We start from the raw sequence: 57,671 nt of genomic DNA, 5'->3' as shown, positions 1-57,671 counted from the left end.
CGGCCGGCGCGGAGTTCACCGACGCGCAGTGCGGCTTCAAGGCGCTGCGCGCTTCGGTGGCGCGCGAATTACTTCCGCACGTGACCGACGACGCCTGGTTCTTCGACACCGAGCTCCTGCTCAAGGCGCAGTGGCGCGGCCTGCGCATCCACGAGGTGCCCGTGCGATGGGTGGACGATCCCGACAGCAGCGTGGACATCGTGCGGACCTCGATCGCCCAGCTAAGAGGCCTGGCCCGGGTGGTGTCGGAGCGCGAACGAGGGGTAGCCGGAGGCGCATGGACAAACAGGCATTCATCGCGCTCCTGAACGAGGACCTTGAGAGCGAATACCGCTCGATCGTCCAGTACACCCAGCACGCGGCGACCATCAAGGGCGCCGAGTACCAGCCCATCGTCGAAGAGATGCGGGCGCACATGACGCAGGAGCTCGAGCACGCCTCGGCCCTGGCCCAGCAGATCGACTTCCTCGGCGGGGTGCCCTCGGTCAAAGTCCCGCCGATCCCCGACACCCCCGACGGCGCCGCAGCTCTCCGGCTCGACCTGGAGTTGGAGGAGAACCAGCTCATCCGGTATCGGGAGCGGGTCGAGCAGGCGATCGAACTCGGGCTCCCCGATGTGGCCGAAGCCCTGCGTCCCCTGCTGCAGCAGACGCAGGACCATGTCATGGACCTGCAGGGCGCGCTCGGCACATGACCGCGTCGACCGCCGTCGCGGTCCGCCCGCGCAGGATGACGGGGTTGACCTCGGCGAACACGAACCCTTCCTGACGGGTCATCTCGGCTACGGCGACGGCGGTCCGGGCGAGTGTCGCGATGTCCGGAACGATCCTGGCGGCTCTCATTCTCTGTACGTGTTTCGCCACGCGATCCGCAGTGATGGGGAGCGGGATGACGGCCGCGTCGTCGAACACCTCGACCCAGGCGCCGCCCAGCGCGATGACGACGACCGGGGTGACGGCGTCGTACCTGACCGAGATCATCACCTCGACGCCAAGGGGGACCATCTCCTCGACGAGGACGGGCGGCGGGATCTGCCTGAGCGCCCGTTCGAGGTCCTTGTGGGTGGAGACGCCGAGGATGACGCCGCCTTGAGCGGCTTTGTGACGGATGTCGGACCCGTCGACCTTGACCACGACGGTGCCGAGCTCGTCGAGGAGCGCCTCGGCCTGGGGGAGGTCGGCGGCGACAGCGCCACGGGGAACGGCGATGCCGTGGGCCTTGAGGTAGGCCTTGCCCTCTACTTCTCTGAGCCAGAAGCCTGATCCGAGTGAGCCCCCACTTTGGCCCGTTGGGTCCGACCTCAACGAGGCTCGGCCGCTTTGGCCTGATCTGAGTGAGGTGCGGTTTTCCTGGGATTGACGGGAACAGATGGCGATCTCGCTGATGCGGCGCAGGTCGAGGTGGGCGGTCATGGCGTTCGCGCAGACCAGGCCCTCGGTCAGGCCGGCCACGGGGATCACGCCCAGGTCGGTGAGGTGTTCGGCGGTGGCCTCCGGCATGAGCTCGGGGAGCGTCGCGGCCACCACGACGGGGACGGCGAGGTTGCCGGCCGCGAGGGTGATGCCGTCGAGGGCGGCGTCCCATGCTTCTGCCTGGTCGGCATCCATCTCGGCGGGGCGGTCGTAGTAGGCGAGGACCACGCCGATCGACGGGTCGCTCGCGGCCGTGGTGATGATGTCGGCGGTTCTCCGCGTCTCACCGAAGATGACGGCGGTGTAGTCGAGGGGATTGGCCGCAGTGGCCGTATCGGGGAGAAGGCCTTTCAGTCCTTCACCGGTGACGGCGCTGAGCGCCGGAAGCCGCACCTTCAGCCGAGCGGCCTCGTCGGCGGCGATGGCGGCATCGCCCCCGGAACAGGTGACGACCAGAACTCCCGGCTGGTCGGCTTTCCCGAATGACGTGCCCTGACCTGATGGACGACGGCTGCCCCACGCCTGGCCCGGCTCGATGCGGATCGCGTCAGGGCTCTGCCGGCCGATGCCGCCCAGCGCTTTGGCCAGTTCGAGGAGTTCGTGGGGGTTGCGCGCCCAGGCGCCTCCCGCCTCCTCGATCAGCGCCCTGAGGACGCGGTGGTCGCCCGCGACGGCGCCGGTGTGCGCCGCGGCGGCGGCGGCGCCCAGTTCGCTGGAGCCCGCTTTCAGCACAGCCACCCGGATGCCGCGTTCCGCAGACAGCGCCAAGGCCTCCGGCAGACCCGCGTCTTCGGTTTCCAGGTAGAGCGCGACCGAGGTGACGCCGTCGAGTTCGGCCAGGGCGGTGAGATAGTCCGAGGCGGTGAGGACGGCCTGGTTGCCGCAGGAGACGACGGTGTGCAGTCGCAGCGCGCGCCTGCTGAGCAGGGCGTTGACCGCGACGTTGCCGCTCTGGGAGATCAGCGCCACCGGGCCGGCCCGTCTGGGCAGGTAGGCGTCGCCCCACAGGGGCGCCCTGCCGACGACGGAGACGATGCCGTTGCCGTTGGGGCCGCAGACCGGAAGGTCGTGGGTCAGCGCGGTCTGGCGAAGCTCGTCCTGGAGCGTCCGGCCCTCGGGGATCTCGGCGAAACCGGCCGCGAGTACGACCGCACCGCCACACCCTCGTTCCCCCGCCTGGCGGAGAAGGTCCGGCACGGTGGCCGCCGGAGTGGCGATGACGAGCGCGTCGGGAGCGATGGGCAGGTCGCCGATCGCAGGCACACACGGCACGCCGTGGACCTCGCGGGCGGTCGGGTGCACCCCGTACACAGGACCAGGGAAACCGGCGGCGACCAGGTTGGCGACCGCCTGGTTCCCGTAGGAGCCGGGACGCGTCGAAGCGCCGACGACGGCGACCGAGCGGGGAGCGAGCAGGCGCGCGGGTCTCACCCTCTCCACACTGGTTGGTCGACCAGTCAGCAGTCAAGGTGTGTCGTCGACGCGAGGCGGTGCTGGGGTAGAGTTGCCGGGTGCGCAGCGCGGAGGGCGCCCGGAGCAGCCGGGCCGATCAGGCAGATCAGCGCCGGGCCGAACTGCTGGACGCCGCCCGGCGTGTGGTGCTCGAGCGAGGACTCGCCAGCACCCGGGTCTCCGACATCGCGAAAGCGACCAACGTCAGTGGCGGGTTGATCCATTACCACTTCGCCACCAAAGACGACCTGATCACCGCCATGCTGCGGGCGACCTCGGAGAGCGAGGTCAGGCGGCTGCGGGAGATCATCGCCGGTCCCGGCACGGCCATTCAGCGCCTCGACCGGGTGCTGCGCTTCTACATCCCGAACTCGCGTTCCGACCAGAGCTGGATTCTCTGGCTCGACGCGTGGGCGCTCGGGGTGCGCGAGCCGCACGTCCGGGAGATCCTGCTCGAGCTCGAGGGCGGCTGGATCGAGATCCTGACCGAGGTGATCTCAGAGGGCATGAAGGCCGGCGAGTTCACCTGCGACGACCCGCAGGGGGCGGCGGAACGGCTCGACGGGATGCTCGACGGGCTCGTGGTCCGCTACACGCTGCACTCCGGGGCGATGTCGCGGAGGCGGCTGCTGGAGCACGCGCGGATCGCCGCGGCCCGCGAGGTCGGCGTGGAACGGTCGACCTTCCCCGCCTGAGCTCTGGTGATCGCGTCGGTGCCGGTGGCTTGACAGGATGATCGCTCCCCTATTTGACTGGGTCACCAGTCAGGGATCGTTGGGGAGAGCGGCATGTCGCTGATACGGCTGTCGGACGAACAGATCGAGTTGCGTGACCGGGCCAGGGCCTTCGTCGACGACATACTGATTCCACGCGAGGAGTCCGCCGAGCGGGCCTTCGGGCGACTGCCCTCCTCGGACGTCACCGAGATCATGAAGGCCGCTCTCGCCGCCCGGCTCAATGGCGGCAGGCACTCCATCGAGCACGGCGGGCAGGGGTGGTCGGCCACCGACTACGTCGTGGTGCAGGAGCAGTTCGGGCGGAACACCAATGGTCTGTGGTGGTGGGTCCCAGACGCCTACAACGTCCTCTCCGCCGGCAGTCGCGAGCAAATCGACCGGTATCTGCGACCTGCCCTGCTGGGAGAGGGATGGGTGTCGTATGCCGTGACCGAGGAGCACGCGGGATCCGACCCCTCCGGGATCGCGACCTCCGCCGAACGGGTGGGCGACCGCTGGCGCCTCGACGGCGAGAAGTGGTTCGTGACCAGCGGCGACGTGGCGGCGGTCCACATCGTGGTGGCCCTGGCCGAAGGTTTTGGGCCGACGTTGTTCCTCGTCGACGCCGAGGCAGACGGGGTCGAATACCTGGACGATCCGCCCTTCACGCACTCGTTCCCGCACGGGCATCCGACCCTGCACCTGAACGGGGTCCTCGTCGGAGACGACGCCGTGCTCGGCGGCCTGGGGCAGGCCGATGCGCTGCAGCAGAACTGGTTCGTGGAGGAACGGCTGGGGATCGCCGCCCACTGCGTCGGAGCGATGGGGCGATTGCTGGAGGAGGCCGTCTCGTGGGCGTGTGAGCGAGAGCAGGGCGGTGCGCGGCTCATCGACCACCAGGGCGTGGCGTTCCCGCTGGCCGACTCCGCGGCTGACGCGGCGGCGGCGCGGTTGATGGTCTACGAGGTGGCGGCGCTGGTCGACGCGGGGGCGGATCGGAAGGTCGTCCACGCGAAGGCGTCGCTCGCGAAGCTGTTCGCGTCGGAGGCGGCGTGGCGGTGCGCGGACCGTGCGGTGCAGACGTTCGGCGGGCGCGGTTATATGCGGACCAACGTGGCCGAACGGTTCCTCCGGGAGCTGCGGGTGGACCGGATCTGGGAGGGCACCAGCGAGATCCAGCGCCTGATCATCGCCCGCTCGATGGAACGGCGAGGAGTCAGGCAGGTCATCGCCTGAACCCAGGTGCTCCGCCGCCGTCGCGGAAAAACTTTTTGTTACGGCTGCCGCCCACCCCGAGACCATCCACGGCGCGGCCGAAGCGGCACAGAGCTCCTGGCCGGATTCTGTCGGTGGGCGTTTGTAAGGTCCTGGCATGACTCCAGTCACGATTCTCGGACTAGGCCCGATGGGGCAGGCGCTCAGCCGGGCATTCGTCACCGCAGGTCATCCCACGACGGTGTGGAACCGGACTCCGGGCAAGGCCCCGGAGGGCGCGGTGGAGGCCTCGACGGTGGCCGGGGCGGTCGGGGAGCTCACCGTGGTCTCCGTGATCGACTACGACGCGGTGTCGGCGATCCTCGACCATCGACGAGTGCGGCGCGAACCTCGACGCGGGCGAGCACCCGGGCACGGCGTCGTCGATCCGGTCGACACGCGCGGCGATCTCCCATGTGATCGCAGCCTCGGAGCGTGCCGGGCTGGAGACGGGCGCGCTGCGGGCGGCCCGCGACTACACCGATCGGGCGGTGGCCGACGGGCGGGGAGACGAGGGATTCTCGTTGCTGACGGAGTATGTCGAGAAGCGTGTGGGGTAGCTCGTCCCGGTATCAGGAGAAACATGGGTGAGTGTCAGCGCTGGCTGTGGTTTGATACGGCACGCGCGATGAGCCCACGGGCTCGCCGCGCTTCCAGAACCTCGGCATGCGGTGAACGGCATCCGCATCGGCGATCAGGGCGGTGGCTTCCGTGGCCGGATGGTGGCAATGATGAGTCGCACCGAAGACCTGCTGTCGGGGATCGCATCGACTGACGGCGTGCCCGACCTCGGCACCTACCCGTTCCACGAGCCGGACGCGCTCAGGGAGGCGCACCTGCTGGATGTCCGCATCGAGGCCGTCTCGGCACGAGTCGGGCTCCTGTTCGATCTCCGCCATGCCATCGACTTCGGCCCCGGCAACACGGGCGTGCTGATCGCGGCAGGGGTGACGGAATGCTCCTGGGTGGCCGAACCGCAGTCGACCGGCAGGACGGCGTGGACTGTGATGGGCTTCGACGTCCATGTGGGCGGCGCTTTCGTCGACGCGGACGTGTTCTGCTTCCCCAAGGCCCGGCTGACGATCACGGCGAGCCGTTTCGACTACCTCGCCGTCGACGTCGAGGACCTGACGAAGGTCGCCGACCACGGCCTCGACTCCGAAGAGGCGATTCGGGCCAACCTCGCACAATGGTCGTCCCCGGTCCGGCTGCTCGGAAAGTCGAGCACCGCCGGATAGCGAGCCGACGATCGATACGTGCTTCGTCATCCTCTACGGAACCTTGCTGATCTGGGCTTTCTGGAGTGGCCCCCGCCGTTGCACCAGCCACCCGAGCAGCAACGCCAGCACCGACGCCAGCACCAGCAACGTCGCCAGTGCGTTCAGCGCGGGGGTCGGCGCATTTCGTACAGAGCTGTAGAGCTTGATGGGCACGGTCACCGACGACGCGTCGGGGGACAGGAACGCCGAGATGACGAAGTCGTCCATCGACGAAGCGAAGACGATCATCGCGCCGGCGAAGACGGCCGGGGCGAGCAAGGGGAGCAGGATCAGCCGGACGGCGGTCAGGCGGCCGCAGCCCAGGTCACGGGCTGCCTCCTCGTAGTCGGTCCCGATCGACGCCAGTCGCGAGCGGACGATCACGACCACGTACGACACCGAGAACGTCACGTGCCCGATGACCTGCGCGGGCTGGCCCAGTGGCACGAACAGGTAGAGGTTGGTGAAGACGAGGTACAGCGCCGAGCCCATCACGATCTCCGGTGTGGCCAGCGGCAGCAGCGTCAGGCCGCCGACCACGCGTCCGGTCCGGCCCCGCCATCGCGACAGGCCGAGCGCCATCGCCACGCCGAGGGGAGTGGCGATCAACGTCGTCAGCCCGGCCACCACGAGGCTGTTCACCAAGGCCAGTCGCAAGGAGGGGTCCTCCGCCACCGAGCCCGACGAGCCGAAGTACCACTGCAGGGAGAAGCCCTGCCAGGTGCTCCGCGACCGGCCGTCATTGAAGGAGAACTGGATCGCCACCAGGATCGGCACCAGCGACCACACGATGTACGCCCACGTCACCGACGCGAGCACCCACGGACGCCGTCTCACGACACCCCTTCCTCGGCCCGGCGGCTGGAGATCAGGTAATAGACCATCAACGCCATGAGCAGCGCCGACAGCAACAGCACAAGCGACGCCCCCAGTTCCTTGCGCGTCCCGCCGAGCAGGTAGAACTCGATCTGATTGGCGATCATCGTGGTCGTCGGCGACCCGGACACGATGGTGTTCGTGTAGTAGTCGCCGAACATCGGCAGCGCCGTGATGGCCGATGCGGTCAGCAGGCCCGGCCGCGACAGCGGCAGCGTCACGTGCCAGAAGGCTCCCCGCCCCGAACACCCGAGGTCCCGCGCGGCCTCCAGCAGCAGGGGATCGATCCGGTCGAGGGTGGCGAACAAGGGCACGATGAAGAACGGGATGTAGCCGTAGACCAGCGCCAGTACCACCGTCGCCGGATTCCCGGACAGCCACCGCACCGGCTCGTCGACGATGCGGGTGAACAGCAGCAGGTCGTTGACGTATCCGTCGTCCTGGAGCAGGTTGAGCCACGCCAGCATCCGCGTCAGGTAGTTGACCCACCACGGCGCCAGGATCAGCCCGAGCAGCAGGGCCCGATATCGACCGGCGTGCCGGGCCACGTAGTAGGCCACCGGATACCCGATCGCCACACACAGCCCCAGAGCCAGCGCGACGTAGAGCAGCGTCCGCAGGAAGACGGGCCGCAGATCACCGGACACCGACCGCGCGAGGATCTCGGAGAACGCGGTGAAGTCCCAGTAGCGAGGATCCCATTCCGGTACGGGCGCGTTGAAGACCGGATCGGTGTACCCGAACGCCACTGCGGCGATGGCGTAGAAGGGCACCGCGAACAGCAGGACCAGCCAGAGCGTGCCGGGCGCCGCGAGCAACGCCCACAATCCGCCACCACGGGCTCGGCCACGCCGCCGGGAAGGTTCTGGATCGCCGATCGAGCCAGTAGGGGCCCCGGCATTTCGCCGCTTTTGGGGGATCGCATCCGAGGAAGGCGACACCAACGCGCCTTCTGGGGGGATGCCCGACCCGGAACGCCGCCCTTCGTCGCGCAGTCCGCTGGATTCTCCCGGGGGTTCCGAAGAACCCCCACCGTCCCCGCTCACTGACCTGCCTTGAACTGCGACCACGTGTCCAGCCACACCGCTTCGGCCGCGGGTGAGATCTGGAAGATCTGCTGGCTCCGCGCGTAGACCTCCGGCGTGACGATCGCCGACTTCAGGGCCTCGGTCACGAACTCATCGGTGACCATCTTCTCGGGGGTGATCGCCGACAGGGCCGGCTGATAGCCCGTGAAGGAGAAGTTCTCCTGCGCCACCTTGGGATCCAGCAGGTGGTTGAGCAGCATGTGCGCCAGCACCGGCTTCGACGCCGAAGCGGGCACGGCGAGGGAGTCGGTCCCGACCACGCCGAGGTCGTCGGAGGGATACCAGTAGCCGAGCACGTCCGGGTCCACACCCTCGGGCAGATACGACTGCGCGTTGATCATGTCGCCTGACCAGCAGTGATGCACCGTGGCCTGTCCTTCGGCGACGAGCTGGTAGGCCGCGATCCCGGTCTTGATGTTCATCAGCGGTACGAGCTCATGAAGCCACGTCCCCGCCTGCTTGATCTTCACGGGATCCTCGGTGTTGATCTCCCGGGACCCGTTCTTCAGCATCGCCAGGGCCAGCCCCTCACGATGATCGTCGATCAGGTAGGTCTTCCCCTTGTATTCGGGGTCCCAGAGCAGCCCGTATCCGAACCCATCGGAAACCCGGTCGGCCCGATAGCCGACCCCTGAGGTGTAGGCGCAGTAGGGCACCGAATACCGCGACCCGTCGTCATAGAACGGCGACTGGAGCTGAGGCCAGGCGTTCGAGAGGTTCCCGAGGTAGGTCTTGTTGAGCGGCCGCAGCAGCTTCCCGACGGCGGCCTTCCCGATCACGTCGGGCGTCGGGAACCACACGTCGAACGAGGCTCCGGGCGTCCGGAGCTTGGAGATCGCGTCTTCCATCGTGTTGAAGGTCGTCAGTTCGACCTCGACCCCGTGCGTCTTCCCGAACGCCTTCAACACGTCAGGCGACACGTACTCGGGATAGTTCAAGATCTTGAGCACCCCGCCGGACTCCGGGGAGAGGCCGTCCGCTATCGGTGGGATGTCGTCATGCAGGGGCAGTGCGCCCGGTGAGTCTGTTCTGGTGAGCGGCACTGCGGAGGACCCCGTCGAACGACCTGGCCGTTCGCCTCCACATGCCGCCGTCGCAGCTAAGGCGCTGACCAGCAGAAACCTGCGTCGATCCATGCTGTTTCCTTTTCTGGTACCGAATCTCCTCTTGCCAGACTGACTGGTTAACCAGTTAGTCTGCTGGTGTGGCCCGCATGGGCCGCAAGGCGTGCGGGCACAAGTTTTCCGGGTCGTCACGCCATGCAGAAGGGGTTCAAGCCGGTGAAACACGCATACGACGCGATCATTGTCGGAGGCGGGCACAACGGGCTCGTCGCCGCGGCCTATCTCGCCCGTGCCGGACTCTCCACCCTCGTCGCCGAAGCCCGCCCGGTCACCGGTGGCGCGGCCACGACCGAAACTCCCTGGGGCCCTGACTTCAAGGTCACCGCTCTCTCGTACGTCATGAGCCTCATGCCCCCCACGATCCTGCGTGACCTGCGGCTCAAGGATCACGGCTACGACGTCATCCCCATGGGCCCCAGCTTCGTCCCCTTCCCGGACGGCCGTTCCCTCCTGACCGAAACGGGCGATCCGGCTAGAGACCACGCCCAGCTGGCCGCGTTCTCCAAGAAGGACGCCGAAGCGATGCCCCGCTACGAGGCCTGGCTCCAGGGCATCGGCGACGTCCTGTCCCCGCTCCTCATGCGCACCCCGCCCAATGTCGGCTCGATGAGGCCGAAAGACCTGATCGACCAACTGCGACTGGCCTGGGGCCTGCGGGGTCTGCGCACGCGGGGGACCGCCGACGCGGTCCGCCTGTTCACCATGTCGGTCGAGGACCTGCTCAACGAGTGGTTCGAGTCACCGCAGGTCAAGGGCGTGATGTCGATCAACGGCGTCATCGGCACCTGGGCCGGGCCGGCCGAACCTGGCACCGCTTACGTGATGATGCACCACACGATCGGCGACGTCGGCGACGGCCGGATGGGGTCGTGGGGTTACCCGATCGGCGGCATGGGCGCGGTCAGCGATGCCATCCGTAGCTCGGCGGAGGCGTTCGGCGCGACCGTGCTCACCGATGCCCCCGTCCAAAAAATCCTGATAAAAGGCGGCAAAGCGGTCGGGGTCGTCCTCCAAGACGGCCGAGAGTTCGCCGCGACAACAGTCGTCGCGGCCACCCACCCGAAGACGACCTTCCTGCGGCACATCGACCGGAAGCACCTGCCCGACGACTTCGTCCGCGACATCGAACGCTGGCGCTCGCGCTCGGGCGTCGTGAAGATCAATGTCGCCCTCTCCGAACTCCCGGCCTTCCCGTCCAACCCGGACGCCGACCTCACGGGTTCGGTCGAGCTCTGCCACTCCATCGAGTACGTCGAACAGGCCTTCCAGGACGCCCGGTCCGGCGTCGCGGCCAGGATGCCGTTCTCCGACTCGGTCATCCCCTCCACGGTCGACCGCACGATCTGCCCCGAAGGCACCCACATCATGTCGATGTTCACCCAGTGGGTCCCGCACACCTGGAACGAAGCCCCGCACACCGAGGAACTCGACGCCTACGCCGACCGCGTCATCGACGGCTACGACCAGCTGGCCCCCGGCTTCAAGGCGTCGGTCATCCACCGGCAGGTCATCGGCCCGCACCAGATGGAACATGAATACGGCCTGCTCGGCGGCAACATCTTCCACGGTGAACTGTCCCCCGACCAGCTCTTCCACCTGCGGCCCGCCCCCGGCTACGCCGACTTCACCACCCCGGTCAAGGGCCTCTACCAATGCAGCTCCGCCACCCATGGCGGCGGAGGAGTGACCGGCATCGCCGGCTACCTGGCGACCCGCCGAATCCTGAAGGACCGCACGAAGCCGTGGAGCAAACGATGATCTGGGCTATCGGAAACGCGCTGCTCAAGGACCTGATCCAGCCGACTGTGGTCTGGCCACCCGACAAGGCCGACGCCGTCGGGCCGGCGGACTGGTGTGGCACGGGCAAGGCCCCCGACGGGTGGTGCAAGCGATGATCCCGGCCCCGTTGAACCTCGACGACGTCCGCAGATGTCTCAAGGCCCCCGGTCAGATGCTCCCGCAGGCCGCCTACACCGCCGGTGACGTCCTCGCCTGGGAGCGCAGGGTCATCTTCGCCGGGGGCTGGGTCTGCGCCGGGCGCTCGGCGGACATCCCGAACCGGGGCAGGAAGGCCGTCGCCGTCGGCGACGATTCCGTTCTTCTCGTACGCGACGACGACGCCACCCTCAGAGGCTTCTACAACGTCTGCCGCCACCGCGCCCACGAGCTCCTGCCGTGCGGCTCCTCGGCGACCGGCAGGTTCATCGCCTGTCCGTACCACAACTGGGTCTACAACCTGAAGGGCGACCTGCACCGCATCCCCGGTGAACCGGCGCCCAAGCTCGGCCTGACGGAGGTCCCGGTCACCGAGTGGCACGGGATGGTGTTCGTCAACGCCGACGGCCAGGCGCCGCCGATCCACGACTACCTCCACGGCCTGGAGGACATCGTCAGCCCGTACACACTCAGTGACCTCGACGTCGCCGCGTCCCACGAATACGAGCTCGACGCCAACTGGAAACTCGCCGTCGAGAACTACCACGAGTGCTACCACTGCCCGGCGATCCATCCGGAACTGTGCGCCGTCTCCCCACCCGACAGCGGGGACAACTACGTCCCGACGGGCCTGTGGGCCGGCGGGCGGATGGACCTGATCGACGGCGCGGAGACGATGTCGATGGACGGCGCCTCGGCGGTCGGGCCCCTCCCGGGCATCGAAGGCGAACGGCTGCGGATCGTCGAATATCTGCACCTGTTCCCGAACCTGCTGCTCAGCCTCCACCCCGACTACGTCATGACCCACGTCCTGGAACCGATCACCGCCACCCGCACCCGGGTCACCTGCCAGTGGCTGTTCCCCAAGGGCGTCACCGACGTCGGGTACGCCGTCGACTTCTGGGATCTCACCAACCGGCAGGACTGGGCGGCCTGCGAAGGGGTCCAGCGCGGGGTGTCCTCGCGCGGCTACCTGCCGGGCCCGTTCTCGGAGGACGAGGACGTCACCTTCCAGTGGATCGCCACCGTGGCGACCGCTTATCTCACGGGCCGCGCGCCGGCCCTGCCCGAGAGGATCTGAGATGACCGTCGTCAGCGAGCCGACAACGGCTCGCGTACTGGACGACCTGATCGCCCTTCAAGAGGTCGCGTTCCTCGCCCGGACCACCGAGTCGCGGCGAGCGCGCACCGAATGCTCCGATGTCTTGCCCGGGGGAGTGGCCTCCAACTGGCAGGACGCACCGCCCGGGGTCGTGTGGATCTCGCACGGCCAGGGGTCCCGGGTCGTCGATCTCGACGGCACCTCGTATGTCGATCTGCACGGCGGGTTCGGGGTCAACCTCGTCGGGCACGCGAATCCTGCTGTGGTCGCGGCCGTCGACGAACGGGTCAGGAAGGGCACCCACTTCGCGCAGCCCACCCGCGACGCCGTGGTGGTCGCCAGGCTCCTCGCGCAACGGTTCAGGCTGCCGATGTGGCGGTTCGGGAACTCCGGCACCGAGGCCACCATGGACGCCGTGCACCTCATGCGGGCCGCCACCGGCCGTATGAAGATCCTCAAGGTCGAGGGCAGCTACCACGGCCACCACGACTCCGTGCAGGTCAGCGTCTATCCCACGATCGAGGAGGCGGGGCCGCCGATGCGTCCTCGCTCCGTGCGCTACAGCGTCTCCGTGCCGCCGGACCTCGCCCGGCTGACCATCGTGGTGCCCTTCGGCGACCTGGAGGCCGTCGAGCGGGCGCTCATCGAGCACGGCGGCGAGATCGCCGGCATGATCCTCGAACCCGTCATGATGAACATCGGGCTCATCCCGCCGCCCGACGGGTATCTCGCGGACCTGAAGAAATTGCTGCACCGCCACGGCGCCTACCTCGCCTTCGACGAGGTCAAGACCGGGCTGTCGGTGGCGCCCGGCGGCGCGTCCGAACTACTGGGCGTGACGCCCGACATCATCTGCCTGGCCAAGGCGCTCGGCGGCGGCCTGCCGTGCGGCGCGATCGGCGGCACACCCGACCTGATGAGGCTGATCTCAGAAGGGGTGTACGAGCAGGTCGGAACGTTCAATGGAAATCCACTGACCATGGCGGTCGCGGCCGTCGTGCTCCGGGACGTCCTTGATACGGACGCTTATCGTCACTTCGATCGGCTGCGCTCGGTAATGGTGGAAGGAGTGACCGGCATTCTCCAGAGATATGGAATGCCGGGATATGTACAGGCGTATGGCGCGAAGGGCTCAGTAATATTCCACCAGAAACTCCGCGACTATCGCGATTTCCTGGACTACCCCGACGAATGGGGTCAGGCGCACTGGCTCTACCAGCACAACGGCGGGGTCTTCCTGCCGCCGTGGGGAAAATGCGAGCAATGGACGCTGTCGGTCCAGCACAGCGAGGCCGATGTGCGCAGGTTCCTGGTGAACCTCGAGGCCATGGGGCGTGACTACGCCGGCAGCGCGGCCATCAGGTAGGCGAGACGGGCGGCGGCGTCTTCGACCGACTCGACCGTGCCGAGCCGGTAACCCCACGAGGTGACGAAGGCGCCGAGGTCGGTGCAGGTCACCGTTTCCTCGAGCGTCTCGGAGAAGCGATTCCGTACGTGCACCGCGGGCGGGTTGGCGCTCAACAGGCGCACGGACAGATCGATGTGATCTCGTGTCGCATCGGCGAATCGCTCAAGACACCACAATGTGTCAACCATCGCACAATCACCTCCCGGCTGAGGGAAAAGGATTGCACGCTCCCGTCACATGAGGCAAGCAATTGCTCTTAGGAATCAGGAGATTGTTTCCCCAATTCGCCGATCACTCGGACGATGACCGCGCGCGCCTCGTCGCGATAGGAGGCGGCGCCCGCGAAGTCGTCGAACGCGCGGCCGTAGAAGGCGATGTCGTCGGCGTCTCTGAGCAGCAGATCCTTGGTGAATGTGGCCACGCCGACGAGCGCCTCGTTGTAGATGGCGAAGCTGTTCAGGGGGGAGGCCGGCAGCGCCGCCTCGAACGGGATCACGCCGAACTCGACGTTGGGCAGCGTGGTGATCGCGAGCAGCCGGTCCATCTGACCGCGCATCACGTCGATCGGGGCCAGCCGCACGTGCAGCACGGCCTCGGGCACCACGAACCTGAACTGGCGCTGGGGATCGTAGAGGATCTCCTGCCGCTGCATGCGCACCCGGATCGCCGCGTCGACGTCGTCGACCGCCTCGTAGACCCGGCGGACCTTCTGGAAGATGTGCCGGGAGTACTCCGCGGTCTGCAGCAGGCCCGGGACCAGCCCAGCCTCGAAGATCCGCAGCGTGCGGATCCGCGCCTCAAGATCGCGTACGTCCTCCTGAAGCGCCGCCAGGCCGCCCTTGTGCCTGGCCTTCCACGAGTCGTGCCGCTCGACCAGGCCGACGGCCTGCTGGATCAGCAGGTCGACCACGCCGGGGTCGGCGGTGACGGCCTGCGCCCAGACGACCACGTCGTCCTCCGTCGGGGTCTGGCGGGCGTTCTCGATCCGCGAGACCTTCGACGGTTGCCAGTTCAGGCGCTCGGCGAGGTCCTTGCCCGACAGATGAGCGGCCTCGCGAAGCTGCCTGAGCTGGATGCCCAAGTCGATTCGGGCCTGCTGAAAACCGCTCACTCGATCCCTTTCGGCATGGTGCGGACCAAGCTAGACCGCGGCTCGTCACTCAGGCCATAGGGAGCTCCCTAATCGTGATCAGGTCAAGACCTTCCGGGCGATCTCGACCAGGAGCTCACGCGGGACCTCGACCGCCGTCTCGTCGTCGGCGAGGTGCCGGAGATCGGCCCTGGCCTCCGGGTCCACCAGCAGGGTGCCCTGCACGACGATGGTGCCGCGGTCGGTCTCGTAGAGCGTGGGGCACGAGGTGGCCTCGGAGGTGGTGCCGAGGAAGCGGAGGCGCATGGCAGTGTCCTTCCGTACAGCCGCAATTGCGAGCAATTGTAGGAGGGCTCACGTTTCGTCGGGGTCCGGTTCCGATTGCGGTATGGACTCAGGGCAACGGAACCGGTATCGCGCGCAGGCGCTCACCGAGCGCTTTGGCCTGGGCGTCCATCAGCGGGCTGGCGGCGACGCCCCGGCCGAGCAGGCCGTGCACCACGAAATTGACCGCGAGCAGATTGGGGAAGACGAAGCGGTCGACGCGCAATCCGGCGACTTCCGGAAGCAACTCCGGCAGCCGGTCGGCCGTCAGGTAGCTCGCGAGCCAGGCGTAGTGATCCGGATTCCGCACCCACACGCCGAGGTTCGCGTTGCCGCCCTTGTCACCCGACCGGGCACCGGCGATCAGGCCCAGAGGTCGGAGCTCTTCCTCCACGGACAGCGGGATCGGCATCGGCGGGGAGAACCACGGCCCGGCCTCCGCGGGCGCGTCGGGGAGTGGCGCGCGCGGCACCCGGGGGGCGTTCTCAGGCGCGTCATCCCCGAAGGGGATCGCCGAGCCGTCGAGGGCCACCTCGACGTGCACCGACTCGCGGGGGACCGCGACCGGCCAGTAGACGCCGTAGGGGGACGCGTCGCCGGGCGGGGTCAGCCCGTGGAAGCCGGGATAGCTGGCCAGGCCCGTCTCCACCACGGCGGAGGAGAAGAGGCGGCCGGCCTTGCGCCGGTCGGAGTCCATGACCGTGATCCGGAGCAGGTCTCCGGTCAGTTCCGTGTACGTCTGCTCGAAGCTCTCCCTGGGCACGCGCGCCCAGATGGCCTCCTCGGCGACCCGGGCCTTCCCGGCGACGTCGAGACCGGTCACCACCAGGGTCATCGTGTTGCGATAGCCGCCCAGCACGTTGACGGCGGCCTTCAAGGTCGGCGGGGGTGAGTCACCCCGCACACCGCTGACCGACACGCGGTCGGGGCCGTCCTGCATCAGGCGGATCGTGTCGAACCGGGCCGTCACGTCGGGGCCCGGGTAGGAGGGGCCGCTGATCTCGTACAGGAGCTGGGCGGTGACGGTCCCCACGGTGACCGTGCCGCCGGTGCCCGGGTGTTTGGTGATGACGCAGGAGCCGTCGTCGTGGAGTTCGGCGATGGGGAAGCCGCAGTGGGCCAGGTCGGGGATCTCCTCGAAGAAGGAGTAGTTGCCGCCGGTGGCCTGGCAGCCGCATTCGATGATGTGGCCCGCCACCACCGATCCGGCGAGCGCGTCGAGGTCGGTGGGGCGCCAGCCGTACCGCCAGATTCCCGGCCCGGTGACGAGGGCCGCGTCGGTGACGCGGCCGGTCACCACGACGTCGGCGCCGGCCGAGAGCGCGGCGGCGATCGGGAAACCGCCCAGGTAGGCGTTGGCGGTGATCGGGCCCGCCGTGAGGGTCTCGCCGGTGTCGAGGTTGACCAGCGGGCCCAGCTCCGGCAGCCGGGGCATCAGGTCGTCGCCGGTCACGGTCGCGACCTTGGCGGGAAGACCGAGATCCCTGACGGCCTGGGCGCAGGCCGCCGGGTCGAGGCCGCCCGCGTTCGACACGACCTTGATGCCGCGGTCGAGGCAGGTGCCCAGCACGTCGGCGAGCTGCTTCACGAACGTGGTCGCGTAGCCGGGACGGCCCTTCAGCCGGTTCCCGGCCAGGATCAGCATCGTCAGCTCGGCCAGCCAGTCACCCGTCAGGACGTCGATGTGACCGCCTTCGACCTGCTCTCTCGCGGCCGAGAGGCGGTCGCCGTAGAAGCCAGAGCAGTTGGCGACGCGGAGCATCAGACGGCCCAGGCGGGCGGGCGCTTCTGCAGGAACGCGCTCATACCCTCCCGGGCCTCGGGCGAGGAGAAGAGCTTCGCGGACAGGGTCGCCATCTCGTCGCCGCGTTCGGCCAGCAGCCTCCGCACCGGCTCGGTGACCAGCCGCTTCGACTCCGCCAGACCCTGCGGCGAGGCGGCGCGCAGGCCTTCGAGGACCGTCTCCACCGTGTCGTCGAGCTGCGGCAGCGGGACCGCCTGGGTCAGCAGGCCCATGCGCTGGGCCTCCATCGCGCCGAACGTCTCGCCGGTGATGAAGTAGCGCCCGGCGGCCCGGCCGTCGAGGCGCGGCAGCAGGGTCAGCGAGATCATCGCGGGGGCGAGCCCGAGGCGGGCCTCGGAGAACGCGTAGTCGCCGCCGTCGTCGGCGACGACGATGTCACACGCGCCGAGCAGGCCGAGCCCGCCCGCCCGTGCCTTGCCCGCGATCCGGCAGACGACCGGCTTGGGCAGCTCGACGACCAGCGTGAACAGTTCGATCATCCGGCGGGTGCCCGCCTCCATGCCCTCGGCCGCGGCCTCCGACAGGTCGGCCCCGGCGCAGAACACCGGGCCCGTGTGGGTCAGCAGCACCGCCCGGACGTCGTCGTCGGACCCCGCCGCCTCAAGATGGGCCGACAGCTCCTCGACGAGCTGACGCGACAGGGCGTTGCGGTTGCGCGGCGAGTCGAGAGTGACCGTGGCCACTCCCCGCTCGACCGTCAGGTGTACGACCTCGGTCACTGTGTCACTTCCTTGATCACCGCCAGGGTTGTGCCCGCGTCGACCTGCCGCCCCGCGACGGCGGTCAGCTCGGCCACCACCCCCTCGGCGGGAGCCGTGATGCGATGTTCCATCTTCATGGCTTCCAGCACCACGACCGTCTGCCCAGGTTTCACCTCGTCACCCACGCCGACCTCGACCCGCAGCACGGTGCCGGGCATCGGGGCGGGCAACGACCCAGGAGGAGTCTGCACCACCGGCACCGGCAGCCTCGCGAGGGGGGTCAGCCGAACCGGGCCGAGCGAGGAGTCGACGTACACGGCACCGTCGTAGAAGGCGACGTCGAACACCCGGCGCACGCCGGAGATCTCCAGCACGACCTCGTCTTCCGAGGCGGAGATGAAGGTGGCCTCGGGGGAGGACTTCAGGCCGTCGCGGGTGTGGAGATAGGTGATCTCGCCGGCCTCGGCGAACTGGACTTTATGCGGTTGTGAGACGACGTTGCGCCAGCCGGTGGGCAGGTCGCCGAGTGTCCTTCTGGGTTTCGCCGCCTGCGCCAGCGCCGCCGCCAGCGCGGAGAGACGCACGGCCTCGACGCCCGCGAGGGGAGCGAAGAGCTGCCGGGCGTCAGCGTCGGGCTCCTGCTCGACTGGCAGGCCGTGGCGGGTCAGGAAGCCCGTGTCGGTCATGCCCTGGAGGAACTCGGGGTGCCGCAGGACGCGTACGAGAAGATCGCGGTTGGTCGTCGGCCCGTGGATCTTCGCGAAGGCCAGCGCGGTGGCCAGCCTGCGCGCCGCCGCTTCCCGCGTGGGGGCGTAGGCGATGACCTTGGCCAGCATCGGGTCGTAGAAGGTGCCGATCTCGTCGCCCGAGACGATGCCGGAATCGAGCCGCAGGCCGCCTTCGCCGAACTCGGCCTCCACGCCGGGCACCTCGAACCGGTGCATCGTGCCGCTCTGGGGGTTCCAGCCGTCGGCCGGGTTCTCGGCGTAGAGCCGCACCTCGATGGCGTGGCCCACCGGGCTCGGCGGCAGGCCGGGCAGGGCGGCGCCCTCGGCGATCTCGATCTGCAGGCGCACCAGGTCGACGCCGTAGACGGCCTCGGTCACCGGGTGCTCCACCTGGAGCCGGGTGTTCATCTCCAGGAAGTGGAACTGGCCGTCTGCCAGCAGGAACTCGACGGTCCCCGCGCCGGTGTAGCCGATCGCGCGGGCCGCGTTCACCGCCGCCTCGGCCAGCGAACGGCGCAGCTCCGGGGTCACGCCAGGGGAGGGCGCCTCCTCCAGGACCTTCTGGTGACGCCGCTGGATCGAGCACTCGCGCTCGCCGAGCGCCCAGACGGTGCCGTGCGTGTCGGCGAGGATCTGTACCTCGACGTGCCTGGCCTGCTCCAGCAGCGGCTCGGCGAACATGGTCCCGTCGCCGAACGCCGCCGCGGCCTCGCGCCCCGCCGACTCCAGCGCCTCGGCGAGCTCCTCGGCCGACCGGACGATCCGCATCCCGCGCCCGCCGCCTCCCGCCGACGCCTTCAGCAGCAGCGGGTAGGTGAGATCGGCCGGCGGTTCGGTGAACGCGCCCCCGAATGCCAGGGTCGGCAGGAGAGGCACCCCCGCCTCGGCCATCAGCGCCTTGGCCTCGATCTTGTCGCCCATCGCCGCGATGGCCTCGGGGGAGGGCCCGATCCAGGTCAGCCCCGCCTCGATCACCGCCCGCGCGAACCCGGCGTCCTCCGACAGGAACCCGTAACCGGGGTGCACCGCGTCGGCGCCCGCGGCCCTGGCCGCGGAGACCAGCTTCTCCACATCCGTGTACTTGGACAGTCGTACCGCCGACCCGGCTTCGGCGACATGCCGCGACCCGGCGTCGGCGTCGCTGAACACCGCCACCGTCTCGATGCCCAGCGCGTCGCACGCGCGGATCACCCGCCGGGCGATCTCGCCGCGGTTGGCCACCAGAACCCGTCTGATCATCTGACTCACATCCGGAAGACGCCGAAACCGGCGGCGGGCGACTCGGCGGCCGAGCCGATGGCGGACAGGCACAATCCAATGACGGTACGGGTGTCGCGCGGGTCGATCACGCCGTCGTCGTAGAGGCGGCCGGACAGGAAGAACGGCAGCGACTCGGTCTCGACCTGCGCCTCGACCATGGCCCGCATCGCCGCGTCGCCCTCCTCGTCGAACGCCTGCCCACGCGCCTCGGCGGCGGCCCGCCCCACGATCGACAGCACCCCGGCGAGCTGCGCGGGCCCCATCACGGCAGACTTCGCGCTCGGCCAGGTGAACAGGAACCGGGGGTCGTACGCCCGCCCGCACATCCCGTAGTTCCCCGCGCCGTAGCTGGCGCCCATGACGATCGTCAGGTGCGGCACCGTGGAGTTCGACACGGCATTGATCATCATCGAGCCGTGCTTGATGATCCCCGCCCGCTCGTAGTCCTTGCCCACCATGTAGCCCGTGGTGTTCTGCAGGAACAGCAAGGGTGTGCGCGCCTGATTGGCGAGCTGGATGAACTGGGCGGCCTTCTGCGCCTCCTGGCTGAACAGCACGCCCTGCGCGTTGGCCAGGATGCCGACCTCGTGGCCGTGGATCGTGGCCCAGCCGGTGACCAGGCTGGGACCGTAGAGCGGCTTGAACTCGTCGAACTCGCTGCCGTCGGCGATTCTCCCGATGACCTCACGCGGGTCGAACGGGATCCGCAGATCCTCCGGCACGATGCCGAGCAGGCCGTCCTCGTCGAGCAACGGCGGCTTCGAGGCTTTCGGCTCACGGCCCTTCTTCCGCCAGTTCAGCCGCTTGACGATGTCGCGGCCGATCCTGATGGCGTCGTGTTCCGACTCCGCGAGATAGTCGGCCAGGCCGGAGTCGCGGGCGTGCATCTCGGCGCCGCCGAGCGACTCGTCGTCGGCGTCCTCACCGGTCGCGACCTTGACCAGCGGCGGCCCACCGAGGAACACCTTGGCACGTTCCCTGACCATCACCACATGATCGGACATACCCGGCACGTAGGCGCCGCCGGCCGTCGAGTTGCCGAAGACCAGCGCGATCGTCGGGACGCCCGCCGCCGACAGCCGGGTCAGGTCACGGAACATCCGGCCACCCGGGATGAAGATCTCCTTCTGGGTCGGCAGGTCGGCACCCCCCGACTCGACCAGATTGATCAGCGGCAGCCGGTTCTCCAGCGCGATCTGGGTGGCCCGCAGCGTCTTGCGCAGCGTCCACGGGTTCGACGCGCCACCCCGGACGGTCGGGTCGTTCGCGACGACGACACACTCGACCCCCTCGACCACGCCGATGCCGGTGACCACACTGGCGCCGACGGGAAAGTCGGAGCCCCACGCGGCCAGCGGGGACAGTTCGAGGAACGGCGCGTCAGAGTCGAGGAGCAGTTCGACGCGCTCACGGGCCAGCAGCTTGCCCCGGGCGTGATGACGGTCGACGTACTTCTGGCCGCCGCCTTCGACCGCTTTGGCGTGCTCCGCCGCCAGTTCGGCGAGTCGGCCGAGCATCGCGGTACGTCGCTGCTGCGTTTCCGCCGAGTCGGGAGGTTGGATCACGTTCGGTGAGTTTAAGGGTTTGTGGGGGGGCTGGCGCGGTATCCGGGGGGACGACCCCCCGAGCCCCCCGATGCGAAGGGGCTTTCGCCCCCTCGCGCTCCCCCTGGTCGCTTCGCGCCCGACGTCGCTACCGCTCCGGGGTCGCTGCGCTCCCTTGCGATGGTGCTCCGCCCCTCGCGCTCCCCGGCAAGGCCTCGCTTCGCTCGGACGGCTGCTCGCTTCGCTCGTGAAGCTTCTTCCGCTACGGCTTCGCGTGGTCGGCCACCCGACCATCTCTGGCCACTCGATCGCTGTCAGGGGGACGGTGAGCGCCTGCTTTGCAAGCAGGATTTCAGGAGTTCGAATCTCCCAGGCTCCACCAGCATAAACAAAACACACCCCACTAATGATCGCTTAGTGGGGGTGGTGTCTAACTGGGTGCCTACGTATCCCCGCTCATGGGGAAGATGTCGTCCATGGCTTCCGCCCCTTGCAGCAGGACAGATGGGAGCTGGAAGCGGTAGGCCGTCTGGGTGTTCGCGTAACCGACCAGGCGTGAGATGTACTCGAGTGACACTTCGCGGTCGAGGTGACGTGAAAACGGCCGCTATATGATCATCGGTACTTGTGAATTTCAGCTCACCGGTGAGAGGAGCGAGGGGCAGACGGCCGAGATGCTGGATCTGACCAACGCCTGACGCGGCCACCATCCCCAGCGCCGTCGCGTTGCTTCCTGGACTCCCCGGTGGCGCCTACGACCCCGCAGCACATATCTCGGGCGCGGCGCTCAGGATTCGCCGGCGTCATTCCTTCGCGCGATGAAGACGGAGCCGACGACCAAACCCAGGGCCAAACCCAGGGCGACACCGAGAGCGATGTTGTCAAAAAAAATCCCGACCGTGGTGCCGAAAATAGAGCCAAATGCGAGCCAGACCCCGAGATTTCCCGAGATCCCGAGACCTTCGGCGCCTGAAGGCATGTTGTTGCTCGTCATCGCATCTCTCCAGGACGTGGGCGGAAAGGCTGACAAACTGGCGGCCCACCACGGCGGATGCGCAACCACCTTCCTCCACAACATAACACCTGATATCAAAGTTCCCGCCCGCCATCGCATGATCTTTGGTTGTCTTCACAAACTCCGAATGATCTCGCGGTGGCCGCCGTTGTGTGATCCCCAGGAGAGCGGTCGAAGGGGAGTCATTGGGATTCGCGAACAACGGAACACCGCCTCTGACCTGAAGTTCAGCAGTGTCAGAGGATGGTACGGGCGGATGACCGCTGGACTGTGATCCAGCCTCCTCGTTGGCCGATTCTCCTGGACGAGCCCACCGAGTCAAGGGCTCCTGTCGGCGTCGCTTCGCCATCAGCTTCGCTGACTTTTGACACGGCGCGCTCGCTTTGCGGATCGGCAGCTACGAGGAGGAGGGGGAAGACCGGGGGCCTGGTGAACGGATCCGCTCATTTCGTGCCTGTCGTGTGCTCGATTGGGCGGGAAACGAGGGGGAACACCGGGGATTCACGGGGAACGCCATCAGCACGCTGAGCTGTGTCTTCGCAGGGCGAGCAAAATCGGTAGCCGTCTTTGCAGGCAGAATGTCAGGAGTTCGAATCTCCCAGGCTCCACCACACGTCAAAGACCACTTCCCATGATCAGGAAGTGATCTTTGATCTCATACAGCAGTAGATACAGCACGGTCAGACTTCCTGCGGAGCAGATTCATGGTGATCGCATCCTGCATGAGGCGGTCAACGTCGTGTTCCTCGCCTGCGCCGCCTCGGGCCTGCCGGGACCGGGTGAGACGCTCGGCCTCCCCGGCGGACGGGTCGCACTTTTCACAGGTGAGGCGATCGAGGGCCGCGTACAACGGGGCACACGGTGCCCGTACATGCGCATCCCGAACACCGCCATCTCGCCACGCAGGACACCAGCACGCTGGTCCGGTGCCTGCTGCGCGCCGCCGATCATGTGTTGCGAGCGGTCATCTCCAGCGGGATGCCAACCGACGCCTCTTCCGCCAGGCTTCATCGCGTGCTCGTGGTGGCGTCACCAGCGCTTCTTGGGTGATCTCTTAAATCAAGTGCTTGTGCCCTTGATCCAACTGGGCGCAGCGGGGGCGTTGCCTCCGTGTCATCACTTGACCCGAGGTCCCAATGAAATCGATGGTCTTGAACCATCCACGTACGAAGCTTCTGCTGGTGGCGCTCGCCGCAGCGACGACGCTGGCGGGCGTACCCGCCGCCGCGTACGCGGAAGGCAGTCCACCTGCGCCGGTGACCGGCGGAATCCCCTTGATCAACACGGACGAGAAGATCGGTCCGGGAATCAACTTAAAGCACGTGAAGGCGCTCGACCAGAAGGGCTGGTACGACGCGCAGTTCCTCACCGTTGACCTGTCCAACAGCGCGGTCAGCACCGACCTGCTGACCGCCGGGCCGGTCGCGTTCGGCGGGCCGCTCAGCGTGGCCGCCAACAAGGCCGGCGCTGTCGCGGGTGTCAACGGCGAGTTCTTCGACATCGGCAACTCCAACGCGGCGCTCGGTGGCGAGGTCCAGAACGGGCAGCTCATCAAGACCGCCGACATCGGCGGCCGCCAGCACGTCGGCGTCAGCGATGACGGCATCGCCCAGCTCGTGAACCTCATGGTCAACGCTGCCGCGAACTTCGCGGGTGCGGACCACACGGTTCTATCTGTCAACGCGGCGAACGGCGGTGGGGTCCCTGCGGACGGGCTGATCGCGTTCACGTCCGCGTGGGGCGATTACAGCCGCAACCGCGGCCTGACGGGTGTGGCCAACGACCAGATCGCCGAGGTGCTGGTCCAGAACGGCTCGGTCGTGTCGGTCACGCCGAATGGGCCCGCGGGCTCGGGGACGATCCCGGACGACGGCTTCGTGCTCGTCGGGCGCGGCGCCGCGGCGACCGCGATCCGCGCGCTGCAGCCCGGCAACCCGGTGACGCTCAGCTACGCGCTCGCCGACGACGCCGCGAAGACGATGAAGTTCGCGCTCGGCCACGGCGGCACCATCGTCACCGGCGGCCAGGTCGTCGGCGGCCTCGACCCCTCGATCGCCCCGCGCACCGCGCTCGGCTTCAAGGACGGCGGTCGCACGCTCGTGCTCGCCACCTGGGACGGTCCGGGCGGCACCGGCAAGGGCGGCGTCGGGATCGACAAGGAGGCGCGTGACCTCGTCGCGATGGGCGTGCAGACCGCGGTCAACCTCGACGGCGGCGGCTCGACCACGATGGTCGCCCGCGAGCTCGGCCACGACGACGCGACCGTCCGCAACGTCCCGTCCGATGGCCGCGAGCGCAACGACCCGAACGGCGTGGGGGTGTTCGTCGCGAAGGGCGACGGCAAGCTGCATGAGCTCCTCATTAAATCCGTGTCCGGCCTGAAGGTCTTCCCGGGGATGCACCTCACGTTCGTCGCGGAGGGCGTCGACAACCACCAGACACCGGTGGGCGTCGACCAGAAGTCCGTGCAGTGGTCCGCTCGTGGAGCGTCCGTCGAAGGCGGGACACTCGTGGCCCCGGCCAAGCCGAACGGCCGGATCACCGTCGACGCGCGGGTGGGTTCCGCGGTGGCGCAGCCCGCCAAAGTCACTGTTCTCGACCCGGTCGGCAGCGTCGAGCTGTCGTCCCAGCGCCTGTCGATCGCCGAGGCGACGCCCGCCCACGCGGTCACCGTCTCCGTGACCGGCCGCGACGACCAGGGTTACACGGCCCCGATCGACCCGCGGGACCTCGCGCTCGACTACGACCACAACGTCGTCGACATCCAGTCCGTGGACGGCAAGCTGAAGATCACCCCGCTCACCGCCGCGGGCACGATCCTCACGGTCTCGCTCGGCGGCAAGTCGGTCCAGCTCCCGATCACGGTCGGCGTTGAGACCAAGACGGTCTACGACTTCAATGACGACGTGCTCGCCCACTGGCGCAACAACAGCACCGCGGCCACGACGTTCTCGGTGGACCCCGACGGTCTGCGGATCGACTTCAACGCGATGCGCAACGTGGGCATCACGGCGACGTCGGCGGCCGGGCGCGTCGCCGTGCCCGGCCAGCCGCTGCGCCTGCGGATGCGGATCAAGTCGAGCGTCAACGTGCCGAGCGGCCTGACCTACATGGCCTACTACGACGCGACCGGCAAGAGCACCGGCATCTACGGCACCGCCCTGACCGCGAGCAACGACTGGCAGTACGCGACGTGGACGCTGCCGGCGAACACGGCGTTCCCGATCTCGATCTCGGGCTTCCAAGGCATCAACACGAGCGTCCCCGAGCAGAAGGCGGGCACGTTCGTCCTGGACCGCATCGAGGCCGACGTCCCGACGTCGATCGACTTGCCTGCCCAGCCCGGCCTGAGGCCCGACCCGCTCATCTCCGACGACGGCTCACTGCCCGAGGGCCCCGGCACGTGGCAGTTCGCCACGCTGTCGGACGTGCAGTTCACGGCCGACAACCCGGCGCTGACCCAGGTCGCGACGGCCGCCATCAAGCGGATCCGCAAGACCGAGCCGGACCTGCTCGTCCTCAACGGTGACATCACCGACCGTGGCCTGCCGCAGGACCTCACGCTTGCCCGCCAGGTGCTCACCGATGCCGGGTGCGACCTCATCCCGGTCGGCCAGGAGCCGTCGGAAGACAGCACGCCGAACCCGAACGCCGGCTCGATCCCGTGTTACTACGTGCCGGGCAACCACGAGTCCTACGGTCTCAACAACGTCCAGTCCGACCTGACGAACTTCACCAAGGAGTTCGGCCGGCCGTACCGGACCTTCGACCACAAGGGCACGCGGTTCATCCTGCTCGCCAGCTCGCTCGGGTCGCTGCGCTCGTCGGCGTGGGAGCAGCTCCCGATGCTGCAGAAGGCGCTCGGCGACGCGGAGAAGGACCAGTCGGTACACAACGTCGTGGTGTTCGCCCACCATCCGGTGGACGACCCCGCCGAGGCCAATTCCAGTCAGCTCGGGGACCGCGACGAGGTCGCGCTCATCGAGAACATGCTCACGGACTTCCGTGACTCCACGGGCAAGGGCACCGCGATGGTCGGATCCCACGCTCAGATCGCCGACGTCCACCGCCTCGAAGGCGTGCAGTACATGGTGCTGCCGTCGTCGGGCAAGGACCCGTACGGCACGCCGGACCGCGGCGGTTTCACCGGGTGGGTCAACTGGTCTGTCGACTCGCGGCGGGACGCGGACAAGCAGTGGCTCGAGGCCGAGGTGCGCGCCTTCGCGCAGTCCATCACGCTCAACACCCCTGACTCGCTCGAGGTGAGCGGGACGGCGCAGCTCTCGGGCAGCATCGTGCAGCCGGCGGGCGTGTCGACGGGCACGCGTGTGGTGCCGCTGCGGTACCCGATGTCGGTCGGCTGGAGCGGCTCGTCCAACCTGGCGATCGGCAGCGGGCAGGATGCCATCGACACGGCCCTCCGCAAGGGCAGGGTCGCGATCCTGGACCCGCAGACCCGGACGCTCACCGCGCTGAACCCCGGCTCGGTGACCGTGACGGTGACGAACGACTCGATGCGCGCCTACACCGACGACAGCTCGCTCGCGCCGATCACGACCTCGAAGACCATCCAGGTCCTGCGCGGCAAGTGACCGTTACCAACACCTGGCCCGCAACCGCTACGGATCGGCTCCTGAGCGGTCTGACGCGCGGGGCGGCTTGACTGAGGGCGAGCACGTACATGCTCGCCCTCAGCGTTGCCCGGCCGATGTTGCCACCACACGTCTGAACGGGCCACGGAGCTCTCCACGTGATGGCTGGCTCCCGTTTGCAAGCAGGATGTCGGGAGTTCGAATCTCCTCGGCTCTACCCATGTAAAAGCCCAGTTCAGATGCTATTCCTCTGGGCTTCAATGTTTTATCGGGCTGGTTTCGCTTCCGTGCCCGTTGCGTGCCTGATGGTTTCTCCGGTGCCCGTCGGGCGGGGTCGTCGAGCTTGTCGGCTATCTCGCGCTGTCGTCCGTCGGTGGAGTGCGGGTCGTGGAAGTGGATCTTCAGAAGCTCTGCGTCTGTGAGGGCCTTGGACCACACACGGCGGTTGAAATTGACGTCCGAAGGTCACGTCGACGCAGGCAGTTTGAGGAAGGATTCCTGGATGTCCGCGCGGGCTTCCCGGCGGATCCGTCCTCATAACGCGCGCTGAAACCAGATCATATTGGCCTGAAAATCCCTTATTGGCGGAGGGTCTGAAAGTCAGTCCGCGCCTAGTGCGTGATCATAATGACGGCCTTCTTCCCCTGGACCGCCAGCACCTCGAAGTTGACGTCGTTGATGGTGCTGGGGCCGCCTTGGTCCGGCGTCTGCTCGGACATGCTTATCTGCGCGCCGGACGCCGTGACCGCGTTGAAGGCGACCGAGTCGTCTTCGACGGTGACCTCGACCGGCGCCAGGCCCCACTTGTCGTCCAGCGTGATGACCTGGCCGTTTGAAACGAGCACCTCACAATTCGCGTCCCGGCACGCCCGAAACTTTGTGCCGTTCCTGGCTATTGGGAGTGACGCCGCCCGCGGCAGGGAAGTCGATGGCGGAGAACTTGCCATAGAAGACGACGGTGCCGGAGCGGCGACGACCTCGTCGGGACGGCGGGTGAGGCCGTTTGCACCGCTGCGGAGCCGCAGCTGGTGAGCAACCCAAAACAGCCACCCCGCGCCCGTCAGTATCACCCGATTGGTCGGTCTGCCGGGCATCTCGTCCCCTTGCGCTCGGCAACGTCAGGCACCAATATCGTGCCAAAGCTTCGGGATCTATCCCGTCGCAATGAGGTTTTCTCGGTGAAATTGATCCGGTCAGTAGGGATGGTTCCGGGTCGATTCGGGTGATAGCTGTACTTGGCGGAAACTCCCGAAACAGGCGTGGAGCCCCGGCCGGGTCGGCTGAAACTCGTCGAGAAACCTTAATGTCGATAGAACTACGCATATCTGTCGAAGGGGAAACCATGCATAGGATGGCCATAACCGCCCTAACCCTCGCGTGCGCCGTGGTCGTGACGCCCGCCGTGGCCGCTGTCCCGGCCACCGCCACCGCCAAACCCGCCTATCGCGGCTGCTACGACGGGAAATGTCATTTCACCTTCTCCAAATCCGTCAGTTTTCGCATTTCCAAGAAGCGTTACGGCTTTTCGAGGGTGTACGTGTCGAAGAAGTTCGTCGGCGGCATGTTCAACACGGACATGGTCGTGGTGCGGGGACCTGGCATGACCTCTTCCCTGGGCGAAGGCGCTCGAGGAGGCCTGCGCGCAAACGGCAAGAACACACTCTCTTTCCGCGTGGTGGCCATCACGAGCCAAGGGGCCACGATCCGTTTCACCGGATGACCCGACTGGTCGGTGCGGCCTAGCCGAGCAGACCGACGAATGGAGCGAGGTCCGCCGCTACATCGGGATGGACATTCTCGCCAGAGCCCAACTTCGTGTGATCAATGGCGACGCGCCGATCCCGAAGGCATCGCAGGAGATGCTTACTGCTTGACCTGCAAGAATAGATTCACGCGAAAACCGATCTCTTACGCCACTCCACTGGATGTGACGGTCTGATCTGGTATGCGTCATTTGTCATACTGTCGTCTATGGCTTCTCTTGTGCACCATGTGACCATCGACTGTGCGGACACCTACCGGCTCGGGACGTTCTGGGCGGAGGTGCTCGATGCCAAGCTCGGTGATGATGATCATCCTGGTGACCCCGAGGCCCTGGTCGAGGCGGAGGGCGTCGCGATCCTGTTCGTCGCCGTCCCGGAGGGCAAGACAATTAAGAACCGGATCCACTTCGACATCCAGCCCACGGATCGCAATCGCGATGAGGAAGTCGAGCGCCTGCTCTCCCTTGGTGCCACTCTGGTGGCCGACCGCCGCCGCCCCGACGGCTCCGGCTGGGTCACTCTCGCCGACATCGAAGGCAACGAGTTCTGCGTCGAGCGCAGCGCCGCCGAGCGTGCCGCCACCACATCCTGACCTTCCTGTCGAGTGTCGGTGCGCCAACCCTGCGTTCCGCCGATCGCAACCAATCACTCAGGAGGGCGCCTTCCCTGATCGACCTCGGCCCCCTCATGGCCTGACGGGCAGACCTTTTGGCCGCTGCAGGAGGGCCGCCGTCCTAGAGTCCAGTCGGCATCCTGGGGCAGTCACGGTGGCTTCCCGCCCGGTCGCGTGCGGGTGATCTTCGGCCAGGACACGGATGCAGTCGGCGTGCCGCATCCGCTGCCTCGGCTCGGGCATGCCGCGCTGCTCAGGTCGTGGGCTGTCGACGTCGCCACCCCGAGCGCCTGGCCCTCGGCAGGCCGGGTGAACTTCTGGCGGGAGTGGGCGAGCGCAGCGACTGTCGGCGTGCAGGAGGTGACGACGCGGTCGAGAACCGACGGCCGAGCGGGGTCGGGGTGGCTGGAATGGTGTCCGGCCGCGTGGAGGGCAGCAGCCCGAGCAGCCCGCCGGGCGCCCACCAGACCCTCGGCCATTCCTTAGCGGAGTGCCCGGAGGTGGCGGCCTTCGGTGGCCCAGGGCGTTCAGAACAGGCTCTGCGGCGACTTGCCAGAGCCATGCCAGGATGGCGCGCATCTGATCCTGGGCTGCGAAGGTGTCGCGGCCGGTGTCGGTGCTTTCGGCCGGCGCCTGGTGGAAGGCGTCGACCTGATCGTCAGCGGTGGCTCGGCAGGGGGCAGGCCACCGCATAGGCGGGTTCGACGCCCGGCCGCAGGCCGGGGCAGGTGGCCGAACGGGGCAACCAGCCACGCTGTCACGTCTTTGGCAGGAGTGCGGTCACAGCCATTCCGCCTTCATCTTCGAGATCGAACCCGGCCGGTTGTAGATGACGCCGCCGACCGCCGCCATGTTCGGCGCTGCGCCTGTTGCCGGGTGCACCTGGCATATATCAGCTTAATTCGCACTATTCCAAAATCGCCCAGCACAGCATGAGAAGATCCATATTTTACCAATGCCGGGACTGTATACCTTTATGGATTTATGTGCCCCGCCTGGTCCGAACAACTGAGATCTGAACGTATGTCCCGCAACGAGCTTGACTCCGTCGATCGGTAGAGTCGGCCTGAATGCGAATAATCGGTTATCTGCCTGGGTGCGGAACTGCCGATCTAAAAGGAAGATGATCATGGTTGATGCCAGACACCCGCGTGTTGTGCCGCGGCGTATCGTTCGTTCCTGGCTGGCCGGAGTTCTTACAGCCACGGTCGCGACGGGGCTTCTCGTCGCGACACCACATGCTGCCAATGCGGCTGTTGCGGTAAATCTCGGATCGGCCGCGAACTTCGCGGTCCTGGCCGGCAGCACCGTCACCAACACCGGTCCTACTCTGGTCACCGGGGATCTTGGATCGAGCCCGGGGGCGGCGGTCACGGGCTTTCCGCCCGGCATCGTGGTCGGCGCCATCCATGCGGCCGATGCCGTGGCCGCCACGGCCCAGACCGACCTGACCGCCGCTTACAACAACGCCGCCGGACAGGCTCCCGACGCCACCATCCCGACAGAACTCGGCGGGACGGTCGTGACACCGGGCACGTACAACTCCGCTGCGGGCACCTTCGGGATCACCGGAAACCTGACCCTCGACGCGCAGGGAGACCCGAACGCGGTCTTCATCTTCCAGGCCGCCACCACCCTCATCACCGCAGCAGCCAGCACGGTGACCCTCACTGGTGGCGCCCAGCCGTGCAACGTCTTCTGGCAGGTCGGAAGCTCGGCCACACTGGGAGCCGCCTCCGGACTCGCCGGGAACATCCTCGCGCTGGCCTCGATCACCGTGGGCGCGGGCGGGACCGTGAACGGCCGCGCGCTGGCCCGCAACGGTGCCGTCACTCTGGACACGAACACCATCACACGGTCCGTCTGCGCGGTTCAGCCTTCCGGCACGACCACCACGCTGAACTCGTCGTGCGCCATCAACCAGCAGGGCCCGATCACTTTCATCGCGACAGTGAGCTCTCTCGGCCCCAATGTCCCCACCGGCCTGGTCGAGTTCTTCTCCGACGGGGTGAGCCTGGGGACGGCTCCGCTTGATGCCAACGGCCAGGCCACCCTGACCGTGGCGACCCTTTCCGAGGGCGCGCACGAGATCGTCGCCAGTTTCCCTGGCTCGGCCGAGTCGGATCCCAGCACCTCAGCGGTGTTCATCCAGAAGGTCGATGCCAATGGCTTCTGCGCGATAGAGGCCTGCCAGTGCGAAACATGCACTGTGCCCTGACTATCTCCTGACGCGAATCATCTTATTCTTCCGGGCGATCTTTGGATGGCTCTTACCTGTCTGTCATGGAAGCCATCTGATCGCGATCCAGAACGGTACGAAGTAAATGAACTCTGCTAGAAGACAAAGCTTTTTTGTCGTACGGTCCGGCGGACATCTTCAGGCTCGGAGAGTTGCGGCCACCCTGGCGGGAGCTTTTCTCGCGGTATCACTCCAGACGCCGGCGGCCATCGCCGCGGAGAAGTTTGACGTCGTTTCCACGGATTATCCTGTCCGCGGTGACGAGACGGTTCCAGCTCGTCACCACAAGGACATCTACCGGAAACCGCCCCCGTACGCGAAGAAGCGCTGCTGGGAGAAGTGCCGTTGGTCCCACAAGTGCAAAAGCACCTGCTGCACCTGCCACCGCGGTCCGCGTGGTTGGCGCGGACCTCGGGGATGGCCCGGTAAGGAAGGCCCGGCAGGCCCGAAGGGCCCAAAGGGCAAAGACGGACGAAAGGGCCCGCAGGGACCAGCAGGCCCCACTGGTGCCACAGGTCCGGCAGGCGCTGACGGCCTAGACGGTCCCGCAGGCCCCACAGGCGCGATGGGCCCGGGCGGCCCAGCGGGCGCAACGGGGGCGACAGGCCCGGCAGGGGCCAACGGCTCGGCCGGACCTGCGGGTCCTCAAGGCGTGACGGGTCCCTCCGGTGCCACAGGTCCGGCAGGGGCGAATGGTCCTGCCGGACCTGCGGGCCCTCAAGGTACAGCGGGCGCAACGGGCGCAACCGGTCCGGTGGGCCCGGCGGGGGCCAATGGCTTGACCGGGCCTGCGGGTCCTCAAGGCGCGGCGGGTCCCACGGGTGCAACAGGTCAGACAGGAGCGAATGGTCCCGCCGGACCTGCGGGCCCTCAAGGTGCAACGGGCGGAACCGGTCCTGCCGGCCCCCAGGGCGCGACGGGCCCGTTGGGTGCCACAGGCCCGGCGGGAGCGAACGGCGTGGCCGGACCTGCGGGTCCTCAAGGTGCAACGGGTGCAACGGGCGGAACCGGTCCGGCTGGACCGGTCGGTCCTCAGGGCGCGGCGGGTCCCACGGGTGCCACAGGTCAGACAGGAGCGAACGGCTCGGCCGGACCTGCGGGTCCTCAAGGTGCAACGGGTGCAACGGGCGCAACCGGTCCGGGTGGACCGGTCGGCCCTCAAGGCGCGACGGGCCCGTCGGGTGCCACAGGCCCGGCAGGGGCCAACGGCTCGGCCGGACCTGCAGGTTCTCAAGGCGCGACGGGTGCGACGGGTGCAACGGGCGGAACCGGTCCGGCCGGCCCTCAAGGCGCGACGGGCTCGTCGGGTGCAACAGGCCCGGCAGGGGCCAACGGCTCGGCCGGGCCTGCGGGTCCTCAAGGCGCGGCGGGTGCAACGGGTGCAACAGGTCAGACAGGGGCGAATGGTCCTGCCGGACCTGCGGGTCCTCAAGGTATAGCGGGCGCAACGGGCCCGGTAGGCCCGGAGGGCCCGGCAGGGGCTAACGGCTCGGCCGGGCCTGCGGGTCCTCAAGGCGCGGCGGGTGCAACGGGTGCAACAGGTCAGACAGGGGCGAATGGTCCTGCCGGACCTGCGGGCCCCCAAGGTACAACAGGCGCAACAGGCGCAACGGGCCCAGAAGGACCGGCCGGCGCCAACGGCTCGGCCGGACCAGCAGGCCCTCAAGGCACAACGGGCGCAACCGGCCCGGCAGGGGCCAATGGCTTGGCCGGACCTGCGGGTCCTCAAGGTGTGACAGGTGCAACGGGTGCAACCGGTCCGGCAGGACCGGTCGGCCCTCAGGGTGCAACGGGCCCGTCGGGTGCCGCAGGCCCGGCAGGAGCGAACGGCTTGGCCGGACCTGCCGGCCCTCAGGGTGCAACGGGGGTGACGGGTGCAACGGGGGCAACGGGCGTAACGGGCGCAACTGGTCCGGCAGGACCGGCAGGGGCCAATGGCTCGGCCGGACCTGCAGGCCCTCAAGGCACAACGGGGGCAACGGGTGCCACAGGTCAGACAGGAGCGGAAGGTCCTGCCGGACCTGCGGGCCCTCAAGGCGCGACGGGCGCAACCGGCGCAACCGGTCCGGCGGGACCGGTAGGACCGGCATGTCCGGGACAATGCTCCACCGAGAAGTGGGGCGTCATCGGCCGCAACAGCGCGGGGGGCCCAAGCGCCGTCAATCGCGTCGGTCCGTACGGCCGCAGAAACCCCACCGTCTCTGCGGCCGATATGCCACCGCCCTACGGCGTCGGCAGTCTGGGGATCATCGTGGGCGAAGGGACGGACAGGATCGCCTACGGCAACGAGACGAACTTCGCGGATTTGCCGATCAGCGAACTCGTCACCCTGAAGTACTGGGTGTTCGCCGGCACCAATTCAATGGCGGGGGTCTCACTGCCGGCCATCAACATCGAGGCCGACCCCAACGTGGGATTGGTGAACGAGACCACGTTGATCTACATGCCCGACGTTTCCGTCAGTCCGTCGGCCCCTGTAGTCCGGGTACCCAACGTCTGGCAGCAGTACGACGCCAGTGCCACCGGCAGCAGATGGTACGCCAGTGGCGCGACGGGAGTCCTGATCAACTGCACTGCGGTTTCTCCGTGCTCGTTCGACGAGCTCAAGACCAGACTGCCGGACGCGGTGATCACTTACAGCCTGGGATTCAACAGCGACAACTCCTTCATCGGCGCGATCGACGGACTACAGGTGAACAACACCGTCTATGACTTCGAGTCTTTCGGAGTCCGCAAGAGGCTTCTGACGCCATGAGCCAAGCACGGTCAGATTCCCGGATCACTCATGGCCGATGTGGTCTCGATCATCGCGGGGGAGAGCTCATCGGTTCGCGGGCGCCAGACCGTCACCGGCCAATGGTAGCCGTCATGTCAGGATCGTCGTCCACCAGTCGGACCTGGAGGGCGGACGGCCTCGTAGAGGCCGCTGATCGCCTCAGTGCGACCGTTCGAGATTCTTCATTCGTGCCGCCGGTCGAGCTGGATGGAGGAGTTCGAGTAGGCGACCGTTAGCTTCACGGGAAATGAATGGCTCGTGGTTGTTGCCCCTTCAGGGCACCTGCCACGGGCCATTTCGCGTTCGCGTACATGGGGGACGACCCCCGAGCCCTTTGATGCGAAGGACTATTCGCGCTCGGCTGGCCGGTAGGTGTCGGCCGTGCCCGTCGATCGAGCTCGTTCGGCGAGTTCATCATGATCGCCTGTGGCGATCGGCGCGAAAAGAGCTTGGCTCTCCATTGCTATGACGGGTCGCGCCGGCGTCGCCGCAGGAGGTGGGACTCGGCCAAGCCTCGAACCATCCGAGGTCGGCGTCGGTTTCTGTGCGGGCTTGACCTCGGAGTCGGCGTCGAGAATCCCGACCTGCCACACCCGTTCGCCGATCTTCTTGCGTGCAGGCTCGTCAGCGGACATGTTTGAAAAATGCTCCCGGAGACACCGAAATTCGGCATGTGCCAGGGCGGCCTCGATCCGCTGCGTGTCGACGATCTCGCGGCGCGCGTTGATGATGCGCTTGCCGGCCTGGGTGGACCTACAGCTCATGAGATGGTCATCGAGTTCGGCAAGATCTTGAGTGACAGGTCCGAGTCGGAAATCGGCTACGACACCCAGCAGGTGATCGAAGCCTTTGAGGAACGGGCGAAGCAGTACGAGGAGCGATTCCCGCAGGAATACAGACGAGTTCTCGGGCTGTCGGTCTTCGCCTGGAGACACGTGGTGCCTCCCTTCGTGGCGATCGTGACAGGCCTCGTAGCCCTCGGGCTGACCATCACCGAGGCCATCAGGTGATGGCCGTCGGCTGTGACTGAGCACATGGCTTGACGGCCATACCGTGCCCGTACGGCCGACTGGGACATGATCCCAACAGGCCTTGGTTTCTCATTCACGTGCCGGATCAGCTCGCGTCGTGCCGCTGAACCAGCGGATCGCGGGGACGGTGGACCGAGACGTCGGGTAGTCCGGTAGCGGCAATCGCCTGTAGTGCCGTTCAGAAGCTGGGCCTCCTCCTCTCCGAGTTCTTCAGAGGAGAACAGCAACTCGGACAACACGATCTCCACGCAGGCCAGGGAGAACCGGTCGAGCCAGGCTTCCCACGCTTCTTCAGTACCTCATCGGGGTTCAGGGGACCGCATGCTCCTTTGAAGTGGTGCCGGGTGCCACCCGAACGTGCACACAGTCACTCTCGGTGCTGATCTCCCATACAGTATGTGCCATACACTATATCCCAGCGCAAGTGGGATGGACGGAGTGACCTAGCATGCGGAGATGCGGACAACTGCGGGCGTTGTGCTTGCGGGCGGGCGTTCCACGCGAATGGGGCAGTCCAAGGCCTGGCTGGAGTGGCACGGTTCGACATTGCTGTATCGAGCCGCCGCGGTCCTCGCCCGGACGGTCGACGGCCCGGTGATCGTGGTGGCCGCGCCTGGGCAGGAGCTTCCGGCGCTTCCCTCGTACGTCTCGGTGGTCGAGGATCCCGTGGAAGGTCTGGGCCCGATGCAGGGGCTGGCCGTAGGGCTCGCGGCGGTGGCCGACCGGGCCGAGACGGCCTTCGTGTGCTCCACTGACATGCCGTTCCTCCACCCCGCCTTCGTCCGCCGCGTGCTGCGCGCGCTGCCCGACGGGACCGACGTCGCGTTGCCGGTGGCGCGGGGGTTCCGGCAGCCGCTGGCCGCCGGTTACCGGACCTCGCTGGCGCCGCTGATCAAAGACCTGCTGTCCAAGGGCGACCTCCGGCCGGGCATGCTCTTCAAGCACTGCGAGGTTGTGCAGCTGAGCGACGAGGAACTGCTGGCCGACGCCGAGCTCATGCGGCGCGACCCGACGCTGGAGTCCGTGGTGAACGTCAACTCTCCCGACGACTACGCGGAGGCCCGCGACCGGGCGCCGGTGGAGGTCGTGGTGGAGTGCTTCGGGGCGCTGGCGAGGAACGGCAGTCATCGGCCGCACGAGGTCCGGGCCGCCACCCTCGGGGCCGCCGCGACCGCGGTCGGGCTCACCCTCAACCGCCACGTGGTGGCCGCGCTCAACGGCGACCAGGTCACCCGGGACGAGTGGCTGCCTCTGGTGGCGGGCGACACGGTCTCCTTCCTGTCCGCGGACGCCGGAGGCTGAGAAAATGGCGCCAGGTGGATTCTTCGGACGGGCCCTGATCGTGGACGTCGCCGGGCAGCTGGCGACGAGCGCTCCCTACGAGCTCGACGATCGGGTGCTGCGGGCCTATCTGGGCGGGGTGGGCCTCGGCACCTGGTTGCTGCACCGGCTGGCGCCCCCCGGGGTCGATCCGCTCGCTCCCGAGGCGCCGCTGGCCTTCGTCTTCTCCTCGCTGGTCGGCACCCCGTTGACGACCAGCGCGAAGTTCGCCGTGGTGGCCAAGTCGCCGTTGACCGGGCTGCTGACCGACGCCCTCGCGTCCAGCCAGTTCGCCATCGCGGGCAAGCTGACCGGGCACGACGCGATCGTGATCCGGGGGCGCGCCGACGTGCTCTCGGTGCTGCTGATCGACGGCGACGGGGTGCGTCTCGAACCGGCCCCTGAGCTCGCCGGGCTGGCAGCGGCCGAGGCGGAGTCCGCGGCGCGGGAGCGGTTCGGCCGCACCTGGCGCACCGCGGCCATCGGGCCGGCGGGGGAGCGTCAGGTGAGCTACGCGACCATCAGCCACGACGGCCGGCATGCCGGACGGGGCGGCCTGGGCGCGACGATGGGCGCGAAGAACATCAAGGCCGTGCTGGTCAGGGCGGCGACGAAGGTGTCGGTCGCCGACCAGCCCGGAGTGCTCGCCGCCGCTCGCGACCTGCGCAAGCGCAGTTTCGGTCCGGCGACCGCGAAATACCGGGAGCTGGGCACGCTGGCCAATCTCCTGGCGTTCAACGCCGTCAGCACCCTGCCCACCCGCAACTTCACCGCGGCGACCTTCGAAGGCGCGCAGCAGCTGGCCGCCGAGGAACTGCACGAGCTGCGCGGAGTGGCGCGCAACAGCTGCGCGTCGTGCTCGATCGGCTGCGAGCACATCTACTCGCGCAAGGGCGGTGGCAGCCAGCGGATGGAGTACGAGAACGTCTTCGCGCTCGGGCCGCTCTGCGGCGTGTCCGACCCCGACGAGGTGTTCGCGGCCAGCGCCCGCTGCGACGAGCTGGGCATCGACACCATTTCTGCGGGCGGCACGATCGCTTGGGCGATGGAGTGCGTCGAACGCGGTCTGCTCGACGAGCCGTGGCTGCGGTTCGGCGACGGCGCGGCCCTGCTCCGCGCGCTCGACGCGATCGGGGAGCGGTCGCCCGGCCTCGGGGAACTGCTCGCGCAGGGCTCGCGCCGGGCCGCCGCCGTGGTCGGGCACGGTTCGATCGACTTCGCGCCCCAGGTCAAGGGGCTGGAGCTGCCCGGTTACGAGCCGCGCAGCCTGCAGACGATGGCGCTCGGGCTCGCGGTGAACGCCCGGGGAGCCGACCACAACCGGTCGGGCGCCTACGAGGCCGACCTGTCGGGCGACCTCGACCGGCTGGCGGGCGGTTCCGCCCACGTCACCGCCGCGATCGCCACCGAGGATCGCGCCGCGGTCATGGACTCGATGATCCTGTGCAAGTTCCTGCGCGGTGTCTTCGACGACCCGTTCACGGAGTGGGCCGCGCTGCTCGCGCTGGTCACCGGATGGCAGGTGGACGCGGCCGAGCTGCGGGACACCGCGCGGCGGATCGTCCGGGCCAAACGCGCCTTCAACATGCGCGAGGGAGCCACGGCGGCCGATGACACGCTGCCGGCCCGCATGCTGACCACGCCGCTGGAGCTCGGCTCCGGCCGCCACGCGACGCTGGACGCGGACCGGCTGCGGTCGATGATCGCCGGCTATTACGCGGCGCGCGGCCTCGACGAGGAGGGCCGCGTCGTGACCGAAATCCCTGACCTGCTGCTGGACGCATAGCCTGGCAGTTGAACCAGGACAATTGCGGCAGCGAAATTGTATGCCGTATGGTGTATGCCAATAGGTTGCTCGGCTGACGAGGTTGAGATGACGATGCTTGAGGTGCCGGAGACGGCCCTGCGTACTGTTTCCGTCGAGATCGACGGCCGCGCTGTGACCGTGCCGGAGGGCACCAGCATCTACGATGCCGCGAAACAGCTGGACATCGACATTCCGGTGTTGTGCCACGACGAGCGTTACGACCCCGTCGGGGTCTGCCGCATGTGCGTGGTCGACACCGGTGGGCGGGCCTTCGCCGCCGCGTGCGTGCGTCCCTGCGACGATGGCATGCAGGTCAAGACCAGCACGCCGGAGCTGGAGCGCAGCCGGGCCACCCTGACCGAGCTGCTGATCTCCGACCAGCCGCTCCGCGCGGAAGACCCGAAGCAGACGACCACCGGCGACAACATGCTCCTCGATCTCGCCGACCGGTTCGACGTGGCCAAGGAGACGACCGACCTGCCGTGTGGCTCGGGCCGGGGCTTCGACATCTCGAACCCGGTGATCGCCGTCGACCACGACGCGTGCATCCTCTGCGACCGGTGCGTCCGCGCGTGCGACGACATCCAGGGCAACGACGTCATCGGCCGCTCGGGCAAGGGCTACTCGACGAAGATCGCCTTCGACCTCAACGATCCGATGGGCAGCAGCTCGTGCGTCACCTGCGGTGAGTGCGTGCAGGCCTGCCCCACCGGCGCGCTGACCAACAAGCCGATCAACGACATCCCGATCCGGCCCCGCCTGGAGCTCGACGCGGTCGACAGCGTCTGTCCCTACTGCGGCGTTGGTTGTGCGCTCACCTACTACGTCGACCGCTCGCGTGGCGCGATCGCCTTCGCGGAGGGCCGTGACCAGCCCGGCTCGAAGGGCCGCCTGTGCGTCAAGGGCCGCTACGGCTGGGACTACGCGGCGTCGCCGCAGCGCCTGACGGTGCCCCTGATCCGGGTGGATTCGTCCTACCCCAAGGGCCCGCTCTCGGCCGACGTACGCGGCGACACCGGCGAGGGCCGCAGCCGCAACGGCGGTCGCAAGCTGGGCAAGAACGGCAAGGACGGCCGGCGCAAGCCCGGCGGCCTGGTCGACTACGACGAGGTGCTGCCGCACTTCCGCGAGGCCACCTGGGAGGAGGCGCTCGACCTCGTCGCCCGGCGGCTGAGGGGGATCCACGCGGAGCAGGGTCCCGGCGCCATCGCGGGGTTCGGATCCGCGAAGTGCTCCAACGAGGAGGCCTACCTCTTCCAGAAGCTGATCCGGGCCGGCTTCGGCACCAACAACATCGACCACTGCACCCGGCTCTGCCACGCCTCGTCAGTGGCCGCGCTGTTCGAGGGCGTCGGCTCCGGCGCGGTCTCGACCACCTACGGCGATGTCGTCAACGCCGAGGTCGTGATCATCACCGGGTCGAACCCGACGGCGAACCACCCCGTCGCCAGCTCCTTCTTCAAGCAGGCCCGCCGTCGCGGCACGAAGATCATCTATGTCGACCCGCGCGCGAGCGTCGTGGCGGAGCACGCCGACTACCACTGCCAGGTCAAACCCGGCACCGACGTGGCGTTCTACAACTCGGTCATGCACGAGGTGATCCGGCTCGGCCTGATCGACCTGGAGTTCATCAAGGCCCGGGTGTCGAACTTCGAAGATCTGGTCCGCACCGTCAACGACTATCCGCCGGAGCGGGGCGCGCAGATCACCGGCGTCGACGCCGACCTGATCCGGCAGGTCGCGCGGGTCTGGGGCGAGGCCAAGGCCGGGGTCATCTACTGGGGCATGGGCATCTCCCAGCACACCACCGGCACCGACAACGCCCGCTGCCTGATCGCGATGTGCTCGATCACCGGCAACGTCGGCAAGCCGGGCACCGGCCTGCATCCGCTGCGTGGTCAGAACAACGTGCAGGGCGCCTCCGACGCCGGGCTGATCCCGATGTTCTACCCCGACTACCAGGGCGTCGACCGAGACGCCACCCGGCGGCGGTTCGAGGAGGCCTGGGGCACCGAGCTCGACCCCAACCGGGGCCTCACCGTCACCGAGATCATCGGGTCGGTGCTGAAGCCCGGCGGCGTGCGCGGCATGTACATGCTCGGCGAGAACCCGTTCCTGTCCGACCCCAACATCAACAAGGTGCGCAAGGCGCTGTCGCAGCTGGAATTCCTGGTCGTCCAGGACATCTTCCTGACCGAGACCGCCGAGTTCGCCGACGTCATCCTCCCGGCGTCGTCCTACCTGGAGAAGGACGGCAGCTACACCAACACCGATCGGCGCGTGCAGCTGGGCCGCAAGGTGATGGACCCGCCGGGCCAGGCCCGCGTCGACTGGGAGATCATCCAGGACATCGCCCAGCGCGTCGGTCTCGACTGGTCCTACACCACCCCCAGCGAGGTGTTCGACGAGATGGTGGCGCTCATGCCGTCGTACGCGAACCTGCGTCACGACAACCTGGGGCTGACCGGGAAGCTCTACCCCAACGCCGACCCCGAGCACTCCGACGGGACCGTGGTCCTGTTCGACGAGCGGTTCAACACCGACGACGGGCTCGCCCATCTGGTCCCGGCGCAGTGGCTCCCGGCGAAGGAGCTGCCCGACGGCGAATATCCGCTGGTGCTCAACACCGGCCGATTGCTCGAACACTGGCACACCGGGTCGATGACGCGACGGTCCTACGCGCTCGACACGATCTCGCCGATCGCCGAGGTGTACATGCACCCCAAGGACGCCGCCGACCGGGGGCTGGCCCACGGGCAGATGGCCCGCGTGTGGTCCCGGCGCGGCGCCATCGAGCTGCAGGTGCGCATCTCCCACCGCGAGCAGCTGGGCAACTGCTTCATCCCGTTCCACTTCCGGGAGGCGGCGGCCAACCTGCTGACGATCGACGAGATCGACCCGCACGGCAAGATCCCCGAGTTCAAGTTCTGCGCGATCCAGGTCGAGGCGGCGAGATGACCCTGAGTTTCGACCGAGTGCCAGGTGTGGAGGCACGGGCCGGCAAGTTCCCCGGTCCTTCGCTGATCCCGGCGCTCAACGCGATCCAGGCGCGGCTGGGCTGGTTGCCGCGCGAGGAGCTCGAAGAGCTGGCCCGCACCATGAAGCGCCCGCTCTACGAGATCGAGGGCCTGATCTCGTTCTACCCGCACTTCCGCACGACGCCGCCCGCCAAGGTGGCCGTCAACGTCTGCCACGACCTGTCGTGCTGGCTGCGCTCCGCCGACGACCGGATCGCCGAGGTACGCGCCCGGCACGGCGACGACACCGAGATCGAACTCGTCGAGGTCTCGTGCCTGGGCCGCTGCGACAGCGCCCCGGCACTGGCCGTCAACGAGTTCCCCGCGCCGGTCGCCGACGTCGACGCGCTCGTGTCCGCCGCGCGTGACGGCGAACTCGGCGAGGCCGTCGTGACAGGCCGCGCCGAGCCGTGGCCGAACGACCCCTACCCGGCCGGCTCCGATGTCCCGGCCCGCTACGCGAGCCTGCGCGCGCTGCTGTCCGGTGAGCTGAGCGCCGAGAGCGTGGTGGCCACGCTGGAGGCGAGCGGGCTGCGCGGCATGGGCGGCGCCGGCTTCCCCACGGGCCGGAAGTGGGGCCTGGTCCGCGCGGCCGAGCCGGGCGGCATCAAATACGCGATCTGCAACGCCGACGAGTCGGAGCCGGGCACCTTCAAAGACCGTCAGATCCTCACCGACCAGCCCCACCTGGTGATCGAGGGCATCCTGCTAGGCATGGCCGTGGTCGGCGCCGAAGAGGGCTGGATCTTCATCCGGCACGAATACGGCCCCGAGGAGCGCGTGCTCCACGCCGAGATCGAGGCGCTGCGCGCGGCCGGGGTGATCGGCGAGAACGCCTGCGGCAGCGGCCGCCGTCTCGACCTCGACATCTTCGTCTCGCCCGGCGGCTACATCCTCGGCGAGGAGACGGCGCTGCTGGAGTGCATGGAGGGCCACCGCGGCGAGCCGCGCAACAAGCCGCCCTTCCCCGGCAACTACGGCCTGCACGGCCGCCCCACCCTCATCAACTCGGTGGAGACCTTCGCCGACGTGCCGGTGATCCTCCAGCGCGGCGCCGACTGGTGGGCCGAGCAGGGCGAAGGCGACTCCGTCGGCTGGAAGTTCTTCGCCGTGTCCGGGCACGTCGAGAATCCGGGGGTGTACTGCGTGCCGATGGGCACCACGGTGCGCGCCCTGATCGACCTCGCAGGCGGTGCGCTCGACGGGGCCGAGATCGGCGCCGTGCAGCCGGGCGGCGCGTCGTCCAACTTCATCGGCCCCGACAAGCTCGGCCTGGCGCTCGACTTCGGCACGCTCGCCGAGGCCGGGACCATGCTCGGCTCCGGCGCGATGGTGGTGCTCGCGGAGGGCACCGACCTGCTGGCCGCCTCGACGAACGTGCTGCGCTTCTTCCGCAACGAGTCGTGCGGCAAGTGCGTGCCCTGCCGGGTCGGCTCCACCAAGGCCCATGACCTGCTGCGCGACACCCTCGACTCGGGATCCTCCACTCTCGACGACACGAAGAGGAGCCGGATCCTGCAGTTGGAGGAGACCATGCGCAAGACGTCCATCTGCGGGCTCGGCCAAGTGGCGCTGGGCCCGGTCGTATCGGTGCTCGGGCTGAACAAGGGCGGCGCGGCGGCCCGTCCGCAGCCCCGGCCCGAAGGTTCTGAGGAGCAGCCCGACCGGTGAGCGGCAAGGAGTTCTTCACCGCCCGCACCCTGTCCGAGGTGCGGGCCGGTTTCCGGCCGGCCCATCGCACCCCGGTGGAGCGGGTGCCGTTGTCGGACGCGCTGCACCGGGTGCCCGCCGCCGACATCACGGCCCCCGCCGCGCTGCCCGGCTTCGCCCGCTCCACCGTCGACGGCTTCGCGGTCCGGGCGATGGACACCTACGGCGCCTCCGACGGGCTTCCGTCCTACCTCGACCTGATCGGCGCGGTGCAGATGGGGGCCGCGCCCACCGTGGCGGTCCGGGCGGCCGGATGCGTCGCGATGCCGACCGGGGGAGTGATCCCCGACGGCGCCGACGCGGTGGTCATGGTCGAATACACCGCCGAGACGATGCCGGGCACGATCGAGGTCACCCGGCCCGTCGCACCGGGCGGCGGCATCGTGCGCGCCGACGAAGACGTCGTGGCGGGCGGTGTCCTGGCGCCCGCCGGCCGGCCGTTGCGCGCTCCCGATCTGGGGTTCCTCGCCGCGGCGGGGGTGACCACGGTCGCCGTGCACCGCCGTCCACGGGTGGCGATCGTCTCCACCGGTGACGAGGTCGTGCCTCCCGAGACCGTGGCGCTCACGGCCGGGCAGGTCCGCGACGCCACCGCCTCCGCGCTGGCCGGGCTGGTCGCCGACGCGGGAGGCGAGCCGGTGATCGCCGGTATCGTCCCCGACGAACCCGGCGCGCTCAAGGAGCGGCTGACCGAGATCCTGGCCGAGTCCGACCTGGTGGTCGTGTCGGCGGGTTCGTCGGTCGGCGCGCGCGACGAGACGGCCGGAGCGGTGGCCGCCGTCGGCGACATCTGGTGCCACGGGATCGCCATCAAGCCGGGCAAGCCCACGCTGCTGGCCGAGTGCGCCGGAATCCCGGTCATCGGGCTCCCGGGCAATCCGCTGTCCGCATTGGTCGTGTTCGGGCAGGTGGGGATACCCCTGCTGTGGCGCATCGCCGGGTGCGAGACACCGCCACCACAGCCGGGCACGCGGGCGCGGCTGTCGCGCGACCTGGCGTCGGCGGCCGGTCGGCTCGACGTCGTCCAGGTGACGGTCCGCGAAGGCGTGGCGGAGCCGATCTTCGGCCCGTCGGCGCTACTGTCGGTTTTGACCCGTGCCGACGGATACGTGATCGTGCCCGAGCCGGCCACCGGTCTCGACGCGGGCACCGAGGTAGAGGTCGTGTTGTACCGATGAGCGCGGCAAGTCCGTTCGTCTCCGACGTCCCCGCGGCGCAGGCCCACTCCGTCTGGCGCGAGACGCGCGCCGCCGCAGGGTGCCCCGCCCGGGTCGACGCGGTCCGGGTTCCGGTCGGAGCCGCCGTGGGCCGGGTGACTGCCGAGCCGGTGTGGGCACTGCGGTCCTCGCCCGCATTCGACTCCTCGGCCATGGACGGCATCGCCGTCCGCGCCGCCGACACCGTCGGCGCGTCCGAGACCAGCCCCGTGTTCCTCCCCGTCGACGACTTCGCCGTCGTCGACACCGGCGACCCGCTGCCCGACGGGTACGACGCCGTGGTCATGCGCGAGCACGTGCACCGCACCCCGGCGGGGGAGGCGGAGCTCCGGGCGGCCGTCCCGCCCTACCAGCACGTCCGCTCCATCGGTGAAGACATCAGCGCGGGCGAGCTGCTGCTCCCGGAGGGCCACCGGCTGCGCCCCGTCGACATCGCCGCGTGCGCCGCGGCGGGAGCCGTCGAACTCGGCGTCCGCCGCGCGCCGCGCGTGGTGATCGTGCCGACCGGCGACGAGATCCGCCCGATCGGCGCGGAGCTCGCCCCCGGCGACATCCTCGACACGAACTCGATGATGCTCGCCGCGCAGGCACGTGAGGCGGGCTGCGACGCCCGGGTCACCGGCATCGTCCCCGACGACCCGGAAGTCATCACTTCGGTGCTCCGGGAGGCCACCCGCGACGCCGACCTGGTCCTGCTCATCGCGGGCTCCAGCGCCGGACGCGACGACTACACCGCCCGCGTGGTCGCCGGGGCCGGCGTCGTGGCCGTCCACGGGGTCGCGGTGCGTCCCGGCCACCCCGTCGTCCTGGGCGCGGTCGAGGCGACGCCCGTGATCGGCGTCCCCGGCTACCCCGTCTCGGCGGCGCTGACCTTCGACATCTTCGCGGCCCCGATGCTCGCCGAACTGGAGGGCGCAGCCCCGCGCGAACGCCCGTCGGCGACCGCTCACCTGGCCAGGAAACTGCCTTCCGCCATCGGCATGGACGACTGGGTGAGGGTGCGCCTGGGCCGGGTGCGGGATCGGCTCGTCGCCACCCCCCTGCCACGGGGCGCCGGTGTGCTCACCTCGCTCGTCCGCGCCGACGGACTGCTCGTCGTGCCGTCGGGCGTGGAGGGCCATCACGCCGGGGAACAGGTCCGCGTCGAACTGCTGCGCGGGCTGTCGGAGATCGGCCGGACCATCGTCGCGATCGGCTCGCACGATCTGGTGCTCGACCTCGCCGCCTCGGCCCTGCGCGCGGCCGACCCCCTGATCACCCTCGCGTCGTCGAACGTCGGCTCGCTCGGTGGCCTGGTCGCGCTGCGCGACGGCCTGTGCCACGTCGCCGGGTCGCATCTGCTCGACCCGGCCACGGGCGAATACACGCTGCCCTACGTCGACAAACTGTTCGGCGCCGGCGCCGACATCGCCGTGATCAGACTGGTCCACCGCGACCAGGGGCTCATCGTCGCCCCCGGCAACCCGCTCGGCCTTGACGGCGTCAAAGATCTGACCAGGCCCGAACTGCGCTACGTGAACCGGCAGCGCGGCGCGGGCACCCGGGCGCTGCTCGACCACGAGCTGGCCAAACTCGACATCGACCCGGGCGAGGTGCCCGGCTACTCCCGCGAGGAGCACACCCACCTGGCGGTCGCGGCGGCGGTGGCCGCCGGACGCGTGGACGCGGGTCTGGGGATCCTCGCGGCCGCCCGTGCCTTCGGACTCGACTTCGTCCCCGTGGCCCAGGAGCCCTACGACCTGGTAGTGCGGACCGGCGCGCTGTCCGACGGGCTGCTGGCTCCGCTGTGGGCGCTCCTGGATCGGCCCGACTTCCGGGCCGAAGTCGAGGCGCTGGGCGGATACTCCTGCGTCGAGACCGGGCGCCGCATCCGCTGACCAGCGGTGGCGGTTCTTGAACTGTACGAAACGGTATCGTACAGTTCGGGGATGCTGATGGACTCCCCGCCCCGTTCCCGCATGAAGCCCGAGCGCCTGGCCGAGTTGTTCGAGGCCGTGCGCGCGTTGCTGTCGGAAGCCGGCTACGAGCGGCTCACCTTCGACGCGGTGGCGGCCCGTGCCCGAACGAGCAAGGCGACGCTGTACCGGCACTGGGGAGGGAGCAAGGCCGACCTGGTCATGGCCGCCCTCACCCATCAACGCCCGGCCCTGCCCGACTACGCCGGGGCGACCTCGCTCGACGAGGTGTTCGCGGGGATGGCCCGCGCCGGCGGCATCCCGGCCTGCGACCTGCACCTGGGATTCACGCTGTTGCACGCGGCGTCGGCCGACCCCGATTTCGGCGCCGCGCTGCGCAAGGAGATCATCACCCCGGCCGTCGACTCGCTGGCCGCCGTCTTCGAGGCCGCCGCCGACCGTGGGGAGGTCGTGCGCGACTCGCCGCTGTTCCGGCGGCTGGCCTACCTGATCCTCGCCGACCTCGCCTTCTCTCCCCTGATCAGCGGTTGGGAGACGAGCGAGGCGTCCCTGCGGGAGCTGTTCCGGACGATCGTCCGGCCGGCACTCACCTTCACCCGAGGCGGAGAATCGTCATGAGAGTTCTCGTGTACGGCGCCGGGGTCCTCGGCAGCCAGTTCGCCGTCCGCCTCCACGAGGCCGGGCACGACGTCTCGCTCCTCGCCCGGGGCGAGCGCCTGGCTTCCCTGCGCCGGGACGGCGTGCAGCTCGCCGAGGTCGGCAGCCCGGTCGTCAGGCGGGTACCGATGCCGGTGGTCGAACATCCGGCCGGAGGTTACGACCTGATCGCCGTCCTCGTCCGAACGCATCAGGTCGACGCGGCGCTGGAGTCACTCGCCGGCGCCGAGGGCGACGTGCTGTTCCTGCACAGCTGGGCGGCCGGTGCGCAGCCACTGGGCGCGGTGATCGGCCACGAGCGGGTGCTGCTCGGCTTCCCCACGTCCGGCGGCACGATGGACGGCGACGTGGTCCGCTACCGCGCGAGCACCTTCCTGACCCGCCGGGTCGCGATGCCGATCGGCGAACCCGACGGCCGCTCCACCTCGCGACTGGAACGGATCGTGAAGACGTTCCGCGCCGCCGGGTTCAACGCCAGAGCCCAGCCTCACATGGACGCCTGGCTCAAGACGCACGCCGCGTTCGCGGTGCCGCTCGGGCAGGCGGTGCGGGTGGCGGGCGGCCCGGCGACGCTGGCCGACGATCCGGACGCGGTCCGCGGCATGCTCCACCTCATGCGGCGGAACCTAGCCGCCCTGCCGACGCCACCGGTCCCTCGCGGGTTCGCCGCGCTGCGCGCTCTGCCGGAGGGGCTGCTCGTGGCCGTGCTGCGGCGCTTCCTGCGGAGCCCGACGGCCGCGAACAGCGGACTCGGCAACACCTCGCCCGCGGAGTCGGACGAGCTCGAGCGCCTGGCCGAACAGATGCGTATTTAATCCCTGGACGTCCGTCAGCGACGGCTGGTTGGGTTGATCGACCTGTGACGCCAGGACCTACATGCTGGAGACTTTCGTACATATGGCTCATATCGGGATGTTCGCCGTGCCTGCCCATGGTCACGTGAACCCGTCGCTGGCCGTCATCTCCGAGCTGGTCCGGCGCGGCCATCGGGTGACGTTTCCGACCACGGAGGATTTCGCCGAAGCGATCGCCGCATCCGGGGCGCGGCCGCTTCTCCACGACTCCGTCTTCCCCGCCCCCGGGAAGCCGTGGCCGTATGCGGACGACGACATCCTGATGGCCTTCAGGTCGTTCCTCGACGAGGCCGTCCACGTGCTGCCGCAGGTCGAGAAGCTCTACGCCGATGACAGGCCCGATCTCATCCTGTACGACATCGGCGGCTACCCCGGCCGCGTGCTCGCCCACAAATGGGATATCCCCATCGTCCAGCTGTCACCGACCTACGTCGGCTGGGACGGCTACGAGGAGGAGGTCGCGGCCGGCGTCGAGGAGCTCGTGCGTTCGGTGCCCGGGGGCGACGACTACTACGCCGACTTCACGTCCTGGCTCGCCGGGAACGGCATCGAGATTCCGTACGACCACTTCACCGGTCGCCCCCCACGCTGCATCGCGCTGATCCCGAAAGTGCTTCAGCCCAACGCCGACCGGGTCCCCGAGACGATCTCCTTCGTCGGGCCGACCCTCGCCGACCGGGCCCACCAGGGCACCTGGACCCCTCCCGACGAGAAGCCCGTCCTGCTGGTCTCGCTCGGGTCGGCGTTCACCGACCGGCCCGGCTTCTACCGGAACTGCGTCGCCGCGTTCTCCGGACTGGGGTGGCACGTCGTGCTGCAGATTGGGTCCCAGACCGACCCCGCCGCGCTCGGCGAGATTCCGGCCGACGTCGAGGTGCGCCCGTGGGTGCCGCAGCTCGCGATCCTCGCCCAGGCGTCGGCGTTCGTCACGCACGCCGGGATGGGCGGCACGATGGAGGGGCTCTACCACGGCGTCCCGATGATCGCGGTGCCGCAGGCGGCCGACCAGTTCCAGAACGCCGACCGGTTGCGGGAGCTCGGCGTCGGGGCGCACATACCGACGGAGGAGGCCACCCCCGAACGGCTGCGGGCGGCGCTGCTCGACCTCACGTCGGATCGTGACGTCGCCGCGCGGCTGGCCGCGATCAAGGCGGAGCTCCGTGACAACGGAGGCACCGCCAAGGCGGCCGACATCGTGGAGGGCCTGCTCTAGTTGCAGTGGGTCCAGGCGCTCTGCCACGTCGCCTTGGCGAAACCGCCGCCCCAGACGATGCACTTGTTCTTCGCCAGGAGGCGGATCGGGCCGGCGTAGGCGGAGTAGCGGCCCCAGTCGTTGTCGTGGGCGCCCTTCTGGACCTTCAGGACGGCGCCCATCTTGATGGTGGCCGGGATGAGGTTCTTCGACAGGGTCACCACGCAGTTGAGGCCGCTCGCCGGTTCGTACAGGAGATAGGTGGTGGCCCTGCCGCCCTGCCACCTGCGCTGGTCGACGACCGCGAACCCGGCGCCGCACAGACCGGCGGCGGTGTAGGGGTTCGGCTCCTTGACGTTCGGTGCCGGGGTCGGCTGCACCGTGGGGGTCGGCGACGGCGAGGGACTCGGCGACGGGCTGGGGGACGGGGTCACGCTCGGGCGTGGTTTGTCGACCACGGCCGGGCGCTCGGTGGAGGCCTCGGGCGTCGGCGCGGGCAGCGAGGGCTGGGCGGCGACCGGTGACAGCGACGGGCGGGGCGCGCGTTTCGACGGGGTGACCTGGGCGATGACCGGAGCGGCGGTGGGGGCGGCGAGCGGGGTGCCCGGGTCGGGAGTCGTCATGACATAGGCGACGCCGCCGAGGAGAAGCACGGCCGCCGTGCCGGCCAGGACCAGCCTGCCCCTTCGCGGCCCCTGGATGCGGATCGCGGTGGTGTCGCCTCTCAGATAGGCGATGAGCTGGTCGGGGGTCGGGCGGTCGGCCGGGTTCTTGGCCAGGCACCGGGCGATCAGCGTGCGCATCGGCTCTTCGAGTCCGCCCAGGTCGGGCTCGGAGTGCAGGATGCGGTTCAGGACGACCGGGATCGAGTCGGCGCCGAAGGCGGGGCGGCCGGTGGCCGCGAAGACCATCGTGACGGCCCACGCGAACACGTCGGAGGCGGGGCTCGCGGTCGCCTCGCTCAGTAACTCGGGGGCCAGGTAGGCGGGGGTGCCCATGGTGGTGCCGCTCATCGTGGCCTGCGGGGCGTCCAGCGCCTTGGCCACGCCGAAGTCGATCACGACCGGGCCCTCGGGGCCCATCAGCACGTTGGCCGGCTTCAGGTCGCGGTGGGTGATCCCGGCCTGGTGGATCGCCGACAGCGCGGTCGCGGTGGCCAGGCCCAGGCGTTCCAGCGCCGCGCCGCCGCGCGGGCCCTCCTGCTCGACCAGGTCTTTCAGCGACGGTCCGGGGACGTATTCGCTGACGATGTAGGGCCGGTTTCCGGCCAGGTCGGCGTACAGGACGGGGGCGGTGCTGAAGCGGGCCACCCGCCTGGCCAGGCTGACCTCGCGCAGGAACCGGGCGCGGGCGGTCGCGTCGGAGCTGAGCCGGGTGTGCAGCAGTTTCACGGCCACGGTGGTGCCGTCGGGGGTCAGACCCTTGTAGACGACGCCCTGGCCGCCTTCGCCGAGCCGATCGACGATCTCGAACGGCCCCAGCTGCGTGGGGTCGCCTTCCAACATGGGAAGCACGGTATCAGTGGGTCAGATGGCCTTGCCCGGGTTAAGCAGGTTATGAGGGTCGAAGACCCGCTTGATCCCGGCCTGGAGCGAGGCCACGACCGGGCCGCTCTCCAGTTCCAGCCACCGTCGCTTCAGCAGGCCCACGCCGTGCTCGCCGGTGAGGGTGCCGCCGAGGGCGAGCGCGGCGCGGAAGATCTCGTCGGCCGCCGCCCACACGTGGGGCGGGGGCTCGGGCAGGCCGCGCTCGAAGACAAACACCGGGTGCAGGTTGCCGTCGCCGGCGTGGGCGACCGTGCAGATCAGCACGTCGTGCCGGCGCGCGACGGCCTCGATCTCGGCGATCATCTCGGGCAGCTTCGAGCGCGGCACGCAGACGTCCTCGGTCAGGCACGCGCCGATGCGCTCCTTCGCCTGGTAGGCCATCCGGCGGACCGCGATGAGCTCGGCGGCCTCTTCCGGGGTCGTCGACCGGGCCGCGAACGTGGCGCCGTGCTCCTCGCAGAGCGCGGTCATCCGGTCGGCGGCCGCGTCGGCGTCGGAGGCGTCCGACTGGGCCAGCAGCATGCCCTGGGTCGTGGGCTCCAGGCCGATGTTCTTCCAGTCGTCGATCGCCTTCAGGGTGTTGCGGTCGATCAGTTCCAGCATGGACGGCTGGCAGCCCGCCGCGATGATCGCGGCCACCGCCGAGGCGGCGTCGCGCAGCGAGGTGAACTCGGCGGCCACCGTCACCGGTTCCTTGAAAGGAGCGCGCCGCAGGCGGACCGTGGCCTCGGTGATGATCCCGAGGGTGCCCTCCGAGCCGACGAACAGGCCGGTGAGGTCGTAGCCGGTGACGCCTTTCATGGTGCGGCGGCCGGTGTTGATCACCTGGCCGTCGGCGAGCACGACCTCCAGGCCGAGGGCCGAGTCGCGGGTGACGCCGTATTTCACGCAGCGCAGGCCGCCGGCGTTGGTGGCCAGGTTGCCGCCGATGGTGGAGATCTCGTAGGAGGACGGGTCGGGGGCGTACATCAACCCGTGGGCGCGGGCGGCGCGGTCGAGGTCGGCGGTGATGACTCCGGGCTGGACCACCGCCACCTCGTCGGCGGGGGAGAGTTCGACAATCCGAGTCATGCGGGCCAGCGACAGCACGATTGACCCGTCTCCTGCCACCGCCCCTCCGGCCAGCCCCGTGCCGGCGCCGCGCGGCACCACCGGGACCCCGTTGTCGGTGGCCCATTTCATCGTCGCCACGACGTCGTCGCGCGACTCCGCCAGCACCACCCCGAGTACCGCTCCAGGCTGCAGGAACGTGCGGTCACCCGCGTAGGAGGCGGTCACCTCGGGGTCGGTCAGCACACGTCCGGGGGGCAGCGCTGAGATGAGGTCGTCCACATCGCGAAACAGTATCAATCGGCCTGACACCGGCCGTAAGGCGGATGGTCGATATCGGTTTCGTAACATGCCGATTTGACTTTACTTTTCCTTTACCGAGTCATCTAACGTCCCGGTTGCGACTGGTGTGGCTGATTTGCCGTGCCCGTCGTAGCGGTGGCGCGCAAACACCCCCCCCGCGCGCCTCGGAAAAGCCCGGCTGACTACCGGGTGAGGGAGGAACATTTGTCAGCCTTTGCAGCATCCCCTCGCAGAGCACGGCGCTTAGCAGCCATCGTGCCCGCGCTCGGGCTGCTGGCCGCGGGTCTCACCGCGGCCACTGCCCCGGCTTCTGCGGACACCTCGGTGGCCCGCTGGATCCCGTCGCTGAGCGACCACTACATCAACTACTCGCCTCCGCGCGCGCAGTCGGACACCTCTGACAGCTCGGCTGAGAAGCTGAGCGAGGCCGCCAAGGCGAGCCGGCAGACCACTCAGGCCATCGCCGAGGAGATCGACCACAAGTACGCCGGCGGCAACCCGGTCGCCGCCCGCGGCCTGGCGAACAACGAGCGCCGCGCCATCCGCACCGGTCAGAACCCGTTCGACTTCATTTACAAGAAGGCGGGCACGAAGCGTACGGCCAAGCTGCTGACGCTTCTCGTGGAGTTCAACGAGAACGCCAACGACGACTTCTCCGGCTTCACCCGTCCCGTGTCGACCGCCGACATCAACACGTGTGTGACCGAGCCGGCCGGTACGAAGATGAACGGCCCCCTGCACAACAACATCCCCGACCCGGCCACGGCCGCGGGCGGCGGCAAGGACAACAACTCCTTCTGGGTGCCGAACTTCAGCACCGACCACTTCAACAAGATGCTCTACTCCGACAAGGGCATCACCGAGCGCGTCCGCAAGGACCTCAAGGACCCGCGCGACGGTAAAAAGGGCATCGACATCTCCGGCTTCACCATGAAGAAGATGTACGAGGAGATGTCCAAGGGCGCCTACACCGTCTCCGGTGCGGCGATCGGCTGGCTGAAGGTCCCCCACTCCGAGGCCTGGTACGGCGCCGGCGAGTGCGGCACCTACCCGCAGCAGATGGCCGGCCACCCCGACAACCCGGCTGGCCCGGCCACGCTCGGCGTTGACGCGGTGAACGTGCTGGCTCAGCAGCAGCCGAACTTCCCGTGGGCCGACTACGACATCGAGGACACCGCCGACGCCGACGGCGACGGCAACATCCTCGAGCCCGACGGCGTCATCGACCACCTCGTGCTGGTGCACTCCGGTGAGGACAAGTCCGGCGGCGGCGGCGCCGAGGGCACGTACGCCATCTGGGCGCACTCCTCGACCATCCCCGGCGGCTACACCATCCCGGGCACCAACAAGAAGATCGCCAACTACATCGTGCAGCCGGAGGACTCCGGCGTCGGCGTCTTCGCCCACGAGTACGGCCACGACCTGGGCCTGCCCGACCTGTACGACGCCTCCGGCGCCGGTGACAGCTCGGTGGAGTTCTGGGACCTGATGTCGACCGGCTCGCACTCGGGCCCGATCTTCCAGTCCATGCCGACCCACATGGGTCTGTGGGACAAGTGGGTGCTCGGCTGGGCCGACCCCGAGGTCGTCAACCCCGGTGACAGGACCAAGCTCGTCACCATCGGCCAGACCTCGCGGACGCCCAAGCTCACCGAGGACGGCCTGCGCATCAACCTGCCGTCCAAGCACGTCACCATGGCCACGCCCCACTCCGGCGCGAACATGTGGTGGTCGAACAACGACCAGATGTGGGCCGACACCAAGCTGGCCAGGACCATCCAGGTCCCTGCCGGTGACCCCAGGTTCTGGATGTGGAACGACTACACCATCGAAGAGGAGTGGGACTTCGGCTTCGTCGAGGTCTCGACCGACGGTGGCGCCACCTGGACCCAGCAGAAGGTCTACTCGGAGGACGGCGCCCTCGTCACCACCGACGACGGCTACGGCGACCCGAACGGCCGTCTGCACGACTTCGGCCGCAAGTACGGTCTGACCGGCGACACCGGCGGCTGGCGTCACGACTACGTCGACCTGGCTCCGTACGCGGGCACCACCGTTCAGATCCGCCTGGTGTACAACACCGACGAGGCCGCCATCGAGCGCGGCTGGTTCTCCGACGACTTCAGCGTCACCGCCGGTGGCGCGACCGTCTGGAGCGACGACGTCGAGAGCGGCGCCAACGGCTGGACCGGCACCGGCGGCACGTTCACCGACACCACCGGCGCGGGCTGGGTCATCCATGGCGGCTCGCTCAACTCCGAGCAGTACTACCTGGCCGAGTGGCGTAACTACGACGGCTTCGACCAGGGCCTCAAGTACACCTACGACACCACCTGGCAGCGCGACGGCGCCTGGAAGGTCGAGAAGGTGCCCTACAACGCCCCCGGCCTCCTCGTGTGGCTGCGCGACGCGTCGTACGGCCAGAACAACGTCGCGGCCAACCACTTCAACCTGCCGTCGGTGGGTTCGAAGGGCCAGTTGCTCATCGTCGACTCGCACTTCGAGCCGCTGCGCCGCTCCGGCGTCGCCGCGACGAAGGATCCGAGCGCGCTGAAGAACATCCCGATGCGTCCGCAGGCCGCCAACGCCGCCTTCGGTTTCGGGAAGTCCTACCAGTTCAAGGAGTGCCTGGAGCCGGCGGCTGAGCCGTTCAAGGAGTACTGCACCACGTTCCCCGGCCAGAACCCGGTCAAGGAGTTCACCGACGCCAAGACCTGGTACCCGGGCTTCGAGAACCGTCCCGACGGCCTCTACTACCGCTCGCGCGACGCCTCGGCGGTCGTGCCGTCCCACCAGAACCAGGCCTACACGGCCCGGATCGTCAACCCCGACGGCAGCCCGGCCACCGACCTGTACGGCGAGAACGTCAACGGGTTCGTGCTCGGCACCGGCAACCCCGGTGACGAGGCCAAGCAGCTCGGCGTGAAGCTCAAGCTGATCAGCCCGCTGCCGCTGAACCTCGGCGTCATCGTCCAGGTGACACCTTCCAAGAAGTGAACGTAAAGATCGCGTTCGACTGACTGGTGCCCGGCGGGAGACCGCCGGGCACTAGCATGTGGAGGGTGCGGAGCAAGCCCGACCATACGGCGGCCATCCGGGATAATCGCCGGGCCGCTGTCGTCGTGAACACCAAATCACGCCGTGGCCGCAAACACTTCGCTGAAGTGGTCCGGCTCATCCGCGAATCCGGCTTCTCGCCGCTGGGGGTCTTCCCCGTCGACGACCCGCGCCGCCTGCGCGACCGTCTCGACGAGGCGCTCGGCCTCGGCCCCGACCTGCTCATCGTCGGCGGCGGCGACGGCACCCTGTCCAGCTCGATCAAGCACATCGCCCACCGCGACGTCGCGCTCGGCGTGCTGCCGCTGGGCACCACCAACAACTTCGCCCGCAGCCTCGGCCTGCCGCTGACCCGCGCGGGCGCGGTGCGCGTCTTCAGCGAGGGCAAGGTCGCCGACATCGACCTCGGCCTGTGCGGCGACCGCCCGTTCGCCAACCTGGCCAGTTTCGGGGTGTCGGTCGAGGTGGCCGGGACCGTGAAGCCGTGGCTGAAGAAGCTGGCCGGCCGGGCCGCCTACCCGCTGACGGCGCTGACGATCCTGCCGGGCCACACGCCGTTCCGCGCCTTCATCACCGTCGAAGGCCGCCGCCACGAGCTGCTGACCCACCAGCTCAACATCGCCAACGGCCGCTTCCACGGCGGCTGGCAGATCGCCAGCGACATCTCCATCGACAACCGCAACCTGGTCGCCTACCAGCTCGGCTCGGGCAAGCGCCTGCGCCTGCTCGGCGAGACCTTCCTGCGGGCCACCACCGGCAAGTGGCGCAGCCTCGCGGGCGGCCCGTTCGTCGTCGGCAAGGAGATGCTCCTGGAGACCGACCCGCCGATGGCCGCCGACATCGACGGCGAGGTGCGGCTGATGACCCCGCTGGTGATCAAGACGATCCCCAACGGGGTGCGGGTCATGGTTCCTCAGGGCTTCGTGGATACGTAAAACTCCGGTAGGCCGGGCGCAGCAGGTCGAGCAGCGGGATGTGCCTGACCTTCACCTTCGGCGGTTCCAGCGCCCTGAGCAGCAGGTCGGGTGGGGTGTCCGGGGCCTGCGCGCCCTTCAGCCGGGCGGGGGAAACGTTGAGCGCGTAGAAGTCGGCGAGCCGGTCTTCCAGGCGTTCGTCTGCGGGGGTGCGGAGGTCGTCCAGGAGCTGCTCCCGCGGTTTGCCGCGCCAGGCCAGCACCAGGAACGGATCGTCGTCGAACGCCTCGGCCAGCAGATAGAGCACGGCGGAGACGTGCTTGCACGGATTGCCCCAGTCGGGGCAGCCGCAGCTCATCTCAAGCTCGCCCTGCTCGGGGAAGATCGGGAACCCGGCCCGCGAGAACAGCGCGTCGAGCTCGGTCGGCATCTCACCGGCCAGCAGCCTGGCCCGATGACCGGCCTGACCAGCGATGACCTTTTCGAGAACGCCCCATACCTCCTGACCGTAGGCTTCGATCTCGATCTCTACTCTGTACGGCTCTGGGCGCGACCCCTGCACCACGGCTTCGACGACCCCGTCTCCCACGGACATCGAGACCACCTGACCCTTGCGGGCATACGCCCGCCCCCGCGCCAGCCGCCCGGGGTCACAGACGCGTTCGAGGATGTCGACGAACCGCCGCGACCACCACTTCTCCCCGAGGGTGCCCCTGCGGCCGCGTGCCTTGATCCCACCCTCGACCTTGATGGGCGTGCCCGCCTCGAACCAGCCGTCTTTCCCGACGGGACTCATGCCACCGCCTCCGGACCCAGTGCGAACAGGTCTCTGAGCTGGTCGGTCGACAGGGAGCTGATCCAGTCTTCCCCGGTGCCGACCACGCTCTCGGCCAGCGCCTGTTTGCGTTCGATCATCTCGTCGACGCGTTCCTCGATGGTCCCCGTGCAGATGAACTTGCGGACCTGGACGTTCTTCGTCTGGCCGATGCGGAACGCCCGGTCGGTCGCCTGGTTCTCCACGGCCGGGTTCCACCACCGGTCGACGTGGATGACGTGGTTCGCGGCGGTCAGGTTGAGGCCGGTGCCGGCGGCTTTGAGAGACAGCAGGAAGATCATCGGTTCGTCGTCGGTCTGGAAGCGGTCGACGAGTTCGTCACGCCGTTTCTTGGTGAGCCCGCCGTGCAGCCACAGCACCGGCCGGTCGAGCCGGGCCGCCAGGTGTGGCAGCAGGAGCGAGCCGAACTCGGCGTACTGGGTGAAGACCAGCGCCTTCTCGCCCTCGGCCAGGATCTCCTCGCAGAGTTCCTCCAGGCGGGCCAGCTTGCCCGACCGGCCGGGCAGCCGGGAGCCGTCTTTCAGCAGGTGGGCGGGGTGGTTGCAGACCTGCTTCAGGCGGGTCATCGCGGCCAGCACGTTGCCGCGCCGCTGGATGCCGTCGCTGCTCTCGATCTTGCCCATCATCTCATCGACGACCGCGCGGTAGAGGCTGGCCTGCTCAGGGGTGAGGGTGCACCAGACCTTCATCTCCAGCTTGTCGGGCAGGTCGGAGATGATCGTCTTGTCGGTCTTCAGGCGTCTGAGCACGAACGGGCCCGTCGCGCGCTTGAGGGCGGCCACCGCGTTCTCGTCGCGGCGGACCTCGATGGGCTCCTGGAAGCGGTCGCGGAACGTGCGGGCCGTGCCGAGCAGGCCGGGGTTGCAGAACTCCATGATCGACCAGAGCTCGGCGAGGTGGTTCTCGACCGGTGTGCCGGTGAGGGCCAGTTTCGTCCGGGCCTGGATCGACCGGACCGCCAGCGACTGCCGGGCCGCGCTGTTCTTGATCGCCTGCGCCTCGTCGCAGACCACCCGCTCCCACGTCCGCTCCGCCAGATGCCCGACGTCGCGCAGCGCGGTGCCGTAGGTGGTCAGCACCAGATCGGCGTCGGCCAGCTCGCGGCCAGACCCGTGATAGACGTGCACCCGCAGGCCGGGAGCGAACCGGGCGGCCTCCTTCTGCCAGTT

General features: G+C 68.7%; 45 protein-coding genes and 1 pseudogene (2 of these 46 cut by a window edge). 28 read left to right on the top strand and 18 right to left on the bottom strand.

The window, feature by feature from the left end; translation table 11 throughout:
* Window positions 1-308: the final stretch of a glycosyltransferase gene (locus tag AW272_RS12890; RefSeq protein WP_066364067.1), read on the top strand. It extends 424 nt beyond the left edge of the window; 308 of the gene's 732 nt are visible here — the last part of the coding sequence; the start codon falls outside the window, past its left edge; the stop codon is at window positions 306-308.
* Complete coding sequence (locus AW272_RS12885) at window positions 278-694, top strand: ferritin-like domain-containing protein (protein ID WP_066364064.1); 417 nt, start codon at window positions 278-280, stop codon at window positions 692-694. The genes AW272_RS12890 and AW272_RS12885 overlap by 31 nt, the downstream gene beginning before the upstream one ends.
* On the opposite strand, the gene AW272_RS12880 is transcribed toward AW272_RS12885, so the two are convergent.
* Window positions 663-2,843 (bottom strand): CoA-binding protein, encoded by a 2,181-nt coding sequence (locus AW272_RS12880; protein ID WP_066364063.1) that lies wholly within the window; start codon window positions 2,841-2,843, stop codon window positions 663-665. The two genes, AW272_RS12885 and AW272_RS12880, sit on opposite strands and share 32 nt — an antisense overlap.
* A gap of 80 nt (window positions 2,844-2,923) precedes the next feature.
* Here AW272_RS12880 and AW272_RS12875 point away from each other — a divergent pair, with 80 nt between their 5' ends.
* The 5 genes and pseudogenes from AW272_RS12875 to AW272_RS12865 all read left to right on the top strand — a co-directional run bounded on the left by AW272_RS12875 (window position 2,924) and on the right by AW272_RS12865 (window position 6,072).
* Complete coding sequence (locus tag AW272_RS12875) at window positions 2,924-3,559, top strand: TetR/AcrR family transcriptional regulator (protein ID WP_066364062.1); 636 nt, start codon at window positions 2,924-2,926, stop codon at window positions 3,557-3,559.
* 93 nt (window positions 3,560-3,652) lie between these two features.
* Window positions 3,653-4,816, top strand: coding sequence for an acyl-CoA dehydrogenase family protein (locus AW272_RS12870; protein ID WP_066364061.1), 1,164 nt, complete (start codon window positions 3,653-3,655; stop codon window positions 4,814-4,816).
* Between the two features lie 136 nt (window positions 4,817-4,952).
* Window positions 4,953-5,054 (top strand): annotated as a pseudogene (locus AW272_RS46000) (NAD(P)-binding domain-containing protein); the annotation flags it as partial.
* Window positions 5,055-5,163: 109 nt separating this feature from the next.
* Window positions 5,164-5,394 carry an imine reductase family protein gene (locus tag AW272_RS45995; protein ID WP_369408733.1) on the top strand — a complete coding sequence of 77 codons (231 nt, stop codon included), beginning with the start codon at window positions 5,164-5,166 and terminating at the stop codon, window positions 5,392-5,394.
* 171 nt (window positions 5,395-5,565) lie between these two features.
* Window positions 5,566-6,072, top strand: a complete 507-nt coding sequence (locus AW272_RS12865; protein ID WP_157518520.1) for a hypothetical protein — start codon at window positions 5,566-5,568, stop codon at window positions 6,070-6,072.
* Window positions 6,073-6,105: 33 nt separating this feature from the next.
* On the opposite strand, the gene AW272_RS12860 is transcribed toward AW272_RS12865, so the two are convergent.
* The 3 genes from AW272_RS12860 to AW272_RS12850 all read right to left on the bottom strand — a co-directional run bounded on the left by AW272_RS12860 (window position 6,106) and on the right by AW272_RS12850 (window position 9,007).
* Window positions 6,106-6,930: an ABC transporter permease gene (locus AW272_RS12860; RefSeq protein WP_066364059.1), complete on the bottom strand. Its 825-nt coding sequence runs from the start codon at window positions 6,928-6,930 to the stop codon at window positions 6,106-6,108.
* Window positions 6,927-7,796, bottom strand: coding sequence for an ABC transporter permease (locus AW272_RS12855; RefSeq protein ID WP_169807540.1), 870 nt, complete (start codon window positions 7,794-7,796; stop codon window positions 6,927-6,929). The genes AW272_RS12860 and AW272_RS12855 overlap by 4 nt, the downstream gene beginning before the upstream one ends.
* 215 nt (window positions 7,797-8,011) lie before the next feature.
* Window positions 8,012-9,007, bottom strand: coding sequence for a polyamine ABC transporter substrate-binding protein (locus AW272_RS12850; RefSeq protein WP_169807539.1), 996 nt, complete (start codon window positions 9,005-9,007; stop codon window positions 8,012-8,014).
* A 330-nt stretch (window positions 9,008-9,337) separates the two neighbouring features.
* Between AW272_RS12850 and AW272_RS12845 the strand changes: the two genes are divergently transcribed.
* From AW272_RS12845 to AW272_RS12835, 4 genes are read left to right on the top strand one after another with little or no spacing between them, the layout of a single operon-like run.
* Window positions 9,338-10,939, top strand: coding sequence for a phytoene desaturase family protein (locus tag AW272_RS12845; protein ID WP_083958314.1), 1,602 nt, complete (start codon window positions 9,338-9,340; stop codon window positions 10,937-10,939).
* Window positions 10,936-11,076, top strand: a complete 141-nt coding sequence (locus AW272_RS41995) for a hypothetical protein (protein ID WP_157518519.1) — start codon at window positions 10,936-10,938, stop codon at window positions 11,074-11,076. The genes AW272_RS12845 and AW272_RS41995 overlap by 4 nt, the downstream gene beginning before the upstream one ends.
* Entirely contained in the window at window positions 11,073-12,197 is a 1,125-nt protein-coding gene (locus AW272_RS12840; RefSeq protein WP_157518518.1) for an aromatic ring-hydroxylating oxygenase subunit alpha, read from the top strand. The genes AW272_RS41995 and AW272_RS12840 overlap by 4 nt, the downstream gene beginning before the upstream one ends.
* A 1-nt stretch (window position 12,198) precedes the next feature.
* Window positions 12,199-13,584: an aspartate aminotransferase family protein gene (locus AW272_RS12835; RefSeq protein ID WP_066364055.1), complete on the top strand. Its 1,386-nt coding sequence runs from the start codon at window positions 12,199-12,201 to the stop codon at window positions 13,582-13,584.
* On the opposite strand, the gene AW272_RS12830 is transcribed toward AW272_RS12835, so the two are convergent.
* From AW272_RS12830 to AW272_RS12795, 8 genes are all read right to left on the bottom strand, one after another.
* Entirely contained in the window at window positions 13,557-13,748 is a 192-nt protein-coding gene (locus AW272_RS12830) for a hypothetical protein (RefSeq protein WP_245657478.1), read from the bottom strand. The two genes, AW272_RS12835 and AW272_RS12830, sit on opposite strands and share 28 nt — an antisense overlap.
* Window positions 13,749-13,882: 134 nt before the next feature.
* Window positions 13,883-14,737 (bottom strand): helix-turn-helix domain-containing protein, encoded by an 855-nt coding sequence (locus tag AW272_RS12825; protein WP_066364052.1) that lies wholly within the window; start codon window positions 14,735-14,737, stop codon window positions 13,883-13,885.
* A gap of 78 nt (window positions 14,738-14,815) precedes the next feature.
* Window positions 14,816-15,022, bottom strand: a complete 207-nt coding sequence (locus AW272_RS12820) for a hypothetical protein (RefSeq protein WP_066364051.1) — start codon at window positions 15,020-15,022, stop codon at window positions 14,816-14,818.
* A gap of 88 nt (window positions 15,023-15,110) precedes the next feature.
* A complete protein-coding gene (locus AW272_RS12815) occupies window positions 15,111-16,802 on the bottom strand; it encodes an acyclic terpene utilization AtuA family protein (RefSeq protein WP_066364050.1) in 1,692 nt (563 codons plus the stop codon).
* On the bottom strand, window positions 16,802-17,563 hold the full coding sequence (locus tag AW272_RS12810) for an enoyl-CoA hydratase family protein (RefSeq protein WP_066364048.1): 762 nt from the start codon (window positions 17,561-17,563) through the stop codon (window positions 16,802-16,804). The genes AW272_RS12815 and AW272_RS12810 overlap by 1 nt, the downstream gene beginning before the upstream one ends.
* Entirely contained in the window at window positions 17,560-19,512 is a 1,953-nt protein-coding gene (locus tag AW272_RS12805) for an acetyl/propionyl/methylcrotonyl-CoA carboxylase subunit alpha (RefSeq protein WP_066364046.1), read from the bottom strand. Before AW272_RS12805 ends, AW272_RS12810 begins: the two co-directional genes overlap by 4 nt.
* Before the next feature lie 5 nt (window positions 19,513-19,517).
* Entirely contained in the window at window positions 19,518-21,050 is a 1,533-nt protein-coding gene (locus tag AW272_RS12800; protein ID WP_083958256.1) for an acyl-CoA carboxylase subunit beta, read from the bottom strand.
* 814 nt (window positions 21,051-21,864) lie between these two features.
* On the bottom strand, window positions 21,865-22,071 hold the full coding sequence (locus AW272_RS12795; protein WP_066364043.1) for a glycine zipper domain-containing protein: 207 nt from the start codon (window positions 22,069-22,071) through the stop codon (window positions 21,865-21,867).
* Between the two features lie 1,202 nt (window positions 22,072-23,273).
* Here AW272_RS12795 and AW272_RS12790 point away from each other — a divergent pair.
* Complete coding sequence (locus AW272_RS12790) at window positions 23,274-26,684, top strand: phosphodiester glycosidase family protein (RefSeq protein WP_169807538.1); 3,411 nt, start codon at window positions 23,274-23,276, stop codon at window positions 26,682-26,684.
* 611 nt (window positions 26,685-27,295) lie between these two features.
* Here AW272_RS12790 and AW272_RS12785 read toward each other — a convergent pair.
* Window positions 27,296-27,529: a hypothetical protein gene (locus AW272_RS12785; protein ID WP_066364040.1), complete on the bottom strand. Its 234-nt coding sequence runs from the start codon at window positions 27,527-27,529 to the stop codon at window positions 27,296-27,298.
* A gap of 506 nt (window positions 27,530-28,035) precedes the next feature.
* Here AW272_RS12785 and AW272_RS12780 point away from each other — a divergent pair.
* The 4 genes from AW272_RS12780 (at window position 28,036) to AW272_RS44130 (ending at window position 34,054) form a co-directional block, all read left to right on the top strand.
* The gene (locus AW272_RS12780) at window positions 28,036-28,404 is read left to right on the top strand and encodes a hypothetical protein (protein ID WP_157518517.1); all 369 of its coding nucleotides are present in this window, start codon (window positions 28,036-28,038) and stop codon (window positions 28,402-28,404) included.
* 251 nt (window positions 28,405-28,655) lie between these two features.
* Window positions 28,656-29,039, top strand: a complete 384-nt coding sequence (locus AW272_RS12775) for a VOC family protein (protein ID WP_066364036.1) — start codon at window positions 28,656-28,658, stop codon at window positions 29,037-29,039.
* Between the two features lie 1,060 nt (window positions 29,040-30,099).
* Complete coding sequence (locus AW272_RS12770) at window positions 30,100-31,278, top strand: ice-binding family protein (protein WP_218010876.1); 1,179 nt, start codon at window positions 30,100-30,102, stop codon at window positions 31,276-31,278.
* Between the two features lie 2,272 nt (window positions 31,279-33,550).
* Window positions 33,551-34,054 (top strand): hypothetical protein, encoded by a 504-nt coding sequence (locus AW272_RS44130; RefSeq protein WP_218010875.1) that lies wholly within the window; start codon window positions 33,551-33,553, stop codon window positions 34,052-34,054.
* Window positions 34,055-34,422: 368 nt separating this feature from the next.
* Here AW272_RS44130 and AW272_RS41990 read toward each other — a convergent pair whose 3' ends face one another.
* Complete coding sequence (locus AW272_RS41990; RefSeq protein WP_157518516.1) at window positions 34,423-34,710, bottom strand: hypothetical protein; 288 nt, start codon at window positions 34,708-34,710, stop codon at window positions 34,423-34,425.
* A gap of 9 nt (window positions 34,711-34,719) precedes the next feature.
* Between AW272_RS41990 and AW272_RS12755 the strand changes: the two genes are divergently transcribed.
* From AW272_RS12755 to AW272_RS12710, 10 genes are all read left to right on the top strand, one after another.
* Complete coding sequence (locus tag AW272_RS12755) at window positions 34,720-35,085, top strand: hypothetical protein (RefSeq protein WP_066364028.1); 366 nt, start codon at window positions 34,720-34,722, stop codon at window positions 35,083-35,085.
* 477 nt (window positions 35,086-35,562) lie between these two features.
* Window positions 35,563-36,408 (top strand): NTP transferase domain-containing protein, encoded by an 846-nt coding sequence (locus tag AW272_RS12750; protein ID WP_066364026.1) that lies wholly within the window; start codon window positions 35,563-35,565, stop codon window positions 36,406-36,408.
* Window positions 36,409-36,412: 4 nt separating this feature from the next.
* Window positions 36,413-38,212: an aldehyde ferredoxin oxidoreductase family protein gene (locus tag AW272_RS12745; RefSeq protein ID WP_066364025.1), complete on the top strand. Its 1,800-nt coding sequence runs from the start codon at window positions 36,413-36,415 to the stop codon at window positions 38,210-38,212.
* Window positions 38,213-38,299: 87 nt separating this feature from the next.
* Window positions 38,300-41,191: a formate dehydrogenase subunit alpha gene (gene fdhF / locus AW272_RS12740; RefSeq protein WP_218010874.1), complete on the top strand. Its 2,892-nt coding sequence runs from the start codon at window positions 38,300-38,302 to the stop codon at window positions 41,189-41,191.
* Window positions 41,188-42,921 carry an NAD(P)H-dependent oxidoreductase subunit E gene (locus tag AW272_RS12735; RefSeq protein WP_066364023.1) on the top strand — a complete coding sequence of 578 codons (1,734 nt, stop codon included), beginning with the start codon at window positions 41,188-41,190 and terminating at the stop codon, window positions 42,919-42,921. Before fdhF ends, AW272_RS12735 begins: the two co-directional genes overlap by 4 nt.
* Window positions 42,918-44,138 (top strand): molybdenum cofactor synthesis domain-containing protein, encoded by a 1,221-nt coding sequence (locus tag AW272_RS12730; protein WP_066364022.1) that lies wholly within the window; start codon window positions 42,918-42,920, stop codon window positions 44,136-44,138. Before AW272_RS12735 ends, AW272_RS12730 begins: the two co-directional genes overlap by 4 nt.
* Window positions 44,135-46,054: a molybdopterin biosynthesis protein gene (locus AW272_RS12725; protein ID WP_066364021.1), complete on the top strand. Its 1,920-nt coding sequence runs from the start codon at window positions 44,135-44,137 to the stop codon at window positions 46,052-46,054. Before AW272_RS12730 ends, AW272_RS12725 begins: the two co-directional genes overlap by 4 nt.
* Before the next feature lie 51 nt (window positions 46,055-46,105).
* Window positions 46,106-46,711, top strand: coding sequence for a TetR/AcrR family transcriptional regulator (locus AW272_RS12720; RefSeq protein WP_083958254.1), 606 nt, complete (start codon window positions 46,106-46,108; stop codon window positions 46,709-46,711).
* Window positions 46,708-47,565, top strand: a complete 858-nt coding sequence (locus AW272_RS12715; RefSeq protein WP_066364018.1) for a ketopantoate reductase family protein — start codon at window positions 46,708-46,710, stop codon at window positions 47,563-47,565. The genes AW272_RS12720 and AW272_RS12715 overlap by 4 nt, the downstream gene beginning before the upstream one ends.
* 61 nt (window positions 47,566-47,626) lie before the next feature.
* Window positions 47,627-48,817: a macrolide family glycosyltransferase gene (locus AW272_RS12710; RefSeq protein ID WP_439649143.1), complete on the top strand. Its 1,191-nt coding sequence runs from the start codon at window positions 47,627-47,629 to the stop codon at window positions 48,815-48,817.
* On the opposite strand, the gene AW272_RS12705 is transcribed toward AW272_RS12710, so the two are convergent.
* Window positions 48,814-50,301: a protein kinase domain-containing protein gene (locus tag AW272_RS12705; RefSeq protein WP_066364016.1), complete on the bottom strand. Its 1,488-nt coding sequence runs from the start codon at window positions 50,299-50,301 to the stop codon at window positions 48,814-48,816. The genes AW272_RS12710 and AW272_RS12705 overlap by 4 nt on opposite strands.
* A 21-nt stretch (window positions 50,302-50,322) precedes the next feature.
* Window positions 50,323-51,675, bottom strand: coding sequence for an FAD-binding oxidoreductase (locus AW272_RS12700; RefSeq protein WP_066364015.1), 1,353 nt, complete (start codon window positions 51,673-51,675; stop codon window positions 50,323-50,325).
* A 276-nt stretch (window positions 51,676-51,951) separates the two neighbouring features.
* Here AW272_RS12700 and AW272_RS12695 point away from each other — a divergent pair, with 276 nt between their 5' ends.
* Entirely contained in the window at window positions 51,952-54,693 is a 2,742-nt protein-coding gene (locus AW272_RS12695; RefSeq protein WP_245657474.1) for an immune inhibitor A domain-containing protein, read from the top strand.
* A gap of 56 nt (window positions 54,694-54,749) precedes the next feature.
* Window positions 54,750-55,688 carry a diacylglycerol/lipid kinase family protein gene (locus AW272_RS12690; protein WP_083958252.1) on the top strand — a complete coding sequence of 313 codons (939 nt, stop codon included), beginning with the start codon at window positions 54,750-54,752 and terminating at the stop codon, window positions 55,686-55,688.
* On the opposite strand, the gene AW272_RS12685 is transcribed toward AW272_RS12690, so the two are convergent.
* Together AW272_RS12685 and AW272_RS12680 are read right to left on the bottom strand one after the other, a co-directional pair.
* Window positions 55,657-56,463, bottom strand: coding sequence for an SWIM zinc finger family protein (locus AW272_RS12685; protein WP_066364012.1), 807 nt, complete (start codon window positions 56,461-56,463; stop codon window positions 55,657-55,659). The genes AW272_RS12690 and AW272_RS12685 overlap by 32 nt on opposite strands.
* Window positions 56,460-57,671, bottom strand: the 3' portion of a protein-coding gene (locus tag AW272_RS12680) for a DEAD/DEAH box helicase (RefSeq protein ID WP_083958251.1). It continues 1,608 nt past the right edge of the window; the window shows 1,212 of its 2,820 coding nt (coding positions 1,609-2,820); its start codon lies beyond the right edge, outside the window — the gene reads right to left on this strand; the stop codon is at window positions 56,460-56,462. Before AW272_RS12680 ends, AW272_RS12685 begins: the two co-directional genes overlap by 4 nt.

It is taken from the genome of Herbidospora mongoliensis, assembly GCF_001570545.1.
Classification (GTDB): Bacteria; Actinomycetota; Actinomycetes; order Streptosporangiales; family Streptosporangiaceae; genus Herbidospora; species Herbidospora mongoliensis.
This window is presented reverse-complemented; position numbering and strand designations above follow the sequence as displayed.

Bases quoted from the DNA above. Each gene is read 5' to 3' on its own strand.
- AW272_RS12885 (WP_066364064.1), top strand. From the start codon at position 278: ATGGACAAACAGGCATTCATCGCGCTCCTGAACGAGGACCTTGAGAGC.
- AW272_RS12870 (WP_066364061.1), top strand. From the start codon at position 3,653: ATGTCGCTGATACGGCTGTCGGACGAACAGATCGAGTTGCGTGACCGG.
- AW272_RS12865 (WP_157518520.1), top strand. From the start codon at position 5,566: ATGAGTCGCACCGAAGACCTGCTGTCGGGGATCGCATCGACTGACGGC.
- AW272_RS41995 (WP_157518519.1), top strand. From the start codon at position 10,936: ATGATCTGGGCTATCGGAAACGCGCTGCTCAAGGACCTGATCCAGCCG.
- AW272_RS12840 (WP_157518518.1), top strand. From the start codon at position 11,073: ATGATCCCGGCCCCGTTGAACCTCGACGACGTCCGCAGATGTCTCAAG.
- AW272_RS12835 (WP_066364055.1), top strand. From the start codon at position 12,199: ATGACCGTCGTCAGCGAGCCGACAACGGCTCGCGTACTGGACGACCTG.
- AW272_RS12820 (WP_066364051.1), bottom strand. From the start codon at position 15,022: ATGCGCCTCCGCTTCCTCGGCACCACCTCCGAGGCCACCTCGTGCCCC.
- AW272_RS12815 (WP_066364050.1), bottom strand. From the start codon at position 16,802: ATGCTCCGCGTCGCCAACTGCTCTGGCTTCTACGGCGACCGCCTCTCG.
- AW272_RS12805 (WP_066364046.1), bottom strand. From the start codon at position 19,512: ATGATCAGACGGGTTCTGGTGGCCAACCGCGGCGAGATCGCCCGGCGG.
- AW272_RS12800 (WP_083958256.1), bottom strand. From the start codon at position 21,050: ATGCTCGGCCGACTCGCCGAACTGGCGGCGGAGCACGCCAAAGCGGTC.
- AW272_RS12795 (WP_066364043.1), bottom strand. From the start codon at position 22,071: ATGACGAGCAACAACATGCCTTCAGGCGCCGAAGGTCTCGGGATCTCG.
- AW272_RS12780 (WP_157518517.1), top strand. From the start codon at position 28,036: ATGGCCATAACCGCCCTAACCCTCGCGTGCGCCGTGGTCGTGACGCCC.
- AW272_RS12775 (WP_066364036.1), top strand. From the start codon at position 28,656: ATGGCTTCTCTTGTGCACCATGTGACCATCGACTGTGCGGACACCTAC.
- AW272_RS41990 (WP_157518516.1), bottom strand. From the start codon at position 34,710: ATGTCCGCTGACGAGCCTGCACGCAAGAAGATCGGCGAACGGGTGTGG.
- AW272_RS12755 (WP_066364028.1), top strand. From the start codon at position 34,720: ATGCTCCCGGAGACACCGAAATTCGGCATGTGCCAGGGCGGCCTCGAT.
- AW272_RS12750 (WP_066364026.1), top strand. From the start codon at position 35,563: ATGCGGACAACTGCGGGCGTTGTGCTTGCGGGCGGGCGTTCCACGCGA.
- AW272_RS12745 (WP_066364025.1), top strand. From the start codon at position 36,413: ATGGCGCCAGGTGGATTCTTCGGACGGGCCCTGATCGTGGACGTCGCC.
- fdhF (WP_218010874.1), top strand. From the start codon at position 38,300: ATGACGATGCTTGAGGTGCCGGAGACGGCCCTGCGTACTGTTTCCGTC.
- AW272_RS12735 (WP_066364023.1), top strand. From the start codon at position 41,188: ATGACCCTGAGTTTCGACCGAGTGCCAGGTGTGGAGGCACGGGCCGGC.
- AW272_RS12725 (WP_066364021.1), top strand. From the start codon at position 44,135: ATGAGCGCGGCAAGTCCGTTCGTCTCCGACGTCCCCGCGGCGCAGGCC.
- AW272_RS12720 (WP_083958254.1), top strand. From the start codon at position 46,106: ATGCTGATGGACTCCCCGCCCCGTTCCCGCATGAAGCCCGAGCGCCTG.
- AW272_RS12715 (WP_066364018.1), top strand. From the start codon at position 46,708: ATGAGAGTTCTCGTGTACGGCGCCGGGGTCCTCGGCAGCCAGTTCGCC.
- AW272_RS12710 (WP_439649143.1), top strand. From the start codon at position 47,627: ATGCTGGAGACTTTCGTACATATGGCTCATATCGGGATGTTCGCCGTG.
- AW272_RS12705 (WP_066364016.1), bottom strand. From the start codon at position 50,301: ATGTTGGAAGGCGACCCCACGCAGCTGGGGCCGTTCGAGATCGTCGAT.
- AW272_RS12690 (WP_083958252.1), top strand. From the start codon at position 54,750: ATGTGGAGGGTGCGGAGCAAGCCCGACCATACGGCGGCCATCCGGGAT.
- AW272_RS12685 (WP_066364012.1), bottom strand. From the start codon at position 56,463: ATGAGTCCCGTCGGGAAAGACGGCTGGTTCGAGGCGGGCACGCCCATC.